This window comes from Xenophilus arseniciresistens (genome assembly GCF_028023875.1).
GTDB classification, from domain to species: Bacteria; Pseudomonadota; Gammaproteobacteria; order Burkholderiales; family Burkholderiaceae_C; genus Xenophilus; species Xenophilus arseniciresistens.
This window is the reverse complement of record NZ_JAQIPB010000001.1, coordinates 281,977-339,647: the sequence shown is the minus strand read 5'-3', so window position 1 is coordinate 339,647 and position 57,671 is coordinate 281,977. Positions and strand designations below refer to the sequence as shown.

General features: G+C 69.9%; 37 protein-coding genes (1 of these 37 running past the window's edge). 18 read left to right on the top strand and 19 right to left on the bottom strand.

What is annotated here, in order from left to right:
• From PGB34_RS01425 to PGB34_RS01415, 3 genes are all read left to right on the top strand, one after another.
• A protein-coding gene (locus PGB34_RS01425; RefSeq protein WP_271426283.1) for a beta strand repeat-containing protein crosses the window boundary here: on the top strand, positions 1-6,080 show its 3' portion. The gene continues 3,166 nt to the left of window position 1, outside the view; the window shows 6,080 of its 9,246 coding nt (coding positions 3,167-9,246); the start codon falls outside the window, past its left edge; its stop codon occupies positions 6,078-6,080.
• A gap of 112 nt (positions 6,081-6,192) precedes the next feature.
• Entirely contained in the window at positions 6,193-8,445 is a 2,253-nt protein-coding gene (locus PGB34_RS01420) for a type I secretion system permease/ATPase (RefSeq protein WP_271426282.1), read from the top strand.
• Positions 8,442-9,896, top strand: a complete 1,455-nt coding sequence (locus PGB34_RS01415) for an HlyD family type I secretion periplasmic adaptor subunit (RefSeq protein ID WP_271426281.1) — start codon at positions 8,442-8,444, stop codon at positions 9,894-9,896. Before PGB34_RS01420 ends, PGB34_RS01415 begins: the two co-directional genes overlap by 4 nt.
• 37 nt (positions 9,897-9,933) lie before the next feature.
• On the opposite strand, the gene paoC is transcribed toward PGB34_RS01415, so the two are convergent.
• From paoC to PGB34_RS01385, 6 genes are all read right to left on the bottom strand, one after another.
• Complete coding sequence (gene paoC, locus PGB34_RS01410; RefSeq protein WP_271426280.1) at positions 9,934-12,120, bottom strand: aldehyde oxidoreductase molybdenum-binding subunit PaoC; 2,187 nt, start codon at positions 12,118-12,120, stop codon at positions 9,934-9,936.
• A complete protein-coding gene (locus tag PGB34_RS01405; RefSeq protein WP_271426279.1) occupies positions 12,117-13,076 on the bottom strand; it encodes an FAD binding domain-containing protein in 960 nt (319 codons plus the stop codon). The genes paoC and PGB34_RS01405 overlap by 4 nt, the downstream gene beginning before the upstream one ends.
• Positions 13,073-13,660 carry an aldehyde dehydrogenase iron-sulfur subunit PaoA gene (gene paoA, locus PGB34_RS01400; protein ID WP_271426278.1) on the bottom strand — a complete coding sequence of 196 codons (588 nt, stop codon included), beginning with the start codon at positions 13,658-13,660 and terminating at the stop codon, positions 13,073-13,075. Before paoA ends, PGB34_RS01405 begins: the two co-directional genes overlap by 4 nt.
• A gap of 173 nt (positions 13,661-13,833) precedes the next feature.
• Positions 13,834-14,160, bottom strand: coding sequence for a hypothetical protein (locus PGB34_RS01395; RefSeq protein ID WP_271426277.1), 327 nt, complete (start codon positions 14,158-14,160; stop codon positions 13,834-13,836).
• Positions 14,161-14,223: 63 nt separating this feature from the next.
• A complete protein-coding gene (locus PGB34_RS01390; protein ID WP_271426276.1) occupies positions 14,224-14,784 on the bottom strand; it encodes a DUF4142 domain-containing protein in 561 nt (186 codons plus the stop codon).
• Between the two features lie 123 nt (positions 14,785-14,907).
• A complete protein-coding gene (locus PGB34_RS01385) occupies positions 14,908-15,507 on the bottom strand; it encodes a hypothetical protein (RefSeq protein WP_271426275.1) in 600 nt (199 codons plus the stop codon).
• A 293-nt stretch (positions 15,508-15,800) separates the two neighbouring features.
• On the opposite strand from PGB34_RS01385, the gene PGB34_RS01380 reads away from it, so the two are divergent.
• The 4 genes from PGB34_RS01380 (at position 15,801) to PGB34_RS01365 (ending at position 31,941) form a co-directional block, all read left to right on the top strand.
• Positions 15,801-16,499, top strand: a complete 699-nt coding sequence (locus tag PGB34_RS01380; protein ID WP_271426274.1) for a TonB family protein — start codon at positions 15,801-15,803, stop codon at positions 16,497-16,499.
• Positions 16,475-17,011 carry an RNA polymerase sigma factor gene (locus tag PGB34_RS01375; protein WP_271426273.1) on the top strand — a complete coding sequence of 179 codons (537 nt, stop codon included), beginning with the start codon at positions 16,475-16,477 and terminating at the stop codon, positions 17,009-17,011. The genes PGB34_RS01380 and PGB34_RS01375 overlap by 25 nt, the downstream gene beginning before the upstream one ends.
• Positions 17,012-17,093: 82 nt before the next feature.
• The gene (locus PGB34_RS01370) at positions 17,094-18,113 is read left to right on the top strand and encodes a FecR family protein (RefSeq protein WP_271426272.1); all 1,020 of its coding nucleotides are present in this window, start codon (positions 17,094-17,096) and stop codon (positions 18,111-18,113) included.
• Positions 18,114-18,297: 184 nt separating this feature from the next.
• Positions 18,298-31,941: a filamentous haemagglutinin family protein gene (locus tag PGB34_RS01365; RefSeq protein ID WP_271426271.1), complete on the top strand. Its 13,644-nt coding sequence runs from the start codon at positions 18,298-18,300 to the stop codon at positions 31,939-31,941.
• Positions 31,942-32,027: 86 nt separating this feature from the next.
• Here PGB34_RS01365 and PGB34_RS01360 read toward each other — a convergent pair whose 3' ends face one another.
• Complete coding sequence (locus PGB34_RS01360; protein WP_271426270.1) at positions 32,028-32,435, bottom strand: hypothetical protein; 408 nt, start codon at positions 32,433-32,435, stop codon at positions 32,028-32,030.
• Between the two features lie 208 nt (positions 32,436-32,643).
• Here PGB34_RS01360 and PGB34_RS01355 point away from each other — a divergent pair, with 208 nt between their 5' ends.
• The 10 genes from PGB34_RS01355 to PGB34_RS01310 all read left to right on the top strand — a co-directional run bounded on the left by PGB34_RS01355 (position 32,644) and on the right by PGB34_RS01310 (position 42,347).
• A complete protein-coding gene (locus PGB34_RS01355) occupies positions 32,644-34,299 on the top strand; it encodes a ShlB/FhaC/HecB family hemolysin secretion/activation protein (protein WP_271426269.1) in 1,656 nt (551 codons plus the stop codon).
• A gap of 114 nt (positions 34,300-34,413) precedes the next feature.
• A complete protein-coding gene (locus tag PGB34_RS01350; protein WP_333909003.1) occupies positions 34,414-36,162 on the top strand; it encodes a DUF2341 domain-containing protein in 1,749 nt (582 codons plus the stop codon).
• 1 nt (position 36,163) lies between these two features.
• Positions 36,164-36,580 carry an ExbD/TolR family protein gene (locus PGB34_RS01345; RefSeq protein ID WP_271426267.1) on the top strand — a complete coding sequence of 139 codons (417 nt, stop codon included), beginning with the start codon at positions 36,164-36,166 and terminating at the stop codon, positions 36,578-36,580.
• A 13-nt stretch (positions 36,581-36,593) separates the two neighbouring features.
• Positions 36,594-37,313: an energy transducer TonB family protein gene (locus PGB34_RS01340; protein ID WP_271426266.1), complete on the top strand. Its 720-nt coding sequence runs from the start codon at positions 36,594-36,596 to the stop codon at positions 37,311-37,313.
• Positions 37,314-37,355: 42 nt separating this feature from the next.
• Entirely contained in the window at positions 37,356-39,164 is a 1,809-nt protein-coding gene (locus tag PGB34_RS01335) for a putative porin (RefSeq protein WP_271426265.1), read from the top strand.
• 15 nt (positions 39,165-39,179) lie between these two features.
• Positions 39,180-39,947, top strand: coding sequence for a hypothetical protein (locus PGB34_RS01330; RefSeq protein WP_271426264.1), 768 nt, complete (start codon positions 39,180-39,182; stop codon positions 39,945-39,947).
• A 23-nt stretch (positions 39,948-39,970) separates the two neighbouring features.
• Positions 39,971-40,903, top strand: coding sequence for a peptidylprolyl isomerase (locus PGB34_RS01325; RefSeq protein ID WP_271426263.1), 933 nt, complete (start codon positions 39,971-39,973; stop codon positions 40,901-40,903).
• An 86-nt stretch (positions 40,904-40,989) separates the two neighbouring features.
• Positions 40,990-41,514, top strand: coding sequence for a YbjN domain-containing protein (locus tag PGB34_RS01320; protein WP_271426262.1), 525 nt, complete (start codon positions 40,990-40,992; stop codon positions 41,512-41,514).
• Positions 41,515-41,546: 32 nt separating this feature from the next.
• The gene (locus PGB34_RS01315) at positions 41,547-41,837 is read left to right on the top strand and encodes a hypothetical protein (protein ID WP_271426261.1); all 291 of its coding nucleotides are present in this window, start codon (positions 41,547-41,549) and stop codon (positions 41,835-41,837) included.
• A 54-nt stretch (positions 41,838-41,891) separates the two neighbouring features.
• Positions 41,892-42,347 (top strand): YbaB/EbfC family DNA-binding protein, encoded by a 456-nt coding sequence (locus tag PGB34_RS01310; protein ID WP_271426260.1) that lies wholly within the window; start codon positions 41,892-41,894, stop codon positions 42,345-42,347.
• 65 nt (positions 42,348-42,412) lie between these two features.
• Here the strand turns inward: PGB34_RS01310 and PGB34_RS01305 are convergent, their stop codons facing one another.
• From PGB34_RS01305 to PGB34_RS01250, 12 genes are all read right to left on the bottom strand, one after another.
• The gene (locus PGB34_RS01305; protein ID WP_271426259.1) at positions 42,413-42,994 is read right to left on the bottom strand and encodes a DUF3455 domain-containing protein; all 582 of its coding nucleotides are present in this window, start codon (positions 42,992-42,994) and stop codon (positions 42,413-42,415) included.
• Between the two features lie 92 nt (positions 42,995-43,086).
• Positions 43,087-47,400, bottom strand: a complete 4,314-nt coding sequence (locus PGB34_RS01300) for a PilC/PilY family type IV pilus protein (protein ID WP_271426258.1) — start codon at positions 47,398-47,400, stop codon at positions 43,087-43,089.
• A 13-nt stretch (positions 47,401-47,413) separates the two neighbouring features.
• Positions 47,414-48,031 carry a pilus assembly PilX family protein gene (locus tag PGB34_RS01295; protein ID WP_271426257.1) on the bottom strand — a complete coding sequence of 206 codons (618 nt, stop codon included), beginning with the start codon at positions 48,029-48,031 and terminating at the stop codon, positions 47,414-47,416.
• Positions 48,032-48,039: 8 nt separating this feature from the next.
• Positions 48,040-49,251 carry a PilW family protein gene (locus PGB34_RS01290; RefSeq protein WP_271426256.1) on the bottom strand — a complete coding sequence of 404 codons (1,212 nt, stop codon included), beginning with the start codon at positions 49,249-49,251 and terminating at the stop codon, positions 48,040-48,042.
• A complete protein-coding gene (pilV, locus tag PGB34_RS01285) occupies positions 49,248-49,664 on the bottom strand; it encodes a type IV pilus modification protein PilV (protein ID WP_271426255.1) in 417 nt (138 codons plus the stop codon). The genes PGB34_RS01290 and pilV overlap by 4 nt, the downstream gene beginning before the upstream one ends.
• 58 nt (positions 49,665-49,722) lie before the next feature.
• Positions 49,723-50,337, bottom strand: coding sequence for a pilus assembly FimT family protein (locus tag PGB34_RS01280; RefSeq protein ID WP_271426254.1), 615 nt, complete (start codon positions 50,335-50,337; stop codon positions 49,723-49,725).
• A complete protein-coding gene (locus tag PGB34_RS01275) occupies positions 50,331-50,744 on the bottom strand; it encodes a type IV pilin protein (RefSeq protein WP_271426253.1) in 414 nt (137 codons plus the stop codon). Before PGB34_RS01275 ends, PGB34_RS01280 begins: the two co-directional genes overlap by 7 nt.
• Positions 50,745-50,956: 212 nt before the next feature.
• Positions 50,957-52,261 carry a c-type cytochrome gene (locus tag PGB34_RS01270; protein ID WP_271426252.1) on the bottom strand — a complete coding sequence of 435 codons (1,305 nt, stop codon included), beginning with the start codon at positions 52,259-52,261 and terminating at the stop codon, positions 50,957-50,959.
• On the bottom strand, positions 52,258-52,989 hold the full coding sequence (locus PGB34_RS01265; RefSeq protein WP_271426251.1) for a c-type cytochrome: 732 nt from the start codon (positions 52,987-52,989) through the stop codon (positions 52,258-52,260). The genes PGB34_RS01270 and PGB34_RS01265 overlap by 4 nt, the downstream gene beginning before the upstream one ends.
• A 16-nt stretch (positions 52,990-53,005) precedes the next feature.
• Positions 53,006-53,947 carry a DMT family transporter gene (locus PGB34_RS01260; protein ID WP_271426250.1) on the bottom strand — a complete coding sequence of 314 codons (942 nt, stop codon included), beginning with the start codon at positions 53,945-53,947 and terminating at the stop codon, positions 53,006-53,008.
• A complete protein-coding gene (locus PGB34_RS01255; RefSeq protein WP_271426249.1) occupies positions 53,944-54,474 on the bottom strand; it encodes a methylated-DNA--[protein]-cysteine S-methyltransferase in 531 nt (176 codons plus the stop codon). The genes PGB34_RS01260 and PGB34_RS01255 overlap by 4 nt, the downstream gene beginning before the upstream one ends.
• Before the next feature lie 60 nt (positions 54,475-54,534).
• Entirely contained in the window at positions 54,535-56,085 is a 1,551-nt protein-coding gene (locus PGB34_RS01250) for an Ada metal-binding domain-containing protein (protein WP_271426248.1), read from the bottom strand.
• Positions 56,086-56,210: 125 nt separating this feature from the next.
• Between PGB34_RS01250 and PGB34_RS01245 the strand changes: the two genes are divergently transcribed.
• The gene (locus PGB34_RS01245) at positions 56,211-57,593 is read left to right on the top strand and encodes a phosphomannomutase/phosphoglucomutase (RefSeq protein WP_271426247.1); all 1,383 of its coding nucleotides are present in this window, start codon (positions 56,211-56,213) and stop codon (positions 57,591-57,593) included.
• The last annotated feature ends 78 nt before the right edge of the window (positions 57,594-57,671 follow it).

Below are 57,671 nucleotides of genomic sequence, written 5' to 3'. Positions count from 1 at the left end.
GCTCAGGTGGCGCAGAGACCGGGAAGCTGCTGGGCTCGATCAGCACCACCGTGTCGAAGGACGGCCTGAGCAAAACGGTCAGGACCGATGTGGACGGCGACGGCAGCGCCGACCGCATCGGCACGGACATCACCGTGCTGGACAGCAACGGCGCGCAAACGCAGACCGTCACCACCACCAGCGCATCGGGCGTGAGGCTGGACCAGCAGGTCATCACCGTGAGTGCGGACCGCAAGACCACCACCACCGTTGAAGACGCCGATGGTGACGGCGCGGCAGATCGCCAGGGCGTCGTTGTCGAGCACGCCGACGGCAGCAGCACGAAGACGCTGACGCACCTGGCGGCCAATGGCAAGGTCTGGCAACGCGAAACGACCCGCGTGAGTGCTGACGGCCTGACGCAAAGCACCGAGCTCGACCTCAATGGCGACGGCTTGGTCGATGAAGCCACGCATGAGCAGACCGTCATCCATGCCGATGGCAGCCGCACCACCACCACCTCGACCCGGCGCGGCGCCACGACCACCTCCACCACCGTGAGCACGGTCAGCGCCAACGGGCTGGTCAGCACGCTGAGCGAAGATGCCGATGGCGACGGCCTGGCCGAAAGCCGGCAGACCCAGGTTCGGGTTCTTCATGCCGACGGTTCCTCCAGCGTGACGACGACCGACAGCAGCGCCACCGGCGTCACGCGGCACAGCCGCGTGGAGACGACAAGTGCCAATGGCTTGAGCCTGACGGTGCAAAGCGATCTCGACGGCGATGGCAGCGTGGACCGCGTCCTCACCGACGTCAAGCGCCTGAATGCTGACGGGGGGAGCTTGCGGACGATCGAAGAGCGCACGAGCACAGGGCTGCTGCTGTCCAAAACCTACATCTCCACCAGCGCCAATGGCAAGGAAGTGCACACAAGCATCAACAGCGATGGCGATCCAGTGTTCGAGAACGGGCAGTTGGTGGAGCTGGACGACACTGGCGGCATGACGAAGACCGAGGCGTCCTTCGCGGCCGATGTCACCTTGCTCTTCATACGCGAAACGGCCGTTTCGGCCGATGGCCTACAAAGCAGGGTGCGTGAAGACCACAACGGCGACCTTCAGTACGAGCAGACCGTGACCACCGTCACGCAGCTGCATGCCGATGGCAGCCGCACTGAAACGCGCACTCCCACCAACGCCGACGGCAGCCTGGAGGTGGGAACGACCGTCAAGACCATCTCGGGCAACGGCCTGAAACTCACCGAGCAGATCGACCTGACGGGCGACGGTGTGGCCGACCGCACCACGACCACCGAAACCACCCTGGGCGCCGATGGCAGCAGCACGCTCACGGTGCAGACCCAGGCCGCCAACGGCAGCTTGCTGGCCAAGTCCGTGCAGACCGAGGGCGCGAACGGAAGCACGCACACCACCGTGGACGAGAACGGCGATGGCGCGGCCGACCGCGTTGAGCACACCGCTGTGCTGGCCGACGGCAGCAACTCGACCTCCGTCGCCTGGATGGCGCAAGACGGCACCGTGGTCGAGCGCACGACCACCGAAGTCAGCGCCGATGGGCTGACCACCATCACGCGTCTGGATCTGGACGGCGATGGCGTCATCGACGAGGTGACCACCGACAAGACCACCCTGGGTCTGGACGGTTCACGGACTTCGCAACTGAGCCGCCAGGCCGGCTCCGGCAAGGCTCAGTTGCTGGCGCAAACCACCACCAGCGCCAACGGCCTGCACCACACCACCGACCTGTACGACCGCGGCTGGCTCGCAAGTCGAACGGTCGAGGAGAGCACCTACCAGGCCGATGGCTCGGTGACCACCACCACCGCCAGCTTCGCAGGAACCCATGCCGTGCTGGTCAACAAGACCAGCACCACCGTCAGCGCCAATGGCCTTGTCAGCACAAGCCAGACGGACCTCGATGGAGATGGCGACGTTGATCGCACGGCCACCCATCAGGCCGTGCATGCCGATGGCGCGGTCGAGGACACCCTGACCGTGGTGAACGGCGCTGGTGCCAAGGTTTCCGGGTCCGTCACCACCACCAGCGCCGACAAGCGTTTGACCACGGTGAGCGAGGATGCCAACGGCGACGGCCGCGAGGACGCGCGCGTTGTCACGACCGTGGGCGCCGACGACTCGGTCAGCACGGCGACGAGCACCTTCGCCAACGGCCAGGATGCAAGCCGCGCGGCATCGAGCTCGGTCAGCAAGCTCAGCGCCGACGGCCTCACCCTCACCGTTGCCACCGACAGCGATGGCAACGGCAGCACCGATCGCACGAGCGAACAACGCACCGTCGAAGCGGCGGACGGCTCCGTCACGCAGAGCTGGAGCGAGTTCAACGCGCAGGGCGTGCTGACCGAGAAGACCGTCGTAGTCACCAGCGCCGACCAGCTCAGGAAGACCACCACCTGGACGGTCGGCGAAGGCAAGGTGGCTGGCACGAAGCAGGAAGTCACGACCTTGGCTGCCGATGGAGGGGCGAGCACCACGGTGAGCTACACCCAGGGGTCGGGCGCGCTGCGCAGCAAGACGACCACCACCGTGAGCGCCGATGCCAAGACCATGAGCGTGAGCGCAGACATCGACGGCGATGGCGTGCTGGACCAGCAGTTGACGCGCGTGCGCAATGCCGACGGCAGCCTCACGACGACCGCGACCGAGCTGGCTGCCGACGGCGTGAAGGCGGCCGCCCGCAAGGTGGTTGTTGAAAGCGCGAACGAGTTGGACGCGCGCATCGACTACGACACCAATGGCGACGGAGCGGTGGACCACCGCGTCACCGCAACGACGCTGCTGGGCGCCGACGGGTCGATGACCACCACCACTACGCGCTACAGCGGCACGGACCAGGCCCTGGAGCGCACGGTCGAGCACCACTCGGCTGACGCCAAGACCGTCACCGTCAGCTACGACCTCGACGCCGACGGCACGACCGACCAGACCCAGACGCGCTCTACCGCCTTCGGCGCGCAGGCCGGGTATGCAGATGCCAAGACGGAGATCATCGAGAACGCCGTCGGCTCGACCGTGACTTCGCGCTACCTGAGTTCCACCGATGCCGATGGTCAGTCGACGACGCGGCAATGGGACACCGATGGCAACGGCAGCATCGACCAGACCCTGACCGACTCGCTGGCCGTCACCGACCAGGGCACGGTGCAGACCGTGGTGGCTTCGGTCGGCGCCAGCACGATCTTCGAGCAGACCACCCACACCAGCAACGATGGGAAAACGGTCACAACCCAGCACAAGGAAGCCGGCTTCGACAGCAAGACGCACACCCACGCCACGGCCGGGCTGGCCGATGGCTCGACGGTCGTGACCGAGGTCTTCACGAACACCAGCAACGGCGTGGTTCAGAAGCAGGTCACGACCACCCATGCCGATGGTAGCGAGCAGACCATCAGCCGCGACATCGACGGCAATGGCACGGCCGATCAGACCGAGCAGCACACGGTCTTTGTCGATGGCTCGACCCAGACGGTCCTCACCGCGAACAACACCAAGGACAAGGTCATCACCACCACGAGCGCCGACGGCCTCTCGTCCCTGGTTGAATGGGACCGGGGCCTGGATGGCAGCATCGACAAGAAGCGCGTGATTGCCACCAGCATCAACGCCGACGGCAGCCAGGCCAGCTTGGCCACCGACTACAAGCTGGTTGCAGGTGCCGCCGACGTGCGCGTGAGGGTGGCGTCGAACTCAACCAGTGCCGACGGCCGGACGCAGACGCATTCCATCGACACGAACGGCGACGGCGTGTTCGACGAACTGTCCACCACCGTGAGCGACGCCACCGGCGCGGCCCTGACGACCACGACGCGCAATGCAGAGGCCCAGAAGGCCGGGAACCTCGTCGCCGGCCAGGTCTACTGGAAGCAGGCCCTCGCGGCCAAGGTCATCACTTCCGTCAGCAGCAATGGCCTGAGCATGGTCGAACGCTCGGACTACGACGGCGACGGCCGCATGGAAACCACGGCCACCTCGCAAGTGCGCATCGATGGCTCCATGCTCACGTCCTACCTCGAAACCAATGCCAGCGGCGGCGTGACCGCCCAGGGCACGCTCACGACCAGCCAGGACGGGCTCACCCGGGTCCTGAGCAAGGACAGCGACAACAACGGCCGCACCGACCATTGGGAAGAGACCAAGACCTTCATCGACGGCACGGTGGTTCGCAGCACCAAGGACTACAACGCCGACGGCACACTCAAGAGTTCGAGTGCCGAGAACGTGAGCTCGGGCGAGGTCACGCATCGCATCGTGTGGGACGGCGCAGGCGTCAAGACTGAGGAGTACCTTCTCAACAGCAACAAGACGGCAACGCTGACCACCTTCGTAGGCACCGCGGTCAGCGGCGTGCTGAATCTCAGCAAGGACGGACTGGCCACCAGCGCCGTGCTGTACGACCCGGCAAACAAGCAGGCCTGGACCCGTGTCGAGCAGAGCTTCAACACGGCTGGCCAGAAGACGGCCGAGAAGCAATACATGGACGATGGCACGCGGATTGACGTGAGCTTCGATGCCGCGACGGGAAATGCGACCAAGTCAGTGGGTTACGACTCCGTCAATCGCAAGACCTCGGAGGCGAGCTACACCAACGGCGTGCTTGCCACCAACGTGCTGTACGACGCGGCCAGCAAAGAAAGCTGGACCCGCGTGGAGCAGACCTACAACTCGGCTGGCAAGTTGACCGCCGAGAAGCAGTACATGGACGACGCGACGAGGGTCGAGATCGGCTTCGACGCGGCCACCGGCAAGCAGACCAAGTCGGTGGTCTACGACTCGGCCAACCGCAAGACCTCGGAGGCGAGCTACACCAACGGCGTGATTGCCACCAACGTGCTGTACGACGCTGCCAGCACACAAACATGGACTCGGGTGGAGCAGACCTACAACACGGCTGGCCAGAAGACGGCAGAGAAGCAGTTCAAGGACGACGGAAGCCGGATCGACTTGCGCTTTGATCCTCAGAACAGCTACAGCTGGTCGAGCATCGAGACCTACTACGACGCAGCGGGCACCAAGTACTTCGAGTACGAGAAAGCAGACAACGGGAGCTGGAAGAACACCACCTATCAGACCAGCACCTGGAGGACCGAACAGTACTTCTATGCCTCCGGGTCGATGTACCAGGAGGACCAGTATTGGGCGGACGGCACCGTCGGCAGCACCTCGTACGACGTGAACGACGCATTCGACTGGAGCATCATCTCCGGCCTGTACGGCGCGAATGGCGCGCTCTTGTACCAGGCCACGAGAATGGACAACGGCATGTTCTATGAGTACGTGCCTCCCGCGCCGCCGGTCATCCTGGATCTGAACGGCGACCAGCAGATCGACCTGCGGTTGCTGAACCCCGAAACGGGCGACGGCGAAGGCCCGCGTTTTGACTGGAGCGGCGATGGCGTCGGCGATGCCACGGCCTGGGCAGGGCCGCAGGACGGCTTTCTGGCGATCGACCTGGCCGCCGATGGCAGTGCGGGCCCGGACGGCTTCATCGACCAGGCCAGGGAGCTGGCTTTTGCCAGTTGGGTCGACCCCAGCACGCTGTCTGAGGACAGCGATCCCGTGAGCGATCTGGACGGCCTGCGCGAGGTCTTCGATACCAATGGCGACGACGTGCTGGACGCGCACGACGCGCGCTGGACCGAGTTCCGCGTCTGGCGCGACCTGGACCAGGACGGCCAGACCGATGCCGGCGAACTGCAGACGCTGGAGCAGGCCGGCGTTGCGCGCATCGGGCTGGTCTCCAACGCCGAAGGTGCGGTGCGCCATGCCGACGGCTCCGAGACGGTTGGAACGAGCTGGTTCGAAGCTGCGGACGGCGAGCGCCAGCTGGTGGGCGACACCTCTCTGGCCTGGTCGCTTTCGAAAACAGCCGGCGAGAGCGCGCCTGCGGTGTCGGCCGATACCAGCGTCAATGCGCTGATCGCGGCGATGGCCGCATTCGGCGCCAGCAGCCCGGGCGCCGTGAGCCAACCGCCGTCGCAGGCCGGGGTGGGCATGGCCGGACTTGCGGCAGCCAACCCGGCCTATTCGGGTGAACTTGCCGCGACGGCCAATCCCATGCATTGATGGGTCAAGAAGCGCCGGGGCCATCGACCAGGGCGGTGAAAAGGCGAACAGGGAACGGCGCCGCATCGGCGCCGTTCCTTCGCCAGGAAGCAGAAAGACGGGAGAAGGTCTCATGCAGGCAGAAGAGATGACGGCGCTTTCAGGCGCCCAGGAACCGGCCGCGCAGGCCAGCCCGCCCGCTGCGGGCGAGGGGGCGCCCCCTTCGCTGGTGGCGCTTTGCGCGCTCGCACGCTTTCATCAGATCGCGGTCGACGCCTCGCTGCTGGCGCACCAGCTGGGCCTTGCACCTTCCGAGCCCATCGACGCCGCTACGCTGCTGCGTGCGGCCAGGCACCTGGACCTCAAGGCCAAGTCGGTGCGCACCACGGCCGATCGGCTGCCCCACACGCCGCTGCCCGCGCTGGCCGTGCTGCGCAGTGAATCCGGCGAGCAGCGTTTTGTCATCCTGGCCAAGTGCGAAGGCCAGGGCGCCCAGCGCGTGCTGATTCAAGACCCTGCGGCGTCCAGCGGCCGGCCTGTCATCCAGGCCATGGAGGCCTTCGCGAGCCACTGGAGCGGCGAACTCATCCTCATCACCAGCCGCGCGAGCCTCGCGGGCGAGCTCGCCAAATTCGACTTCTCGTGGTTCATTCCCAGCCTGGTCAAGTACAGAAAGCTGCTCGGCGAGGTGCTGCTGATCTCCTTCATCCTGCAGCTGTTCGCGCTGGTCAGCTCGCTGTTCTTCCAGGTCGTCATGGACAAGGTGCTCGTGCACCGCGGCCTGACCACCCTCGACGTGCTGGTCATCGGGCTGCTGGTGGTGGTGGTCTTCGAATCGCTTCTGAGCGGGCTGCGCAGCTACGTTTTCAGCCACACCACCAACCGCATCGACGTCGAGCTGGGCGCAAGGCTGTTCCGCCACCTGGTGCAACTGCCGCTGGCCTACTTCCAGGCCCGGCGTGTCGGCGATTCGGTTGCGCGCGTGCGCGAACTCGAGAGCATCCGCAGCTTCCTCACGGGCAACGCACTCACGGTGCTGCTGGACGTGGTCTTTTCCATCGTCTTCGTGGCCGTCATGCTGCTCTACAGCGTGCCGCTGACCTTGATCGTGCTCGCGAGCATGCCGCTGTACTTCGGCCTGAGCCTGGCGGTGGTGCCCGTGCTGCGCCGGCGGCTGGACGAGAAGTTTGCGCGCGGCGCAGAGAACCAGGCCATGCTGGTCGAGACCGTCAGCGCGATCCAGACCGTCAAGGCCACCGCGCTGGAACCGGCCTTCGGCCGCCGCTGGGACAACCAGCTCGCGGCCTACATCTCGGCCAGCTTCCGCACGCAGAACCTCGCCAGCTGGGCGCACGAAGGCGTCACCCTCATCGGCAAGCTCGTGAACGCCGCCACGCTCTGGTATGGCGCGCACCTGGTGATGGACAACACCCTGACAGTGGGGCAGTTCGTGGCCTTCAACATGTTTGCCCAGCGCGTGTCGCAGCCCATCATGCGCATGGCGCAGCTGTGGACCGATTTCCAGCAGACGGGCATCTCGATGGCCCGGCTGGGCGACATCCTCAACACGCGCACCGAAGCGCCGCCCAGCACCGCTGCGCAACTGCCCGCGCTCAAGGGCCGCGTGACGCTGGACAAGGTCAGCTTCCGCTATCGGCCCGAGGCAGCGCCGGTGCTCAAGGGCGTGAGCCTCGATGTGCGCCCCGGCGAGGTCATTGGCATCGTCGGGCGCTCGGGCTCGGGCAAGAGCACGCTGACCAAGCTCATCCAGCGCCTGTATGTGCCCGAGCAGGGGCGTCTGCTGGTCGATGGCATCGACATCAGCCTGATCGATGCCGCGCAGCTGCGACGGCAGGTGGGCGTGGTGCTGCAGGAGAACACGCTCTTCAACCGCAGCGTGCGCGAGAACATCGCCATCGTCGATCCGGCCGCGCCGCTGGATGCGGTGATGCAGGCCGCGCGGCTTGCAGGCGCCCATGAGTTCATCAGCGAGCTGCCGGAGGGCTACGACACCATGGTGGGCGAGCAGGGGGCCAGCCTGTCGGGTGGGCAGCGCCAGCGCATCGCCATTGCGCGGGCCTTGTTCACGCACCCGCGCATTCTGATCTTCGACGAGGCCACCAGCGCGCTCGACTACGAAAGCGAGGCCATCATCCAGCGCAACATGGCCCATATCTGCAAGGGGCGAACCGTGTTCATCATCGCGCACCGCCTGTCTGCCGTGCGCAAGGCCCACCGGATCGTCGTGATGGACAAGGGGGTGATCGTCGAAGGCGGCACCCACGAGAGCCTGCTGGCGCGCCCCAAGGGCATCTATGCGCACCTGTGGAGCATGCAGGGTGGCGGGCACCCCAGCGAAGGCGCCGACGCAGGAGCCGTCGCATGAAGCGCGAGCTGGCGAGCCAGCAGACGCCTCATCCGACCTGGGCGCTGCTCGGGCGCTACGGCGCCATCCTCAAGGCCGCCTGGACGCACAGGCATGCGCTGGCCGGCCCGCAGCGCCTGGCCGACGAGGCCGCCTTCCTGCCAGCCGCCCTCAGCCTGCAGGACACGCCTGTGCACCCGGCGCCCCGGCGCCTGGCCTATGCGCTGATCGCGCTGTTCATGCTCGCATTGACCTGGGCCATCTTCGGCCAGGTCGACATCGTGGCCGTGGCGCCGGGCAAGATCATCGTGAGCGAGCGCACCAAGATCATCCAGCCACTGGAGCTGAGCGTGGTCCAGCGGGTGCTGGTCCAGGACGGGGACCATGTGGAGGCGGGCCAGGCCCTGGTCGAGCTCGACCCCACGGCAGCCAGTGCCGACAAGGCCAGCATCGACGAGCAGTTGAAGTCCATGCAATCCGAAGTGCTGCGCACGCGCGCGCTGCTGCAGTCGCTCGACGGGATGGCCGGCGCGCGTGCGCCCGGGCTGGACAAGGCGCTGCCTGCTGGCTGGACCACGGCGGACGCCCAGGCCGCCCAGGCGCAGCTGCGCGACGAGTGGAACGACATCATGGCCAAGCTGGCCAGGGCCGCCGCAGAGATCGCGCGCCGGCAGGCCGAGATCGCCACGGTGCGCGAGATGATCGCCAAACTCGAAAGCACCGTGCCCATCGCCAGGCAACGCGAAGCAGACTTTCAGGCGCTGGCCAGGCAGGGCTTCATGTCGAGCCATGCGAACCAGGACCGCACACGCGAGCGCATCGAGCTTGAGCGCGACCTTGCGACGCAGCGCGCGAGGCTGGCCGAAGCCAACGCGACGCTGCGCGAGAGCGAGAACACCCGGGCCGCCTACATCGCCGAAACCAGGCACAGCCTTCGAACGCGCGAAGCGCAGGCTGAGCTCAAGCGTCAGCAAGCCACACAGGATCTGGCCAAGGCCGGGCAGCGCGAGCGCCTGACCACACTCAAGGCGCCGGTGTCCGGCACGGTGCAGCAGCTGGCCACGCACACCGTGGGCGGCGTGGTCACGCAGGCGCAGCCGCTGATGGTGATCGTGCCCGACGGCGCACAGGTCACGGCCGAGGTGACGCTGGAGAACAAGGACATCGGCTTCGTGCACCCGGCGCAGCAGGCGACCATCAAGCTGGAGACCTTTCCCTACACGCGCTATGGCACCGTGGACGCGACCGTCCGGACCGTGACGGCCGATGCGGTCCAGGACGAGAAGCAAGGCGCCATCTTCCCCGTGACGCTCAACCTCCATGCCACCACGCTCGACGTCGACGGCCGGCCGATCAAGCTGAGCCCGGGCATGAACCTCACGGCCGAGATCAAGACCGGCAAGCGACGCGTGATCGAGTTCCTGCTGAGCCCGTTGCAGCGCGCGGGCAGCGAGAGCCTCCGGGAACGATAAGGCGTCTTGACCCGGAGCCGCTTGCGCCCACAAGGCCTCAGTGCGCGAGCAGCTTGTCCAGCGTGACCGGAAAGCTGCGCACCCGCACACCCGTGGCGTTGTAGACCGCATTGGCCACCGCGGCGGCGGCGCCGCACAGGCCCAGCTCGGCAATGCCCTTGGCCTGCAGCGGCGAAGCCATCGGGTCGGGCTCGGGGAGGAACACCACCTCCTGCGAGGGGATGTCGGCATGCACCGGCACCTCGTAGCCGGCCAGGTCGTGGTTGATGAACAGGCCGTGGCGGGTGTCCACCGCCAGCGTCTCCATCAGCGCTGCGCCCACGCCCATGGTCATGGCGCCGATCACCTGGCTGCGCGCCGTGAGCGGGTTCAGGATGCGGCCCGCCGCGCACACCGCCAGCATGCGGCGCACGCGGATCTCGCGCGTGTGCACATGCACCGCCACCTCCACGAAATGCGCGCCGAAGGTGGAGTGCTGCCACTGCTGCGACAGCGACTTGTCGTAGTCGATGCCGTCTTCGGCAACGATGGCGCCGTCGGGCCCGACCGCGTCTTCGATCGGCAGCCTTCGCCCTTGCGAGCAGGCGCAGCCGTCCTTGAAATCGGTGTGCAGCGGGTCGAGCCCGAGCTTGCGCGCGAGGGTTTCGCGCAGCTTCATGCAGGCGGCATAGACGCCGCCCGTGGCATTGGCCGCGCCGAACTGGCCGCCCGAGCCGGCCGACACCGGCCAGTCCGAATCGCCCAGCTTGACCTCGACGCGCGCCAGCGGCAGCCCGAGCAGGTCCGCCGCCGTCTGGGCCAGGATGGTGTAGCTGCCGGTGCCGATGTCGGTCATGTCGGTCTGCACCGTCAGGCGGCCCTCGGCATCCAGCCGCACGCGCGCGGCGGATTTCATCATCAGGTGGTTGCGGAAGGCCGCCGCCATGCCCAGCCCGATGGCCCACTCGCCCTCGCGCACGGCGCCGGGGCGGGCCACGCGCTGGTGCCAGCCGAAACGCCCCGCGCCCTCGCGCAGGCAGTCGGCCAGCCGGCGCTGCGTGAAGCGGCGCTGCGGATGCTCGGGGTCGACGTCGGTGTCATTGCGCAGCCGCAGTTCCACCGGGTCCATGTCCAGCCTTTGGGCCAGCTCGTCCATGGCGACTTCCAGCGCCATCATGCCCGGCGCCTCGCCGGGCGCGCGCATGGAATTGCCTTCGGGCAGATCGAGCTGCGCGAGGTACATGGCCGTGCGGCGGTTGGCACCCGCATACAGCAGCCGCGTCTGGTTGACGGCGGTCTCGGGCTGGCCGCCAGGCTGGTCGCCCGACCAGCTCTCATGCGCGATGGCCGTGAGCCGGCCATCGCGCTGCGCGCCCAGGCGCACGCGCTGGATCGTGGCCGGCCGGTGCGTGGTGTTGTTGATCACCAGGGGCCGTTGCAGCGCCAGCTTGACTGGCCGCCCCGCGGCGCGCGCACCCAGCGCCGCCAGCAGCGCGTCGGCGCGCAGGAAGAGCTTGCCGCCGAAGCCGCCGCCGATGAAGGGCGAGCGCACGTGCACCTTGTGCTTGGGCAGGCCCAGCGTCTGCGCGAGGTCGGTGCGGCACCAGTCCACCATCTGGGTGGAGGTCCAGACGGTGAGCGCATCGCCGTGCCACGCGGCCAGCGTGGCATGCGGCTCCATCATCGCGTGCGACTCGTCGGACGTGCAGTAGCTGGCATCGATGCGGACCTCGGCCTGCGCGAATGCGCCGTCGAAATCGCCCACCTCGGAAAGCGCGCCCTCACCGGCCAGCGGGGCATCGGCACGCGCCTGGGCCAGGTCGAAGCGGCCGGGCTCGGCCTCGTAGCGCACGTCGATCAGCGCGGCCGCGGCGCGCGCCTGTTCCAGCGTGCCTGCCATCACCACGGCGATGGCCTGGTGGTAGTGCGCGATGGCGGGGCCGCCGAGCAGCCGCGCCGTGTTGCGCGAGGCCTTGTGCAGCGGCCCGGCGCTGTCGGCCGTGACGATGGCCAGCACGCCCGGCGCGGCGCGCGCGGCCTCGAGGTCCATGTGGGCGATGCGCCCCTTGGCGATGCCGGCGCCCAGCACCCAGCCGAAGGCGGCATCGGGCGCTTCCTCCTGCCATTCGCCGGCATAGGGCGCGCTGCCGGTGGCCTTCCTGGCGCCATCCACGCGCTCGGTGGGCTGGCCCAGGTGCTGCAGCGCTGCATCGGGCAGGACGGTGTCGTGGGCATCGAACTTCATGCGTGCAGCTCCCCGGCCTGCGCAAGCGCGGCGGCCAGCACGCGCGGCGCCAGTGCCAGCTTGAAGGCGTTGTCGGGCTGCGGCGTGGCGCCGGCCAGCAACCTGTCCATCACGGCCTGCGGGCCATGGGGCAGCTCGGCGTCGGCTTCGCTCCGGCGCCAGGGCTGGTGCGCCACGCCGCCCAGCGCCACGCGGCCGCTGCCGTCGGGCCAGGTGATGGCCGCCACCGAGACCAGCGCGAAGGCATAGGAGGCGCGGTCGCGCACCTTGTAGTAGAGCTGCCGGCCGCCCACGGGCGCCGGCAATGTCACGGCCGTGATCAGCTCGGCGGGCGCGAGCACCGTTTCGCGCCCGGGGGCCTGCGCCGGCTGGCGGTAGAAGTCCGCGATCGGAATCGTGCGGCGCGCGCCGCCGGGCTGCACGGTTTCGATGCGCGCGTCCAGCACCCGAAGTGCCACGGGCATGTCGCCCGGATGCGTGGCGATGCACTGGTCGCTGCCGCCGATCACGGCCAGGTGCCGGCTGTGCCCGCCGATGGCGCCGCACCCGCTGCCGGGCCGGCGCTTGTTGCAGGGCATGGCCGTGTCGTAGAAATACGGGCAGCGCGTGCGCTGCAGCAGGTTGCCCGCCGCAGTGGCCTTGTTGCGGATCTGGCCCGACGCGCCGGCCAGCAGCGCGCGCGCGAGCACGCCGTAGTCGCGGCGCACGCGCGCATCGGCCGCCAGGTCGGTGTTGCGCACCAGCGCGCCGATGCGCAGGCCGCCGTCGTCGGTGGCGGTGATTCGGTTCAGGCCCAGTGCATTGAGGTCGATCAGGCGCGCGGGCGTTTCCACCTGCAGCTTCATCAGGTCCAGCAGATTGGTGCCGCCCGCGATGAAGCGGGCGCCCGGTGCGCGGGCCATGGCGTCCACGGCGGCTTCGACGCTGCGGGCGCGTTCGTAGTGGAAGGGCTTCATCGCGAGGCCTCCGCCGCGTCGGCGATCGCGGCCTGGATGTTGCTGTAGGCGCCGCAGCGGCAGAGGTTGCCGCTCATGCGCTCGCGCATTTCTTCCGGCGAGCGCAGGGGCTGCGCCTGCAGGTCGGGCGTGGCGTGGCTGGGCACGCCTTCGCGCAGCTCGCGCAGCGCGCCCACGGCCGAGCAGATCTGCCCCGGCGTGCAATAGCCGCACTGGAAGCCATCGTGGCGCACGAAGGCGGCCTGCATCGGATGCATCTGTGCGGGTGTGCCCAGGCCTTCGATGGTCGTGACTTCGCTGCCTTCGTGCATCACGGCCAGGCTCAGGCAGGTGTTGATGCGGCGGCCGTCCACCAGGGCCGTGCAGGCGCCGCACTGGCCATGGTCACAGCCTTTCTTGGTGCCCCACAGCTGCAGGTGCTCGCGCAGCGCGTCCAGCAGCGTGGTGCGGGTGTCCAGCTTCAGCGTGCGCGGCCGGCCGTTGACCACCAGGCGGACCTGGAAGGAGGGCGGCGAGTCATCGACCGGCGTGCCTGTGGATGTGGGTCGGGAATCCTGATGGAGGGAGAGATCGTGGGTGGGCATGGGGGCTCCGCGCGGGTCCGGGGATGCAGGCGAAAAGGCACGGCGGCGCACCGCTTCTTGGGCGGCCTGTGCTTGTCGTGGCCTGGCTGCAATGGTGAAGCCGCTGCGGTGCGCGCTTGCGGGCAGAAGGCCGCTGCGGGCGTGGGCCTTGGCTGACAGCGCGGCGCCCGGATTCAGCGCAGCGCCTGCTCGTCGATCAGGATGCGGTGGATCTGGATGCGCTGCGGCAGCTCCATCAGCAGCTCTTCGTCGCGCGCCAGGTGATGAACCTGCGTGGGCGAGCCCCGGGTGAATGCGCTCATGGCCTCGAAGTCGGGCCAGTACGAGATCGTGGTGAACCAGGTTTCATGCTCCCGGTCTTCCCTGAACAGCTGCACGCCGAGGGCCGTCTTGCGCAGCGGCGGAATGCCTTCGCTGCGCACATAGGCTTCATAGGTGTACGCCAGGTCGCGGCGGGTGCGTCCGCGCCAGATGCGCGCGATGCGGGCGGGTGTGGCCATGAGGTGGCTCCTTGCATCAAAAGGCTGCCGCGGGCGCAACGGCAGCTTGGGGTGCGCCGGGCCTCAGCCCGGCAGGCGGCGCGCCTGCGCCAGCATGTCGCCGCGCGCCTTGTGCAGTTCGGCCGCCCACTGGCGAACGCGTTCGTTCTCTCCGCGCTCGTCGCCGTCGTGCAGCGACTTGCGTTCCTCTTCCAGCCATTCGACGGCCAGCGCCTTGTACTGCGCCTGCAGCGCGCTGCCGCGGGCCTGGGCCAGGGCGCGCAGGCGCTGGTCGGCCAGGTCCGACATGTCCATCGGGATCGTGTTGCCAAGCGCTTGCGAGAGCGTTTTCAGGCGACCGAAGGCCTGGTCCGACTGCTCGCTCAGCGCGCTTGCGAAGCGCCGGCCTTCGCCGGCAGGCAATTGCTTGCGCCCAATTTCGCCGAGCTGGCGCATGCGGATGACCAGCGGCGCCACGCCCCGCATGAAGATGCGGTCGCTGTCGCTCAGCCGGGCGTCGCGCACGCCCTGGGCGGCCTCGGTGGGCGAGGGCGGTTGCGCCTGGGCCCAGGCGGCCGGCGCGCAGGCGATGGCTGCGGCCAGGATGAAGGGAGCGAAGGGGCGGGCGGGCGAAAAAAACTTCATGCACAGGTTCCTGGATGGCGCAGGCGCGGGCCGGCGGGCGCGTGCCTGGTTCTGTGCTGCAGTCTGTGGCGCCCTGCGCCCGGCCGGTGTAGCGCGGCGACCTTCGTGCCTGTCAGGCAAGGACTATGTGGTGCTCGCGGGATGATGCGGGCCGTGTGCCGGGGCCGCGGGCCGGGTCGGCACAGGCGCTGCGCGCCGCGTGAACGCAAGGCGTGCATGCACCAAGCCGGCCGGCACCGCCGCCAGCACGGCATAGCCAAGGGCCAGGGCCATGCCCAGGCCCGCGGCACGAAGAGCGTCCGGCCCCTGCGCAGCGCCCGTGCCCACGGTGGCGACCAGGTCGGGCAGGAAGCGCGAGGACCAGCCCGCGAGCAGGAACAGCGCGGCGCCGGCCGGCAGCGCCACGCCTGCATGGTGCACGGCCAGCGCGGCCCGGCTGCAGAAGGGCCGGCGGTGGTGGCGCTGGTTGGTGGCCAGCATGGCCAGGCCGTGCCCCAGGGCCACCAGCACCGGCAGCGCCATCCAGAAGCGCGGATGGTCGCTGCGGGCGTCGATGGCCAGCAGGCTGCACACCAGCACGAAGGCCGGTGCGCAGAGGGTGCCCGCCACGAAGGAGGCCAGCTGCCACAGCCACCACGGGCTGCGCCAATCCAGAGGAACGGCCGCCTCCTGCGCCGTGGGCAGGGGCCGTGGAGTGGGGCGGTGGGGCGCTTTGCCGGTCATGCAGACAGGACGTATGGCGTGCGGCGAATCCGCAGTCCGATGTGTGTCCGGATGCGCGCAGGCCCCGGCTGCGCGGCTGTCAAGCTGCTGTCACGGGGCCTTGTCAGCATCGCGCCGTCATCATGGCGGCCTTCCCTTGTTGTTTCGCGCGCAATCCCCGCTCCTGCTCCCGTGGCCCGAAGGCCAGGTGCGAGCCCGCGCGCGCCTTCGCGCCGTCGGCGCGCCGCGTCGCGGTGCGGCAGCGCGGCATTAGGGCAGGTGCGCGTCGCGCCCTGTGGCTGGCAGGTGCGGCGATGGCCCCCTGGGCGCCGGGCTCGGTGGCGCAGCCGATGGACACCGACGCCGCCACCGTGGCCGCGCCGGCGCATGGCGCCTTCGATGAACAACAGATCCGCTTCGCCTTCGACATCCAGGCACAGCCGCTGGACGAAGCACTGCAGCACTATGCCGGCATCACGCGCCGCAGCGCGGTGTTTCGCAGCGCCCTGGTGGCGGGCCGCAGTGCCGCCGCCGTGCGCGGCACCTACACGGCCGAAGAAGCGCTGCTGCTGATGTTGCAGGGCACCGGCCTGGCGGTGGACCGCGTGAAGTCGGGCGAGGTGCAGGCCTTCGTGCTGCGGCCAGCCGATGCCGCCGCGGCCGGCGCCGCTGCCCAGGCCGCGCCGCAGCTTGCGCCGGAGGGCAGCAGGCGCAGCGACTATGAAGCGCGCATGCAGCAGGCCATCTGGCGCACGCTGTGCGCCCATGCGCTGACGGCGCCGGGCGAGTACCGCGCGCTGCTGCGCTTCAACGTGGACGCCACGGGCAAGCTGGGCCAGGCGCAACTGCTCTCCTCCACCGGCCAGGCCCGGCGCGATGCCGCCCTGCTGGGCCTGATGCAGCGCGTGCAGGTGGGCGCGCCGCCGCCGGACCTGGTGCAGCCCATCACGCTGCTGCTGCTGCCGCGCAGCGCAGTGGCGGGCCGTGCATGCCCGCAGGGTGCAACGCCGTGATGCGCGGTGCGCAGCCTGTGCTGCTGGATCATCTGGTCAAGGGCTATGACCAGCTCAAGCGGCGCCTGAGCCGGCGCCTGGGCAGCGAGGAGCTGGCCGGTGACGCGCTGCAGGACACCTGGCTGCGCCTGCAGCGGCTGGAGGACCAGGCGCCGGTGCTCAATCCGCAGGCCTTCCTGCTGCGCATGGCCGTCAACATCGCGGTGGACCAGCAGCGCAGCCACAGCCGCGCCGTGCCCGTCTCGGAGGCCGAGGCGCTGCTGGAAGTGGTGGACCCCGCGCCCGGCCCCGAGGCCATCGCCCAGTCGCGCTCGGAGGCGCAGGCGCTGGCGCGCGTGGTCGAGCGCCTGCCGCGCCGCCGCCGCGAGATCCTCATGATGGTGCGCTGGGAAGGGCTGCCGCAGAAGGAAGTGGCGCAAAAGCTCGGCGTTTCGCTGCGCACGGTGGAGCACGAACTGCGGCGTGCCCATGACTTCTGCGCTGCGCACATGACAGGCATGCGTGACGAATGAAAAAAAGTTGGGGGATTCGGCGCCCCCGCAACGTCTACGGGATGAGGCAGACCCTGAGGGCCTGCCCGTACCCACGCCTTCCATGACTTCGCTGCCGGTCTCCAACCCTTCTGCGCCCGCGGACGTGCTTGATCAAGAAGCGCGCGTCTGGGTGCGCCGGCTCGCCTCGGGCGAGGCCACGCAATGGGACATCCAGGCCTTCAAGCGCTGGCAGCAGCAAAGCGCCGCGCATGCCGCGGCCTTCGAGCAGGCCAGGCGCCAGTGGCACCAGCTGCGCCAGGGGCTGGGGGCCTTGCTGCGCGGCTCGCCCGAAGTGGCGGCCCAGCATGAGCGGGCCATGGCGCGGCATGCGCGGCCACCGCAGGCCGGGCGCCGTGCCTTCCTGGGCGCGGCCCTGGGCGGCACGGCGGTGGCGGCTGCCACGGCCGCGGCGGTGGTGCATCCGCCACTGGGCCTGTGGCCCGCACCGCAGGAGTGGGGCGCCGATGTGCGCACCGCCACGGGCGAGCGGCGCTCGCTCGCGCTGGACGGCGAGGTCATGCTCACGCTCAACACCCAGACCAGCATCCGCCACCAGAGCGCGGGTGCGGCGGGCGAGGGCATCGACCTGCTGCGCGGCGAGGCGGCCATCGACCAGTCTTCCACCGGCGCGGCCTTCAACGTGCTGGCCGGCGCGGGCCGGGTGCGGGCGCAGGCCGCGCGCTTCGAGGTGCGCCACCTGCAGGACGAAGCGGTGCGCGTCACCTGCCTGGAAGGGCGCCTGCAGATCGAGCATCCGGCCGGCCAGCGCGCGCTGCAGGCGCGCGAGCAACTGGTGTATGACGCGCAGGGCCTGGGCCGCGTGCGCGACATCGACCCGCGCGCCGTGTCGGCCTGGCGCGCAGGCGAGCTGTGGTTCGACCGCACGCCGCTGCACCAGGCCATCGCCGAGATCAACCGCTACCGGCCGGGCCGCGTGCTGCTGATGGCGCGCGGGCAGCAGGACAGCGCCGTCAGCGGCCGCTTCTCCATCGCGGCCCTGGATGCGGCGCTGCTGCAGATCCAGCACTCCTTCGACCTGGGTGCGCGCGCCTTGCCTGGCGGCGTGCTGGTGCTGAGCTGATGCGCGGGACCCTGCGCCGGGTCCAAAAAATAGTTGGGGGATTCCGAAGAGGTCCGTCGTCCTATCAGCAACGGGGTTTCGTCGCGCAGTCGGCTTGCGCACGGGGCCGTTGCAGGGCCGCGGCGCGCTTTCACAGGCTTGAGCGCGCGCGGCGTTCAGATGGACTCAATGGGCGAAAGCGGCAATGAACACAGGTGCGCGCAACAAGGGCAGCAGCAGTCACGACAGTGAGCGCGGCAGGAGAAGAAGAATCGAGCCGGGCGTTCGCCTGCCGCAGCTGGCCCCGGTGGCCCGCGCCGTGGCCCTCACGCTGGCCGCCGGCAGCCTGATCGGCACCGCCCATGCCCAGCGCGCCTTTTCCCCCGGCTGGTTCGCCGCCAAGGGCGCGGTGCAGCAGTCTGCCGCGCAAACGGGCCTGCTGCCCAACGGCCTGCCGGCCAACCCGCAGCTCACCCCTCAGGGCCAAAGCGCCGCCGCCCGTGAAGCACTGACCCGCTCCATCGCCAACCTGAACCTGGCCGCACGCGGCATCGCCGCCCAGCAAAGCGCCCAGGCCGCTGCGCGTGAAGCAGCCCTGGCCGCGGCCGGCTCCGTGCCCGACGGTTTGGGCGAAGGCGGCCTGAAGGTCGACACCCACTCGCTCACCGCCGGCTGGCTCAACGCCAACGCCCCCACCCAGACCGTGGCCGAGGGCAAGACCACCGTCAAGGTGGCCCAGACCGCCGACAAGGCCATCCTGAACTGGGAGAGCTTCAACGTCGGCAAGAACACCACCCTGGCCTTCGAGCAGCAAGCCAGCTGGTCCGTGCTCAACCGCGTCAACGACCCCCAGGCGCGCCCCAGCCAGATCCAGGGCCAGATCAAGGCCGATGGCACCGTGCTGGTGGTCAACCGCAACGGCATCGTCTTTGGCGGCTCCAGCCAGGTCAACACCCGCAACCTCGTGGCCGCCGCCGTGGGCATGAGCGATGCCCAATTCAACAAGGGCCTCTACAGCGAAGCCCAGGGCCAGGCGAACATCCCCAGCTTCGCCAACGACCTGAGCACCACCGCCAGCAGCTTCAGCCACGGCCCGGCCACCGGCAGCGTGCAGGTGCAGGCTGGTGCGCGCATCAACACTCACGCCCCGGCCAGCGTCACCGAAGGCGGCGGCTACGTGCTGCTGCTGGGCAAGCAGGCCCACAACGCCGGCCAGATCCTCACCCCCTCGGGCCAGACCGTGCTGGCCGCAGGCGATGCCTTCGTCATCAAGAAGGGCATGGCCAGCGACGCCAACCAGAACGCCAGCACCCGCGGCAACGTGGTCAGCACGCTGATCCAGGAAGGCAGCGGCGCCGGGCTGGTGGTCAACACCGGGTTGATCCAGGCGCCCACGGGCGACATCAGCCTGGTGGGGCGCGAGGTGCGCCAGCAGGGCGTGGCCGTGGCCACCACCAGCGTGCACACCCGCGGCACCGTGCACCTGAGCAACGCTGCCGGCGATGAAGCGGGCCAGATCACGCTGGACAAGGACAGCGTCACGGCCATCGTGCTGGACGAGAGCGCGGCCACGGCGCTGGACACCCAGCGCGACACCCTGATCAAGGACTCGGACAAGGCCGGCGACGGCGTGCAGCACCGGCGTGACCAGTCGCTGGTGCTCATCGACAGCGCAGGCAGCGTGGACTTCGCCACCGACAGCCTGACGCTGGCCACGGGCGGGCAGATCTTCGTGAATGCGGCCAAGGCCGACGTGCGCCAGGGGGCGCAGTTGGACGTCTCGGGCGCGGTGGGCGTGCGCGTGGCCATGGAGAGCAACAACGTCCTGATCAACGTGCAGGGCAACGAGCAGCGCGATGCGCCCATCAACCGCGACAGCCGCAACCTGAACAACAAGAACATCTGGGTGGACCGCAGAAGCCTGGTGTTCGTCAAGGCGGGCACCAACGGCTACGAGACCGACCGGTGGTACACGGCCGGGGGCCTGCTGGAAGTGGGCGGCTACCTGGGCATCACGGGCCACGGGGTGGGCGAGTGGATGGCCCAGGGGGGCACGGTGCAGTTTGCGGGTGCGCAGCTGAACACGCACGAGGGCAGCCTCATCAACCTGGCCGGGGGCACGCTGGACGTGCAGACCGGTTATGTGAACCAGAGCTGGCTCAAGGGCTCGGACGGGCGCATCTACAGCGCCAGCAAGGCGCCGGGGGACCTGCTGTACACGGGGCTGTACGAGGGCTATGAGCTCAAGCACAAGCGCTGGGGCGTGACCGAGACTTTTGTGAACCCGCTGATCGCGCCGGGGCGGCGGCTGGAGAACGGCTACACGGTGGGGCGTGATGCGGGGCGGCTGGTGGTGGCCACGAGCAACGCAAGCCTGCACGGTGCGCTGGACACGGGCGTGTACCAGGGGCCGCAGCAGACCAGGGCACGCGATGCGGGGCTGGATGGCTACCGGCAGGCGCAGACGGCGGTGGCGCAGCGTGGGCAACTGGTGGTGGGCAGCTGGTCGCCGCTCTACGACAAGGACTCGGGCCAGCTGCGCTATGGCCCGGATGCCGTGGCCAGCGAGATCGCCATCGGCGGCGCGGTCGCGCCCGACGCGGAGCCGGTCGCCAACCACATCGCGCTCGACGCCTCGTGGATCAATGCCCAGCAGCTCGGCGGGTTCGAGGCCTACGCGCAGGGCCGCGTGACGGTGGATGAGGCCATCGCCGTGGCGACCGGCGGAACCGTCGCGCTGCATGCGAGCGACCTCAGGGTCGATGCCGACATCAGCGCACGCAGCGGCAGCATCCGCCTGGGCAACATGGTGGTGATGCGTTCCACCAGCAGCGATCCGTGGCTGGAGCAGCCGGTCGGCCAGCACACCTCTGCGGGTTACGAGCGGCAGGTGACGCTGGGCCAGGGCGTGACCCTGGACGCGCGCGGCGTCTGGACCAACATGCTGCTGGATGGCGGCATCGGCGCTCAGCCCTTCATCGACGGCGGCAGCGTGTCGATACGCAGCTCGGGCAGCGTGCTGCTGGCACCCGGCAGCCTCATCGACGTGTCTTCGGGCGGCATGCTCGACGTCAAGGGAAAGCTCACGGGCGGCAGGGGCGGCAGCGTCACCCTGGCCTCGGGGCTGTTTGCCGGCACGGGCGTGCTCACGCTGGACGGCACCCTCCGCGGCCACGGCATCAAGGGGGGCGGGGCGCTCAACATCGAGCACGGCACGATGGTGAGCATCGGCGGCGACCTGCCGCAGGCCATCGAGCGCCTGGCTGCCGGCGAGGTGAGCGAGCTGCCGCTGCGCCTGGCGGAGGATGTCGAGCTGCCGGCCGGCTCGGTCATCCCCGCGAGCTTCTCCGTGACGGTGACCCGCGTCAACGACGGCCAGGCCATGCCCGTCACCGTGCGGCCCCTCGTCAGCCTGGCCAGTCCGGTGACGATCCAGGCGCCCTGGACGCTGCCGGTCACGGTGCAGCTGGCCAACAACGGACCCGTGGTCTACGCCGGCACCACGCTGCCGGCCGGCACCAGCCTGGGCACGATCACCGATCTGCCCAAGGGCTACGTGCTGCCGCCGGGCGTGTTCCCCGCGGGCCTGCCGATTCCGCCGCAGACCTTCAACTACGTGGCCGGCAACGTGACCGCCGAGGCGCTGCGCGTGCCGGCGGGCACCCGGATTCCGGCCGGCACGGCATGGCAGCAGGACATCGCGGTGCAGTCCTTCCTCGCGCTGTCGGCCGACACCTTCCAGTCGGGCTTCAGGAGCTACAGCGTCACCGGCCGTGACGGCGTGGTCGTGGTGCCCGGTGCGCAACTCGACGTGTCCATGCCGCTGCTGCGCGTCGCCCCCACGGCCATGCGCTCGATCGCCAGCGGCGAGGAGCTGTCGCCCGCACTGTCGCTGTGGCTGCCACCGCTGCAGCAGGACGATCCGGTGCGGGGCCAGGTTTCGCTGCGCGCGGGCGCCAGTCTGGCACTGCAGGCCGGCGACGCGCAGGGCTCCGGCGACTTCCTGCTGGGCGCGGGCAGCCGCATCGCGGTCGATCCGGGTCAGGCGCTGTCGATCACGGGCAACGGCCAGGTCACGGTCGAGGGCTCGCTGGTGGCACACGGCGGGCGCATTTCGGTGCTGTCCGGCGACCTGGCCATCGTGGGCAGCAACAACCTGCCGGGCGGCACGCCGAATGCTCGCTCGTTCTGGATCGGCGAGAACGCGCTGCTGGACGCTTCCGGCCAGGCCTACACGGCCGTGGCGCCGGACGGCCGCCGCTACGGACAGGTGCTCAAGGGCGGCACGATCGAGATCGGCGGCAGGCACGGCGCGCAGGCGGGCATGGAGGGTTCCGTGAACGCCTTCGTCGTGGTGCGCGAAGGCGCGCGCCTCGATGCCTCGGGCGCGCAGGCCGTGCTCGACCTGCCGGCGCTGGGCACCACCACGCTCGCGAGCGACGGCGGCGCAATCGGCCTGAGCTCGGGCAACGGGCTCTTCATCGACGGCGATCTGCGTGCCGCTGCGGGCGGCGCGGGTGCCGTGGGTGGCACGCTCTCGCTGCTGCTGGAGACACCGACCTACGGCTCCGTGGACCGCTTCACGCTCAAGGGCGAGGGCGTGAGCGATGCCGTGCGCGTGCCGCGCGAGCTGGTGATCGAGCAGGTGTACGGCGGCAGCGGCCTGGCCAGCGGCGTGCAGGTGGGCCAACTCGATGCGAGCCTGGCCTACGGCAGCGCGCGCTACGGCGTCGACGCGATCCATGCGGGCGGCTTCGACACCGCGTCGCTGGCGGTCAACGGCCTGCTGAGCTTCGACGGCAACGTCGAGCTGCGGCTGCCGCAGGCCATCCACCTGACGGCGAGCAGCCTGAACCTGTCGACCGCGGCCGCGCGCGACAGCCAGGTCAGCCTGGCGGCGCCCTACCTGCGCCTGGCCGGCTCGACCGGCCGCCAGCTCGACAACACGATCATGCCGAACCCCGTGTTCGGCTCGAAGAACATCAGCGCCATCGGCGGCACGCTGGGCACGCCGCTGCTGGCGGCCGATGCGCGCCTCACGCTCTCAGGCAGCCTCGTGGACATCGTGGGCGAAGTGGGCATGGGCACGCGCGGCACCATCGTGCTGAACGCCGCCGAGCCGCTGTCGGTGCCGCGTGACGCATTCGGTCAGGTGCGCATCGAAAGCAAGGGCGACCTGCGCCTGCGCAACGCCATCTTTGCTTCGCCGGGCGACACCACGCTGGCGGCGGCGCAGATCTACGGCAGCGGCAATGTCATCGTTGGCACCGTCAGCGAACTGTCCCAATGGGGCACGGTGAGCCGCTCCTTCGATCCGACGCGCGTGCTGAACATCGAGCGCATGGGCGACTCACTGCCGCCCATGCCCTACGACGTGTTCGGCACCCTGGGCTTCGGCGCCGCCACCATCAACCAGGGCGGTGTGCTGCGCGCGCCGCTGGGCAGCATCACCCTGGGCACGGCCGACGGCAATGGCTACACCGGCGTGGTCAACCTGCTTCCGGGCAGCATCACCTCGGTCAGCGCCGACGGCCTGGTCATGCCCTATGGCGGCACGGTCGATGGCTTGATCTACAACTACAACGGCGTGGACGTCGTCTACCAGGGCATCGGCTTCGAGCCCAAGGTCGAGTTCAGGAGCCATGCGGTCCAGGTGCAGGAAGGCGCGGTCGTCGATCTGTCTGGCGGCGGCACCCTCACGGGCGCGGCCTTCCTGCAGGGTCGCGGCGGCTCCACCGACGCGCGCCTGAACCCGCTGGTGCAGGTCAAGGCCGACGGCAGCGGCTTCACGCTGCCGAGCCTGTCGACCAACCCGGTCTATGCCATCGTGCCAGGCGTGCAGCCCGGCGCTGCGCCGCTGGGCGCCGAAAAGGGCGCTGGCGATCCGGCGCTGGGCCGCCAGGTCACCATCGGGCAGGGCGTGCCGGGCCTGCCCGCAGGCACCTACACGCTGCTGCCGTCCACCTACGCACTGCTGCCCGGCGCGTTCCGGGTGGAACTCAACGGCTCGGCCAGCCAGGCAGCGGTCTTCGGCACCACCACGGCGATGCGCAACGGCTCCTATGCCACGGCTGCGCGTCTGGGCATTGCCAACACTGGCGCGCTGGACACGCTGTCCACCGCCGTCATCCTCACGCCCGCCGACACGCTGCGCAGCTACTCGCAGTACAACGAAACCAGCTACGCCGACTTCGCGCTGCAGCAGGCCATGCGCGAAGGCGTGCCGCGTCCATTGCTCGAACGCGACGGCAAGGCGCTGAGCCTGGCGCTCAGCTCGCCCGGTTCCGAGGGCTCCTTCAACTTGCCGCAGCTGGGCATCGCCCAAGGCACGATCCGCGTCGCGCCGGGCGAAGGCGGCCACGGCAGCGTCACGCGGCTGTGGAACGCGGCCAACTACGAACTGCTGGCCGATGGCAGCGCACCGACCGAGGGCTTCAACGGCGTGTCGGTGCTGGCCAGCCAGCTCAACGCCACGAACGCTTCGCGCCTTGAAGTCGGCGGCGCGCTGCGCAGCACCTATTCCGACGCCACCACGGGCCAGCTCAAGTACGCCAACATCATCTCCATCGGTGGCACCGGCGGCAGCAACAGCATCGTGCTGCGCGAAGGCGCGGTGCTGCAGGCCGCCGACGTGTTCCTGATGACCGGCCGCACGGCCGGCAGCATCACCGTCGAGCAGGGTGCGACCATCAGCACGCTGGGCCGGGGCGCGTCCTCCTACGGCGGCGCGCAGGGCTACATCTACCGCCCCGGCCAGAGTTCGGTGCTGGCGCTGTCCAATGGCCAGCTCGATCTGCTGGCGCCCCAGGCACCCGGCGCCAACAGCCCTGAATCAGGTGCCGGTGCGATCGAAATCGGTGTCTGTGCCACAGGCGGCGCCTGCACGGCCGACACGCGCCTGTACTCCGAAGGCACGATCGCCACCGCCACCGACAACCGCTTCGTGCTGGGCGACACCGTGCGCTATGGCACGCGCAACCTGTCGCTGGCGCTCGGCGCAGTCAATGTCGGCAGCAATGAAGCGCTCGCCGCAGCGGCGGCGCGCGGCGTGCTGACGCCGGGCATGACGCTGAACCAGGAACTCGTTGATCGACTGCTGCTGGGCGACACCAGCGTGGGCGCGCCCGCGCTGGAAGCACTTTCCTTCACTGTGCGCGAATCGGTCAACTTCTTCGGCGACGTGACGCTCTCGACCTATGACGCGAATGGCAGGTCCGCGCTGCAGCGACTGGTGCTGGGCACGCCCGCCATCTACGGCCATGGCAGCGCCGATGCGGTGGCACGCATCCACACCGACACGCTGATCTGGACCGGCGCGCTGACCCCGGCCGGCGGCGTGGTCGCCGACGGAGCGGGCACTGGCTCGGGCCAGCTCGTGGTGGACGCGCGGGAGATCGTCTTCGGCTGGGGACCGCGCACGCAGCCCGACACCGTGCGCGAGCAGCACCGCATCGCGCTGGGTTTCGGCAACGTGCATCTCAACGCATCGGAGCGCGTGACGGCCACCCACAAGGGCACGCTGTCGGTCTACCAGTCGCAGGGCGCGTGGAATGCCGACACCAAGGCCTTCGACCACACTGGCGGCACGCTGCACATCGGCACGCCGCTGATGACCGGAAGCGCCGGCTCGGTGAACCGCATCACGGCCGGCGGCGACATCCGCGTGGCGGGCGGCGGCGGTGCGGCCGCGGCCAGCAATGCGGCGCTTGCCGATGCGCTGGGCGCCGAGATCGCGCTCGACAGCCGCGGCGGAAACCTGCTGCTGGACACCGCCGTGCTGCTGCCCAGCGGCAAGCTCGGCCTCTCGGCGCAGGGCGACGTGACGCTGGCCGATGGCGCGCAGCTGGACCTGGCGGGCCGAAAGATCGACTTCTTCGACGTCAGCAAGTACAGCTGGGGCGGCGACCTCGTGCTCACCAGCCGCGCGGGTGGCGTGCGCCAGGCGGCCGGCTCGGTCATCGACCTGTCGGCCGAGCACAACCGCGCGGGCAAGCTCACGGCCCTGGCCACGCAGGCCGAGATCGCACTGGCCGGCCGCATCGACGGCAGCAGCAGCGGCCACTACGACGCGGGCGGCACGCAGGTGCCCTACATGCAGGGCCGCATCGATCTGCACGGCCGCAGCATCGCCGACTTCGCGGGCCTGAACACGCGGCTGACCGAGGGCGGCATGGTGGGTGGCCGCAGCTTCCGCATCGGCCAGGGCGACCTGGCCATCGGCGACGAGCTGAAGGCGCACGAGATCAACGTCTCGCTGGACAACGGCCAGCTCAGCGTGAACGGCCGCATCGATGCCAGCGGGGAGCAGGCCGGCAGCATCCGCCTGGCTGCGAACAACGGCGTCTCGCTGGCCGGCACGGCCGTGCTCGACGCCAGCGCCAGCGTGCTGCGCGCGGACAGCTACGGCAAGGCCATCGAGGCGTCCAACCGCGCGGTGATCGAGATCGACTCGGGCGATGGCACGCTGCGCATCGTCAGCGGCGCGCGCATGGACCTCTCGGTGGCCGGCGCGCCTGCGAACTACGGCACGGTGGCCCTGAACGCGCCGCGCCTGGGCAGCAACGACGTGGCCATCGATGCCGCCGGCACCGTCAGCATCGACGGCGCCAAGGCCATCCACGTCAACGCCTTCATCAGCGACGACACGGCGGCGGTGGGCACGGACGCCACGGCCGACGGCAAGAGCTACCAGGTCATCGACCAGGCCTACCTCGACCGCCTGCATGGCGAAAGCAACAGCTTCATCGATGCCGCGCTGGCCAACGGCAATTTGATGAACGCCAAGCTGGCCGGCCTGCGTCGCTACGCCGACCAGTTCCACCTGCGCCCCGGGGTGCAGGTGGTGGCAGACCTGGCACGCAACGCCGACGGCAACCTGCATGTGGACGGCGACATCGACCTTTCGGGCCACCGCTATGCCAGCGTGAACCCGCGGGCGCAGAAGAACACGCTGGTCCATGGCTCGGGCGAAGCCGGCGCGCTGGTCATGCGCGCGCAGGGCGACCTGGAGGTGTTCGGCAGCATCAGCGACGGCTTCGACGGCAGCCGGCTGCCATCGTCCTTCGACAGCAACGGCTGGGTGCTGACCAAGGGCCGCCAGCTCTGGGGCTCCGATGTGGTGGTGCCGCATGGCGGGATGGTCGCGCTGCAGCCAGGCACGATCTTCAACTCGGGCAAGGTGCTGAACTACGCGCTGCCGATCCAGCCCATGCTCATGGCGCCGGCCACGCTCTTGCCGGTGCAGGGCGAGCTGGCGCAAGCACTGCTGCTCGCACCCGGCACGGTGCTGAGCGCCAACGTGCGCGGTGCCGACGGCACGCTGCTCTTCGCTGCCGGCACGGTGCTGGCCGATGCGGTGACGCTGCCTTCCGGCACCAGGCTCGATGCGGGCTTTCGCCTGCCCGTGGCCGCGCACCTGGCCGCGATGACCTGGCCTGCAGGCGTGGCGCTGCCCGCGCCGCCGGTGGGCAACGCGGTGGTGCTGTCCACACCCCTGACGCTGGCCAAGGGCGCGCTGATCCCTAGCGACACCCACGTGGTGCTGCCGGGTGGCGTGGACGAGGTGGACCTGCGCCCGCGCGACGGCGATGGCAACCAGGGCCGCATCTGGGCCGTGGCGCCCATGCTGCCCGCGGGCTTGCAGTCGTGGGATCTCTCGCTCGTGGCGGGGGCCGATGCCTCGGCCGCCGACCGGCTTGCCACGCGGCATGGCACGCCGGCCAGCCTGCGCTTCTCGGACGCCCACTACGGCCGGGTCGGCGAGGTGCAGCCCGTGCCGGGAACGGGCTCGCCAGCCACCTACAAGTGGGGCGATCTGACGCTGTTCGAGCAACTGGTGATCGACTTCTGGGGCGAGTACGTGATGAGCTTCGTGCCGGTGCAGGGCGAGCCGATCACGCCCGCGCAGGCCGAGGAGGTGATGAACATGCTCTTCGCCCCTGTGGGCGACCTCAACACCTATGGCTATGGCGAGCTGACCGCCATCGATCAGCCGGCCGTGCCGCCCGACATGGCCTTCAGCCCGCGGGCCGGCGTGCGCGAGCAACTTTCCAGCGTCGTGCGTACCGGCACCGGCGACCTGCGGCTGGTCTCGGCAGGCGACATCGCCACCAGCTCGCTCTATGGCATTTACACCGCGGGCACGCCGTCTGCGGCATTGCCCGCGGTCAACGGTTCGGACCGCTACAACCTGCCGCGCAGCACGGTCGGCGGCCTGGTGCTTGGCGCGTTGGGCGAACCCTTCGAGGCCATGGTCGATGGCGGCGCGCAGAGTCTCTATGCGGCCTGGTACCCCGAATCGGGCGGCAACCTGCTGATGCGCGCGGGCCGCAACATCAGCGGCGACAGCCTGATCGGCACCACCAACTTGCTGCGCTTCGAAGGCGAGATCGTGGCCACCAGCCTGCTCACGCCGACCTCGTCGGTGGGCAACTGGCTGTGGCGCCAGGGCACGGGCAGCGTGCAGACCGGCGCAGAAGCTGTGCCCGCCGCCTGGTGGATCAACTTCGGCACCTACGTACGACCGCCGGAGGGGGCCAACTACTACGGCACCTTCGACGACATGCCGCGCCTGGTCGGCTTCACGGGCTACGGCACGCTGGGCGGCGGCAACCTCGTGCTGGAAGCCGGTGGCAATGCCGGCATGCTGCAACCCAAGGGTGACCACGGCGGCGCCTACCTGCTGCGAAGCACGGGCCTGAACCTGGCCGTGGCCAGCACGGGCCGCGTGACGGCCGATGGCGGCCTGGTGCTCACCGGCGGCGGCGACCTGGACATCCGGATCGGTGGCGGCCTGAACGCCGACCCGGCGCTCAACGCCTTCACCGGCAGCAATTTCGATCCGGTCGCCAACAGCCTGCCACTGGGCGGCGTGCACCGGCTCGAAGTCAACGGCAGCATCGCCAATTTGCGCGGCGCGCTGCGCATGGAGACCGGCGCCGTCGGCACCGTCGCATTGCGCTTCGGCACCCAGAACCCGAAGGATTCGCGCCCCGGCGACGTCTTCAGCGCCACCTCGGCCTCGTCCGCGGGCGGGCCGGTGCTGCTGCTGGGCGATTCCACCGCGCGCATCGACGCGCGCGGCGACCTCGTGCTCGGGTCGGCGGCCGATCCGGGCCGCGGGCCCCAGCTCAGCGGCGGCACGCCTTTCAGCGCCAACGGCTGGAGCTACACCAACGGCGGCTACAGCTGGTTCTCGCTGTGGACACCCTCCACCGCCATCGACCTGCTGGCGGCCGGTGGCAGCCTCACGCCCACGCTCAACCCGGTGGATGGGGGCCAGGCTTCCGACGCTGCGCCGACCGACATGCATGCGCTCTACCCCTCGGTGTTCCGCGCCGCGGCGGCCAACGGCAGCGTGTTCTACGGCAGCCCGAATGGCGCCATGCGCGGTGTCACCTTGGCACCGTCGCCGGTGAGCAGCCAGTTCGCCGTGGGCGGCACCGGCCAGCTCGAGCTGCTGGCGGCCGATTCGCTCCATGCCGCAGGCGCCAACTTCTCGGCCTCGGGCGCTGACCCGACGCGACTGGTCAGCCCCTTCAACCCCGGCTTCGTCGGCTATGGCGACCCGGTCTGGTACGGCCGCCACCTGCTGCACAACGTGAGCGCCGATGCCGTGGCGCCGGGCCTCTTCTTCTCACTCACCTCAGGCAACACCAGCTACACGGGCGCGGGCTACACGCTGTTCCCCTTCGTGGCGCCCAGCGCCTCCGGCCATGTGCATGTGGGCCAGCAGCCCGCGCGCTACTACGCCGTGCAGGGTGACATCGTGGGCGCACGCACCGGCTCCATCATCTACCTCAACAGCATCACCGGCGTGGCCAACCAGTCCGGCATGTGGTACGACGGCGGCGGCGCGGTGGCGATCCGCGCGGGCCGCGATATCACCGATTCGGGCACACCGCTGGGCAGCTACGACAACGGCGGCCTGCGCAACGGCGCGGGTGGCTGGACCACCATCGCCAACGCCGCGGACCCTTCAGCCCCACACCGCCCCGCGGCGACCAACGGCCCCACGATGCGCGGCAACCTGATCGTCCACACCAGCGCCGACGACGTGTCGGTGGTGCAGGCCGGACGCGACGTGCGCTACAGCAGCTTCTACATCGCGGGCCCGGGCCTGCTGGATGTGAGCGCCGGTCGCGACCTCTACATGGCCGACAAGGGTGAGCTGCGCAGCCTGGGCCCCGTCGCCAACGTGGTGCCGGGCGACCGCAGCAGCGGCGCGGGCATTGCGGCAGCCGCAGGCATGGGCCGCGATGGCGCGGACTGGCGTGCGTTCGCGGCGCGCTATCTGGACGCGGCCAACGTGGCCGACGCGGGCCGGCCACTGGCCGACCAGCAGGGCAAGGTGGTGCGCGCCTACGTCGGCAGCATCACGCTGTCGCAGTGGCTCGCAGCCGAGTTCGGCTACACCGGCGACGAGGCCGGTGCGCAGGCCTTCATGGCCGCGCAGCAGGCCACGCTGGACCAGGCCCGCCGCCAGGCACTGGCCAGCGGCGGCACCGCAAGCAACCGCGACCTGGCGCGCGAGTACAAGCTCGAGAGCCAGCTGCACCTGGTGAACTGGTTGACGCAGCGCTTTGGCGGCGCCAACGGCCGCGGCCTGCATTTCGATGCCGCCACCATGGATGCGCGCGCCTTCTTCGACGCATTGCCCATCGAGCAGCAGCGCGTGTTCCTGCGCAACGTCTACTACGCCGAACTCAAGGCGGCCGGGCGCGAGTACAACCAGGTGGACGGCCCGCGCCAGGGCAGCTACCTGCGCGGGCGTGAAGCCATCGCCACCTTGCTGCCCACGCAGGACGCGCAGGGCCAGGCCATCGACTACGAAGGCGATCTGACCATGTTCAGCAGCGCGCTGTACTACCCACAGTACGTGACCGAGGAGCTGCCGCGCCGCAGGCCGGTGCCCGGCGTCGAATATGTGCGCGAGGATGAGTGGATCGCCATGGGAAGCCCGGGCTACAGCGTGCCCTTCTACAAGGTCAACGATGCCGGTATCCACACCGATTTCGGCGGCAACATCAGCCTGATGGTGCCGGGCGGCCGCACCCTGGTCGGCGTGGACGGCGGCTTCAACCCCGGCGCAGGCTCGGGCGTGCTGACCCAGGGGGAGGGTGACATCAACATCTTCTCGCAGGGCGACATCCTGATGGGCCAGAGCCGCATCTTCACCACCTTCGGCGGCAACATCCTGGCCTGGTCGGCAGAGGGCGACATCAACGCCGGCCGCGGCGCCAAGACCACGGTGGTGGCCACGCCGCAGCGGCGCGTGTACGACAGCGTGGGCAATGTGTCGCTGTCGCCATCGACACCCAACACCGGCGCCGGCATTGCCACGCTGAACCCGATTCCCGAAGTGCCGCCAGGCGACGTGGACCTGATCGCGCCGCTGGGCACCATCGATGCGGGCGAGGCGGGCATTCGCGTCTCGGGCAACGTGAACCTCGCAGCTTTGCAGGTGCTCAATGCCGAGAACATCCAGGTGCAGGGCGAGGCCGTGGGCATCCCGGTGGTGGCGGCCGTGAACATCGGCGCGTTGACCAACGCGAGCGCGGCCGCGCAGCAGGCCACAACGGCCGCGCAGGAGGTGGTGCAGCGCGAGCGCGCGGCCGCACGCCAGGCGCTGCCCTCGGTGTTCACGGTGCGCGTGGTGGGCTTTGGCAACGACGCGGCGGCGCCGGCCGGCGGATCCGGCGCGCAGGCGCCCGCCGTCCCGGCCGGGCCGACGGCGCGCTACGACCCGGCCAGCTTCGTGCAACTGGTGGGGCAGGGCAGTGCGCTGCGCCCTGAATTGCTCTCGCAACTGACCGACGCCGAACGCCGCGAACTGCAGCGCACGCGCTGAGCGGCTTGAGCCGCAGACGGGAAGGCCGTACCGCGCGGGGCGCGCGGTACGGCCTTCTTGCGTGGATGACGAAAAAAAGAACCCGCTCAGCGGCGCGGCAGCACCATGGGCGGCGGCATGCCCTCGTCGGGCCGCTGCGGGTAGACCGAGCGCCCGAACTGGTTGCCCATGCGGTGGCCCGTGGCTGCGCGGTTGAACAGGCCCAGCTGGTTCGACGGCCGGCTGGCAATGGATTCGGAGGCCAATGCGGAGCCTGCGGCTGCCGCGGCGCCCTCAGCCCCGGGCTGGGCCTGCGGCCTGAGCTTTTGCGACAGGCATTCAAAGGAAGCCGGCGCGCGCTGGCCGTTGACTTCGACATCGAAGCAGGCGTTGTCGTTGGCGGCTGCGCGTGGCCCGGGTTGCGCGTGCAGCTGGCCGGCACCTGCCAGCACCAGGGCCAGGCAAAGCAGGGGAAGGGGGGCGCGAAGCCGTCGGGCCAAAGCGTGGGCGTGCATGGGTTCTGTGCAGTGCGCAGGCATTGTGGCCGCGACCCGCCGAAATTTCTTCATGAAGTTTTAGTGACAAATGACGGTTTGGATGAAGCGCCAGCGTCTATGTATCAGGACGTGAGCACCGTCATCTGCGCACCGCAGGATGAGGGCCAGCAAACGCCATCGTTCGACCGCACAACAAGCGTATTTCGGGTTCATCCAGATGATCGACATGAAGAAGAGCGCACCGCTCGCACAGGCCCGCGCGGTGACGCTGGCGGTGCTGGCCCTGGGCGCGGGCCTTGCCGCTGCGCAGACCCCGCCCGCCGCCGCAGCCGCGCCCGAAGCTTCCGCTTCGCCGGCTGCACCGACCCCGGGCGCGCAGGCGCAGGCCGTGCAGCAGGTCGACGTGTTCGAGTACATCGTGCGCGGCAACACGGTGCTGGACGCGCGCACCATCGAGCTGGCCGTCACGCCCTTCCTGGGGCCGCAGCGTTCGCTCAAGGACATCGAGGCCGCGCGCGATGCGCTGCTGGCCGCCTACCAGGCCAAGGGCTACCAGTCGGTGTATGTGGACCTGCCCGAGCAGCAGGTCACGGACGGGCTGGTCTTCCTGCAGGTGACCGAAACGCGCGTGGGCCGCGTGCGCGTGGTGGGCGCTGAATACAACTCGCCGGTGGAGGTGCGCGACCAGGTGCCCGCGCTGGCCGAGGGCAAGGTGCCGGACTTCACGCAGGCGCAGGCCGAGCTGACGGCCCTCAACCGCGGCGGGCGCCGCCAGGTGATGCCGCTGGTGCGCCAGGGCGCCATGCCCGGCACCATGGACGTGGACCTCAAGGTCGAGGACAAGAACCCCTGGCGCGCCAGCATCGGCCTGAACAACGACTACAGCGCCGACACCGAGAAGCTGCGCGTCATGGGCTCGCTGGGCCATGACAACCTCTGGCAGGCCGGCCACTCGGCTTCCATCAGCTTCTTCGGCACGCCGCAGGACCTGAACCAGACCCAGGTCTGGTCGGGCAGCTACAGCATGCCGCTGCGCGGCTCCAACTGGGCGCTGGAGTTCTCGGGCTACCACTCCGACAGCAACGTCTCGACCGTGGGCGGCACCAGCGTGCTGGGCAAGGGCTATTCGATCGGCGTGAAGACCAGCTACACCGTGCCCGACAGCGGCGCCTGGTGGCACAACTTCAGCGTCGGCGTGGACTTCAAGAACAACAAGGAAGCGCTGCAGCTGGGCGACACCAGCGACGAGGTGCCGCTGAAGTACGCCCCCATCACGCTGGCCTATTCCGGCTACTACCAGGGCGAGAAGCTGCAGGCCGGCGTGGGTGTATCGCTGGTCACCGGCACGCGCACCTTCGCGGGCTGGGGCAGCGACTGGGAGGCCTTCAACTACAAGCGCTACAAGGCCTCGCCCAGCTTCCAGATCGCCAAGCTGGACTTCAACGGCAGCTACACCTTCGACAACGACCTGCAGGTGGGCTGGCGCGCCTCGGGCCAGATCACCGACAGCCCGCTGGTTTCGGGCGAGCAGATCGCCGCCGGCGGCATGAACTCGGTGCGCGGCTATCTCTCGGCCGAAGCCACGGGCGACGTGGGCGTGGTGGGCTCGCTGGAGCTGCGCTCGCCGCGCATCACCTGGCTGGGCGAGCACATCGACAACTGGCGCGCCCATGTCTTCTTCGATGCCGGCTGGCTGCGCCTGCGCTCGCCGCTGCCCGAGCAGGAGGACCGCTTCCGCCTGGCCTCGGTCGGCGTGGGCACCAGCCTGCGGGTGGGCCAGCACGTCAATGCGCGCCTGGAGTACGGCTACCCGCTGCGCCACGGCCCGCGCACCGAACGCCACGACCCGCGCCTGACCTTCAGCGTCAACGTCACCTTCTGAGCACGGCCTCTGCTGCGCTGCGAGCAAGCCACCCATTCATCACGACTTCCACCACACACGAATTCCCGGAGAACTCCTGTCATGCGACGCTTCCTACTTCTGTTGCTCACGTCGTTGAGCGCGCTCCTGCCGAGCCTGGCCCATGCCTGGTGGCAGCCGGACTGGGCCTATCGCAAGCCCGTGACCATCGACGCCGGCCCGCAGGGCGGGGCGCTGGGTGGCGATGCGGGCCGCACGCCCGTGCTGGTTCGCCTGCACACCGGCAACTTCAGCTTTGAAGGCGTGAGTGAGACCGGCGCCGACCTGCGCTTCGTCGCCGCCGACGACAAGACGGTGCTCAACCACCAGATCGAACAGTTCGATCCGCTGCTGGGCATGGCCCTGGTGTGGGTGGACGTGCCGAACCTGCAGGCCGCTGCGCCGCAGCCGATCTGGATGTACTACGGCAACCCCAAGGCCCCGGCCTCGGGCAACGGCCAGCTGAGCTTCGACCCCAACTTCACGCTGGTCTACCACTTCGCCGAGACCGGCGCCCCCGCGCGTGACACCACGGCCTATGGCAACCATGCGCAAAGCACGGCCCAGCCCGTGGAAGGCACGGTCATCGGCCGCGGCGCGCAGCTGGGCAATGCGCCGCTGATGCTGCCTGCATCGCCCTCGCTGGCCGTGCCGGCCGGCAGCGCCTTCACCTTCAGCGCCTGGGTGCGCCCCGACACGCTGGGCCCGCGCCAGGTGGTGTACCTGCGCCGCGACGGCACGGGCGAGCTGGTGGTCGGCATCGACCAGGGCGTGCCTTTCGTGCAGGTCAACGGCCAGCGCAGCAACCCGGGCCAGCCGGTGCAGGCCGGCCAGTGGTCGCACCTGGCGGTGAAGGCCGAAGGCAGCACCATCGCGCTGATGGTCGGCGGCCGCCAGGCCGCCACCCTGGCCACGCCGCTGCCTGCACTCAACACGGCGGCTGCACTGGGTGCCGACACGGCCCCGCCCGCCGACCCGGCGCAAGCCTGGATGCCCTTTGCCGGCGCCATCGACGAGCTGCGCCTGTCGAAGGTGGCCCGCCCCGACGCCCAACTGCTGGCCGATGCCGTCTCGCAGGGCGCCGACTCGCGCCTGACCACCTTCGGCCCCGACGAGCAGCAGGCCGGCAAGAGCCACTTCGGCTTCATCCTGGCCGCCATGCCGCTGGACGCCTGGATCGTCGTCGCCATCCTCGGCGTGATGATGGCCATGTCGTGGGCCATCATGATCGGCAAGGGCCGCAGCTACGGCGCGATGGACCGTGCCAACGCCGCCTTCATGGGCTTCTTCCGCGAAACCGCCGGCGCGCCGCTGGATTCGCTGGCCCGCTCCGACAAGGTGCCCGCGGGCGTGAAGGCCGATTCGCCGCTGTGGCGCCTGTACGAAGTGGCGGTGGAGGAAATGCGCCGCCGCCATGCACGCGGCTACGACATGAACTCGGTGTCCACCGCCACCATCGGTGCCATCCGCGCCGCCATGGACGGCGTGATGGTGCGCGAGAACGAGCGCATGTCCAAGCGCATGAACTGGCTGTCCACCACCATCGAAGGCGCGCCTTACGTGGGCCTGTTCGGCACCGTGATCGGGATCATGCTGGTGTTCGTGGTGGCCGCCATGGCCGGTGCGGTGGACATCAACTCCGTCGCCCCCGGCATGGCCGCCGCACTGCTGTGTACCGCCGCCGGCCTGGGCGTCGCGATCCCCGCGCTGTTCGGCTACAACTGGCTGGCTTCGCGCTCGGACGCCATCGGCGCCGACATGGCCGTGTTCGTGGACGAGTTCGCCACCCGCCTGGCCGAAGAGCAGGGCGAGGGCCGCGAGATCGCGCGGCTGCGGAGCGCCTGAGATGGCCAACCACGCAGCCAAGTTCGGCACCAAGAAGCGTGCCGGCGGCATCAACATCACGCCCTTCGTGGACGTGCTGCTGGTGGTGCTGGTGATCTTCATCCTGACCAGCAACGCCAGCATCCCCGGCCTCAAGGTCGACCTGCCCAAGGCCAGCGCCTCGGTGGCGCTGGAAAAGCCCAAGACCAAGGCCGTCACCATCGACAACGGCGGCAACGTCTTCCTCGACGCCTACCCGGTCACGCTGGCCGAGTTGGAGCAGCGTCTGCGCACCGAGAAAGCCCTCGCGCCCGACTTCCCGGTGATCGTGCGCGGCGACTCGGCCGTGCAGTACGCCAAGGTGGTGGAGGTGCTGGACCTGCTGCGCCGCATCGAGCTGAACCAGGTCGGCCTGGTCACCGGCAAGCCACCGGTCTGAAGAAGGAGCGCAAGTGCCCACTAGTTCTTCCAACGCCTCGCAGCCCCGGTCCACCCTCTCGTTCTGGGGCCGCTGGGGCGGCTGGGTCATCGGCGGCCTGGTGGCGCTGCTGGCCCTCGCGGTGCTGTGGTACCTGCTGGCCGGCACGGCCAGCACGCGGCGCGCGGCGCCCGAGACGGCCATGCTGATGCTGCCGCCGCCTCCACCGCCCCCGCCCGAGCCCGAGAAGCTGCCCGAGCCCGAACCCGAGAAGGTCGAGCCGAAGATCACCGAAGTCGAGCCCACGCCCGTGGAGCCGCAGAAGGACGACAAGCCGCTGGAGGATGCCCCGCCCAGCCCCTCGCCCGATGCCGGCGACCCCGTCACCATGAACGCCGAGGCGCAGGCCGGCGTGGGCGGCGTGCTGGTTGGCGGCGGTGGCGGCTCCACCGGCGGGGGCGGCGGCGGTCTGGGTGGCCGCTTCTACGAACGCTATGTCTCCACCTTGCTGCAGCAGGCGCTGGCGCGCGATCCGCGCACGCGCAACCTGGTCTTCGCCGACCTGCGCGTGGACATCTGGCTGGCCGCCGATGGCCGCACCACCCGCGTGCAGCTGGCACAGGGCACGGGCGATGAGCGCATCGACGAAGCCGTGATCGCGCTGGTGCGCGGCATCGAGCAGTTCGACGAGCGGCCGCCGCAGACCATGCGCTTCCCCATGCGTGTCTCGATGCGCGGCAGCCGCCCTTCCTGAGGCCGGCCCCAACGAACAAACCAACACATCCGAAGACTTCCCATGCACAACACATCAAGACTCGAACTGCGCGCGCGGCCCACGCGCTTCGTGCGCACGGCGCAGGCCATGGCGGTGGCCACCACGCTGGCCCTCACGGCCCTGACGGCCGCCGCCCAGGCCCCCGCCGCGGCAGGCACTGCGGCTGCCGCGCCCGGCGAGAGCGCCATGGTCCGCCTGATCCGCGGCCTGATCCAGAGCGGCGCGCTGGCCCGCGACGTGGGCGAGGCCCTGCTGGCCCAGGCCCAGACCGAAGCGCTGGCCGCCCAGCAGGCCCAGCGCCAGCTGGCCGTGGCTGCCGCAGCGGCACCCGCTGCCGGCGGCCTGCGCCCCGCGGCCGGCGATGTGCGCGTGCCCTACATCCCGCAGACCGTGCGCGACCAGATCCGTGACGAGATCAAGGGCGAAGTCATGGCGCAGGCCAAGACCGAAGGCTGGGCTTCGCCCAACGAGGTGGCCGAGTGGACCAAGCGCATCCGCTTCGAAGGCGACCTGCGCGTGCGCCACGAGTCGCGGCTGTTCGGTGGCGGCAACAGCAACACCATCAACGACTTCCAGGCCATCAACGAAGGCAGCGGCCTGGACGTGAACCCCAACACCAGCAGCAGCTTCGGCCCGCTGCTCAATACGCGCCAGGACCGCAAGAACCTGTGGCGCGCCCGCGCCCGCATCGGCCTGGTGGCGGACCTGTCCGAATCGACCCAGGCCGGCGTGCGCCTGGCCAGCGGCAGCGACGACAGCCCCGTCTCCACCACGCAGACGCTGGGTGGCGGCCTGCGCAAGAAGGACATCTGGCTCGACCAGGCCTGGCTGTCGTACAAGCCCACCGACTGGCTCAAGCTCACGGGGGGGCGCTTCGCCAACCCCTTCGTCTCCACCGACATGCTGTTCTCCAACGACCTGAGCTTCGACGGCGTCGCGGCGCAGTTCGACAAGACGCTGTCGTCCAACAAGGACCTGCAGCTCTTCGGCACGCTGGGCGTGATCCCGCTGGAATACTCGTCCGACAGCTTCCCGCGCACCAGCCAGGACAAGGCCGCCAGCGAGAACAAGTGGCTGTTCGGCGTGCAGGCCGGCGCCAACTGGAAGCTCAACGACAACAACCGCCTGCGCGGCGCGCTGGCCTACTACAACTTCAACAACATCCGCGGCGAGCGTTCCAGCCCCTGCGCGTTGTATGCCGGCGCAGACCACTGCGACACCGACTGGTCGCGCCCCTCGTTCATGCAGAAGGGCAACACGCTCATGATGCTGCGCGACATCCAGCTCAACCCGGCCGACCCGGCCAACACGCCGCAGCCGCAGTACCTGGGCCTGGCCTCCAAGTTCCAGCTGCTGGACCTGAACGCGCGCTGGGATACCAAGATCGCCGGCCGCTACGACCTGCGCCTGGACGCCAACGTGGTGCGCAACCTCGGCTACGACGAGGGCGAGATGTTCCGCCGTGCCGGCGGCGGCATCGTGAACAACTGGCGCGTCAACGCACCGCTGCTGCCCACGCAGGCCGACTTCCGCAGCGGCGGCAGCGCCTACATGCTGCAGGCCACGCTGGGCAAGCCCAGCCCCTCGGCACGCGGCGACTGGAACGTGCTGGCCGGCTACAAGTACATCCAGCCCGATGCACTGCCCGACGGCTACAACGACTCGTCCTTCCACCTGGGCGGCACCAACGCGCGCGGCTACTACATCGGCGGCTCGTACGCGATCGACAAGAACCTCTGGTTCACGGGCCGCTGGTCGGCCACGCGCGAGGTGTATGGCGCGCCGCTGCAGATCGACACGCTGCAGCTTGAACTCAACGCGCGCTTCTGAAGGCGGATGATCCCGATGCCATACGCATTCCGCCCCCCGCACGTTGCCGGTGCCCTGGCGCTGGCCGCCGCGCTGCTGGCCGCCGGCCTGCCCGCGCAGGCGCAGCAGGCTTCGATGGAAGAGCGGCTGCGCACGCAGCTGCGGCTGGTTTCCAGCCAGCTGCAGCAGACCCAAAACGAGCTGGCGCAGCTCAAGGCCAGCGGCGCTGCCAGCCCCGCCGCGGCACCGGCAGCCAAGCCTGCCGAAGACAGCGAGGAGCTGCGCAAGAACCTGGCTTCGAGCCGCGGCCAGCTCGCGCAGGAGCGTGCGGCCCGCGAGCACGCGCAGGCCGAGCTGGCCACGCTGCGCGAGCAGGCGCGGCAGGCCATCGCGCAGTCGCAGGCCCGCGAAGCGCAGGTGCGCGCCGCCCACCAGCAGCTGCTGGGCCTGGCCAACGCCTCCGAAGCCGAGCGCCAGCGCCTGGCGCAGAGCACGACCACGCAAGGCGCCGCCGTGCAGCAGTGCGAGGCCAAGAACGCGCAGCTCTATGCCGTGGGGCAGGAGCTGCTGCGCGCCTACGAGACCCTGGACGTGGGCGCCGTGATGGGCGCCCGCCAGCCTTTCGCCGCGCAAACGCGCGTGAAGTACGAGCAGATCGCGCAGCAGTACGGCGACCGCCTGTACGAAGGAAAGTTCGATGCGCGCGCCGTCACCGTGCCTGCGCCAGCCAGCGGCACTGCGCCAGCCGCGCCGGCTGCAGGCAGCCCGGATGCGTCCAGTACCCAGGCCGGGCCGCAGCGCTGAATCTCAACCGTCAGAACTCGACCATGAGCCTGTTTGATTCCCACACCCTGCGCGGCGGCCTCGGCCTGCTGCTGGCCTGGATGGTGGGCTCGGCCGCCGCGCAGGCGCCGGCCCCTGCCGCCGGCGGCCCGGTCATCGCGCGCATGGGTGCCATCGGCATCCAGCAATCCGAAGTCGACCTGCTGCTGCAGAACCTGGCACCGGCCGAGCGCGAGCAGCTCAAGGGCAACCGCGCCGGCCTCGAAAACTGGCTGCGCCAGCGCGTGGCCAGCGAAGCCCTGCTGCGCGAGGCCCAGCAAAAGCGCTGGGCCGAACGCCCCGAGGTGAAGGCCCGCGTGGACGCGGCCGTGCGTGAAGTCACGGCGCGCCTGGTCGGCGGCAGCTACCTCGATTCGGTTTCGCAAGTGCCCGCAGGCTACCCCTCTGCAGCCGAGCTGCAGGCCGCCTACGAGCGCGCGCGCCCCGGGCTCGAGTTGCCGGTGCGCTACCGCGTGGCGCAGATCTACCTGGCCACGCAGCCCGGCGCCGATGCCGCAGCCGTGGCCGCCGTGCGCGCCCAGGCCCAGCAACTGGCGGCCCAGGCCCGCAGCGCTGACTTTGCCGCGCTGGCCCGCGAGAAATCGCAGGAGCCGCGCAGCGCCGCCCAGGGCGGCGAGGTGGGCGCGCTGCCGCTGGCGCAGATGCTGCCCGAGATCCGCGAGAGCGTGACGCGCCTGCAGCCCGGCCAGGTCAGCGAAGCCCTGCAGTCGCCCACGGGCTTTCACGTGGTCAAGCTGCTTGAAACCCTGCCGGCGCGCACGGCCACCTTGCAGGAAGTGCAGCCGCGCCTGCAGGCCGCGCTGCGCGAGCAGCGCCGCCAGCAGCTGGTGGCCGAGCACATGAACAAGCTGGCGCCCGCGGCCAGCGTGAACATCGACAGCGCTGCGCTCGACGCGGCGCTCACCCGGATCGAATGACACGAAGCGGGGCGCGCCGCGAGGCCGTTCCCCCTTGCTTCCCCCCTTCGTTTTTTTGCCTTTCTCGTACCGCTACAGGAATTCCCATGGCCCAGACCCAAGATACCCAGACTCCCGCCCAGCCGGCCACCGGTGAACTGCTCTTTTCCGTGAGCCCCGACCAGGTCGGCGAAGCCATCAAGGCCGCCGGCTGCGCCGTCACCGCCATCGAGCAGGACGGCGTGGTGCGCCTGCACAGCGCCAGCCACGGCGTGGGCTTCCAGGTGCTGTGGGGCAATGCCCTGACCCAGGGCCACTACGTCGACTTCACGCTGAGCTGCCCGCTGCGCGTGCAGGGCGGCACGCTGCCCGAAGGCGTGCTGGCCGACTGGCACCGCGCCAAGCGTTTTGCGCGCGTGGCCCAGCACGGCGATTTCGTCGTGCTGGAAATGGACGTGCTCACGGCCGGCGGCATCAGCCCCAACCACCTGGCCGTCCAGGCCCAGCTGTGGACCCAGATGATGGGCCAGTTCTTCCTGCATCTGCGCAACTTCAAGGCACCCGAAGCCGCCGAGCCTGCCGCCGCCGACGCGGCCCAGGCGGCGCTGCAGGGCGAAGCGGCCGAAGCCTGAGCGACGGGCCGCCGCGTCCTCGCCGTCCAGCGTTGAAGAAAAAGGAAGACATCGCCTTGGCCCGCGTGCTCGATGCCGCGCGTGCGCGCAGTGCGACCGAAGCGCACAGCCTGCAGCAGCAGCCAGGTTTGACCCAACGCCAGCGCGAGCGCACGCGCCGCGCCGGCCGCATCTGGGAGCGGCAGCGCCAGGCCTTCCTGCGCCTGCTGGTCGAATCGATGGAAGAGTTCGGCATCACGCAGGCCGAGCTGGCCGACGAGCGGCGCAGGCTGCAGTTCGAGCGGGCGCTGCCCGCGGCCCCGGCCAAGGCCGCGGGGTCATGAGCTGGCTTCGGGCGTGACCCACCCTTTTCTCCGTTCCCTGAGCAGCAGCATTCCATGGTCAAGAAACCGTCCCGATTCGCTCTGGCAGGTGCGCGCCTGCGTCGGCTGCTGGCCTGGCTCGGCCTGGCCGGGATGGCTGCGGCCTTGCCGGTGCCCGTGTTGGCCCAATCGGTGCCGCAGCACTGGATCAGCTACGCCCAGCTTGTGGGCGGCCAGTTGCAGCAGGGCCTGAGCGACCCCGCGAACGAGGCCGTGGTGCGGCTGCACAGCTGGATGCAGGCGCGCATCCTGTCGGGGGCCGAGCCGCAGCAGGCCGCGCAGCCGCTGCGGGTGCGCGTCTGGATCGCTGCCTCGGGCCGGGTGTCGCAGGCCGAGTTCGCGTCGCTGGGTCAGGCCCAGGCCGATGCTGACCTGCGCGCGGTGCTGACGGCTCAGAGCATCACCGAGGCACCGCCGCCCGACATGCGCCAGCCGCTGGTGCTTGAGCTGGCCCTGGGCTTCGGGTCCTAGGAACGTGAACACGTTCTAAGCCCGGGGGCCGCTGCGGCGCATGTCGCCGCTGGTGAGCCTGGGCCTCAGGCCGCCTTCCAGAAGATGTAGTCGGCCTGGTAGTTCACGGTGCTGCGGGCGCCCTTGTTGGCGGCCGTGCAGGCGGTGGCCGGGGCGATGCCGCCCTGGAGTGCCACGCGCTGGATGTAGGTCACGCCGCTCATGGCGCCATTGCCCGTCGCGGGATTGGCCTTGACCAGCTGGTAGGGCAGGCTGGTGGGGCCGGAGGGTGCGACGGCCAGCTGCGTGGCGGTGAGCTTCGAGCCATCGTTGGCCTCCCAGGTGGCCGGCGGACCGTAGTACTTGCCCACCTGCTTGCCGGCGCGGTCCATCAGGCGCGCGTCGGGGCCCACGAAGGTCCATTCCATCTGGCCCGGGGCATTGGCCTTGTCGCGGCACTCGTACTGAACGGTGCCCACGCCCACGGTCTCCATCGACACCTTGTGGCCCGCCGGCACCTGGATGCTGGCCGGCAGGCTGGCCTGCGAGAAGCTGCCCATCGACGAGCCGGAATTGCTCATCGAACCGCAGGCGGTCAGCAGCAACAGCGCGCCCATGAGGGCGGCGCCGGCGAGAGGGGGACGGAACGCGGGCTGGATTCGGGTCATGGGAGCTCCTGTGAGTTGCGTGCGCAGCGAAGGCTGCACGGGCTATACGCAGGAGTGGGCGGTTTGGATCGGTCCCTTCTTCCGCCCGGTGCTCAGTTGCCTACCGGGATCTCGCGCCAGCTCAGGCGGCGCGGGCTGGTGCTGCCGAAATTGCCGGGCAGCGAACGGATTGCGCCGATGTTGTCGCCCGCGACCAGGCGCGTCTGGCCCCGGATGTTCACGAAGTTCAGGTCGGTGATCACGCTGCTGAACCCGATGTAGGCCGCGTTGTTGTCCAGCACGGTCTTGCCGCTGGCGTAGTTCAGTGCGTAGGCGCGGCTCAGGCCCGAGGGGCTGCAGGCATCGCCCGTGGGCAGCACCGACGGGAAGCTGGCGATGCCGATGTTGCCGTTGTAGGCATCGCTCTGGTCATTGATGACGCGCCAGCCCACGTTGTTGGTCTTGCCCAGCTCCAGCAGCCAGCCGGCCCTGCCGTCCACGTTGATGCCCTGCGTCACGTCGGTCACGGCCGTCAGGTCGCTGCGCAACACAGGCCAGCTGTCACCGTCATTGGCCGTGGCAGCGAAGTTCGCGATGCCGCCGTCCACGATGGCGTAGAAGGTCTGCCCTTGCGCGTCCTGGATGTCGTTGCTGTGCAGCAGCCGGCCGGTGCCGACCATCACGAAGCGCTTGCGCTTGGCCGGATGGATTTCCACCAGTGGCCTGGAGGTCACGGGTTGGGCGTTGCCGCTGGTGTCGGTGAAGCGCGCGATGCGGATGGGCGCCGGGTAGCCGCCGGCGGCGCTGCGCGCCTGGCTCAGGTCGAAGCGCCAGAGCTGGCCGTTGAGGTCACCCACGTAGACCGAGTCGGCCGTCATGTCGGTGTAGTCGCGCACGTAGGCCGTGGGGCGCGCCATGCCGCTGGAGGTGGTGAGGCCGGTGCTGATGTCTTCCAGCAGGGCGCCGCTGGTGGGGTTGACGATGAACAGGTGCCCCTTGCCGTCGATGTTGTTGTAGCCCGAGGTGAAGATCACCACCCAGCCGTACTTGGCCGTTTTCACCACCACCGGGTCGCCGAAGCTGAAGCCCATGTCGATGCAGTTGCTCGTGCAGGTGCCGCCGGCCGCGGTCGGCAACTGGCTTCGGGCCGGGAATTCCCACAGCACCTTGCCTGCGACGGCGGTCTCGCTGGTCATGGCCGAAGGGTCGGTCACATCGATGGCGTAATAGCTGCGTCCGCCGCTCCCCAGCCCACCGATGAGCACGCTGCGCCAGGAAGCGTTGGTGCTGCCATCGCTTTGGACCGCGGTTCGGAAGGCGCCGCCGGCATTGTTGAAGTCGATGTCGAAGACCCGCGCCGTGGCGTCGACGTAGTTGCGGTGCTGGTAGGTGGGGCGCCCCAGTTGGGCCAGAAGGCCGTCCTGGCTGGGTGCCGACAGGTCCGTCGGGTTGCGATGGAACAGCACGCTGGGAATATAGGCAAAAAGCTCCGTGCCGCCATCGCTGCCCAGCCCGCCCTTGAAGGCGTGGAGCATGCCGTCGTTGGCGCCCACGTACAGCATGGTCTGGCGGCTCTGGTAGGTCTGCCTGAAACTGCGGTAACCCGGGTTGGCCGTTTCCGAGTATTCCGACGAAGGCGCGGCCACCACCGTGATCTTGGAGTTCACGATGTCACCCAGCCGCTTGCGCCGCAGGCCCGTGGACAGCGTGGTCGAGCGCGCCCGGTAGCCGCTGGACTCCAGCGAGGGATCGCCGCGCAGCCAGTTGAGGTAGTTGGCGCTGTCGTCGCCGCTGACGTAGGTGGTGTTCAGCAGCTCTCTTTGCGCGGTGGAGATGCCGCTGATGCGAAAGGGCACGCCCGCTGCGCCGTTGGTGGTCGAGGGGTTCCAGGTCACGATGCGCCGCCCCGTGTCCCAGCCGCTGCCCGCAAGCTGGTTCTCGAAGCGGGTCGCCGTGCTCCAGGTGGGGGTTGCGGCCAGCGTGGGCACGCCGGTGGTTGCGTCCACGTTGAGCTGGCTGCCCGTCAGCTCGCCGCTCCAGTCGGCCGAGTCGTACTGCGTGGCATACGAGGCGTTGCTCAACTGCGTGATCTGCTTGGACGCCAGCGAGAAGGAGGTGGTGTAGGCCTTGATGTCGCCCACGATGTTTTCGAAGGCGCGGGTCAGGCCGCTGACCATGGTGTCGGGCCGGCCGGCGGTGAAGTAGTTGTCGGGCCGGTTCTGCGAGCCCACCGTCTCGCCGGTGGTGGACCACCAGTCCAGCGGAATGGTGCCCGCGAAGGTGTAGGGGTCGAAGTCGGCTGGCACCTTCATGCCGCCGAACTTGGCGGCCAGGTAGAACTTGTTGTTCGCGACAAAGGGCGCTTCGAGAACGTCCACCCAGTAGGTCTGCACGGTCTGCTTGCCCAGCGTCTTGGCCTCGCTGGCCACATCGGGCCGGATGTCCTTGGTGTTGGCGTCGTAGGCCAGGCCCGCCATGTAGGAGCGCGAGTAGCTCGAGCCGGTGGCCTGCGTGGCGAAGGAGTTGCCCAGCCCTTGCAGCACGCCGACCTTGTTGGTCGCGGTCATGGCGTTGACGGAGGTGTCGGCCGTCACGGCTGCAGGCATGGACGGCTCGCCGTCGCTGGAGTTGTTGCCCGGCACGTTCTTGTCGCGGTGGGTGTAGATGTCACCGATGCCCAGCACGAAATTGCGCTGGCACGAGTACTGGATCGGATCGTCCCAGTTGGTGATGACCGGGAAGCCGTCCAGGTAGGTCGCGTTGGAGATGTTTTGCGTCCACTGCGGCACGTTGCCGAGGTTGCGGAAGTAGCGCATCACGGCGTAGTACAGCTCGTTGACCGGGTCCAGGCCCTTGTAGCTGCCCGGCAGCAACTGGCCGAAGTTGTTCAGGTAGTTGATCACGCCGCTGTTGGTGATCGACACGCCGGTTGCGGTGCTGGTGGTGGTGGCGTCGGCGGCATCCGGATTGCGCACGAAGGTGCCGTCCGTGGAGCTCCATTCGGCGCCGGTGTTGGTGATGCTGGGCTGGCCCGGCACCGGCGTCGTCGGCCCGACGAACTTCTGGCGCGCGCGCAGCACGCCGCCATCGCGGCTGTCGCTGCTGTCGTTCAGGTAGCCGAAGGCGCTGTAGCGCATGTCCTGCGAATACTTCTGCACCAGGCCTTCGGGCTTGTAGTTGCTGCCATAGGCCTTGCAGTTGCTTTCCACGCCGCCGGCGGCGCTGCTGGAGTCGCAGACCTTCACGCGCATGGTGACGTCGTAGGGGCGCCCCGCGCTGACGGTGGTGGTGGGAAGGAAGTCCTGCGCAGAGCTTCCGAAGGCGTCGCTCGAAAACAGCTCCCAGTTGGTCGTCGCGTTGCGGTTGTCGTCGGGCAGTGCCCAGTCGAGCCGAACCCCGGCACCGCCGCCTGTGTCGACCTGGACGATGCGGATGGAGAAGCGGTCACCCGCCTGCATGCTGAAGGACGAGTTGTCGTTGTAGCCGTTGGTGTTCTGATAGGTGTAGGTGCTGGTCCAGCTGTTGTTGACGATGATCCGGTTGGTGTTGGTGAAGGTTTCGGTGCCGCTCGTGTCCAGCCACATCACGACGCCGTCGTCGTGCTGCAGGCGGAACCGGTAGCGGCCGCGCTTGGGGGCTGTGAAGGTCCCGGTGAAGCGGGTGGAGAAGTTGTCGGCATTCACGCCGGCGGCGGGGGAGCCTGACCAACTGAGATTGGCTGCCGCGTCCTGCACGGTGAGGACCGGGGTGCGGTTGTTGTTCGTGTAGTCGGTGTTGTTGTAGTAGTCCAGCGTGAACGTGCGCTCGCCACCCAGCGAGAAGCGCATGCGAAAGCCCATGCCGTTGATGCGGATGTAGAACGCGCTGGCGTTGGTGAAGGGCGTGGCCCCTGCGATCTCGCCAGCAGGCAGCGAGCGGTCATCGAACAAGCCCTGGCCCGAATGCCAGCCTTTCTCAAGGATGGTCTCGGTGGCGGTGTCCACCACGCGCCGGCCACCGGTCATGGCCCAGCGGAAGGGGTCGATGGCCGCAGTGGCGGCCCAGTTCAGGAAGTTGCCGCTCCACTTGGCCGTGCAGCGACGGTTGGTGGCCAGGCCTGCGGGCTGGAAATAGCTGGTGTTGCCGGTCCCGCTTGCGTTGGAGGCGGAGTTGTAGATGTAGTTGTAGCACTTGGCCGGATCGAAGTACCCGAGGAAGGTGCTGTTGCTCGAATAGGCATCGGTGTGGGCCGTGCGCGAAGCGGTGGGCCATTCCACCGACAGCGCGAGGGCCAGGTTGCCGGGCACGGCCGAGGTGGCAAACACGGGCTGGTTCGCCAGGTCCACGGCGACGGCCGTGCCGGGCACCAGCAGCCCGGGCAGGGGCACCAGCGCGGCCAGCGTCAGCGCGAGCGCGCGCTGGAATCGGGTGGTGGGCTTGAGGCTCATGGGGCGGCTCGACTCAAAGGGACTCGGGGCGCGTGAGCGCACTCTGGATGAACACCTGGGTATTGCGCGGGCCCGTCACGCGCGCGCTGACGCGATACACCGGATCGACCGGCGCCTTGGCGCCGTCGGCCAGATGGCCGCTGCCCCCGCCCGAGGCACGCGAGAAGGCGACGCAGTTCTGCAGCCCCTGCACCGAAGCCGATTCCGTCGCGATCGTGCACAGGCGCTCGATGACGTAGCGCACCTTGACCCCGTCGCGGCCCGTGATGTCGTTCGATGCAACGCCATACTTGACGAACTCGGTGTCGCTCAGCAGCGCCAGCGGAATGCCCTGGTCGTTCGTGTCCAGCGGTACGGGGCTGTAGTTCTTGCTGGTCAGCGCAGTGCCCGCGGCGGCTGCGCCCGCGGGGAAGCTCTCGTTGAGCGCCTTGACCACCGCCTCCTCGCCCTGGTTGATCAGGTCGCGGCGGAAGGCGAGGTTGCCCGCGTTGTCGAGGTTGCTGTTCATGGAGCGGACCACCGCCACGCCGCCGGCCAGCAGGATGACCAGCGCCACGAGCGTGAACAGGAGTGCGGCCCCGCGCTGGCGGCGATGCGAATGGGAGGAGGGGAGGAATGCGCGCGTGCTCATGGTCGTCATCAGAAGGAAGGCTGGACCATCAGCGCATTGCGCAGCGGCACCGTGAGCTCGATCAGCCGGTGGGCGAAGCGTCGGTCGGCATCGCTGAGGTTCACGGTTCGCTCGCCTGCCAGCCCCTGCAGCATCACATAGCTGGCAGGCGCGGCCACCACGCTCTGGCGCACGCTGCTTCGCAGCAGCAGGCTCACGCGCACGCCCACGATCTGGCGCAGGGCCCGGGCGCGGTCGGTCCGGCTTTTGGCGAGCAGCGTGCCGATGGCCCAGTCGCCGGTGGGCGCGGTCCAGGTGGGGGCCGGCGTGGCGCCGGCCGTGTCGATGTTGGCGTCCACCACATAGATCGCGCGCATCGCCACCACGCCTTCGGCCAGGGCCTCGGCAGCGTCGTTGCCACTCTGGCGCAACATGTCGTAGCGGTAGAGCACGCGGTCGGTGCCGGCGCCAAAAAGCTGCATCGACAGATTGCCGCTGCTGCCGTTGCCCAGGCCCGTGACGAAGGCTTCACCGCCGCCGGTGAGCGTCTGCAGCGTGTTGCTGTTGTCCAGGGTGCTGCGGTAATAGTCGCCGGCCAGCGTCACGACATCCTGGCCTGCGCTGTGCACGAAGTTGGACTTGACCTGGCTGATTGCGCAGGCTTCCGACTCGGGGCGGCTCAGCAGCAGCACGTCGTCGGCGTGCAGGGCCAGCGTGGTGTCCAGCCGCACCCGGGCCTCGGTCGAGCTGCCATCGACGAAGTCGCGGATGCGCCGCGGCACGTCGCCGATGGCGGCACTGCCGCTCATCACGGCGAGGATGTCGGAGCCGCCGGCGGCCTGGCCCTGCCCGATCAGCACGGGCGCGATGCGCAGGTTGGCCGTGGCCGTGCCGCCGCCCAGCAAACCGGCAAAGGGTGCGGGCAAGCTCGTGCTGCGCGGCAGCACGGCGGCGGTCTTGTACGAGAGATAGGGCTGGCAGCCCAGCGCGCCCAGGTCCCAGCCCTGCGCAAAGCCGGCGCCGGCGCTTCGCAGCGCCTGGTCCACCACCGTGGCCGCGTAGGCGCTGCTCTGGTTCATGTCGTTGGAGCCGCCGGTGGTGCGCTCGCGCGTCTGGCTCACGACGATCAGGCTGGTCACTGCCAGCACCACCACCAGGCCGATGGCCATCGCCACCATCAGCTCGACCAGCGAGAAGCCACGTTCTGCTGCGCCTGCGCCGCTGCGGATGCCGTGGCTCATGTCGGGTCCTGGGAGAGCACGACGCGCGTGCGCAGCGTGCTGTTGTCGCCCTGGGCGCGGCTGGGCGCGCGCCAGGTGATGGTCACGTCCACGGCATTGGCGTTGCCTGAAACGGCATCCACCGACAAGGTGGCATTGGGCAACTGGTTCTGTCCCGCCGCTTCCCATGCGTCCAGCTCGCTGTCAGACAGCGTCAGAGATCGCTTCATCCAGATCAGGCTGGCCAGGTCGTCGGCCAGCACGGCCGCGCGGTTGCGGTCTTCCGCCTCGCCCGACATGCTCATGGCGCGTGCCTGCAGGCCGATCAGGCCCAGCACGCCCAGTGACAGCAGCAGCACCGAAATCAGCACCTCGATGAGCGCGAAGCCGCGGCTGCGGCGCGGTCGGCTCGGGTGGACGCAACGATTCTTCATGAGGACGAGGGCCGGGGCGGCATGGCGTTCGATGGAATAAAAAAGGGGGCGGCCGGTCTCAGGGGCAGCCGTCGGGGTGGCTGGAGATGGACTTGTCGCGATCGCACATGCGCACCTGTCCGCCGATGCTCACCAGCACCCGCAGGCGGCGCGTGGCATTGCTCATGCCCACGTCGAGGCTGTGTGTGGCCGAGCCGGAGGGCAGCGCACATTGCGCGCTGGTGATGCCCGGCGAGCTGTTGGCAACGAGCCGGCCCAGGCTGCTGAAGCACAGGGCGGAAGGGCCCGTGATGCTCACGCCGTCGCCCACGTCCCGGACCGTGCCGCTGTCCAGCAGTGCCTTGCTTTCGCTGGTGCCGTCCAGCGGCACGGTGTAGGTGGCCCAGTACCTGCCATCGGCCTTGGCCGTCACGCTGGTGCTGCTGTCCACGGCCTTGTCGTCGGTCAGCACCAGCACCACCTGCCGGCTGCGTCGCAGCGACTCGGCCTGTGCCGTGCGGATGCCGTTCTGCAGGGTGCTCGCCACGGCGCGTACCTGGTTGTTGCGCACCCACTGGCTCATCGATGGCACCGCGATCATCATCAGGATGGCCAGCACCGACAGCGTGACCAGCAGCTCGATCAGCGTGAAGCCGTGCGGCCGGGTGCCTGGCGCCCGACCCGCATTCAGCATGCCTGCCCTCGCTTGAGGGTCCAGGCCGTGGCGCAAGTGCCCCAGGGGCCCGCGGTGGTCGCGCGCACATTGAGCTGGTTGAGCTTGAAGGTGAAACCGTCACCCACGGCCTGGATCGAGAAAGCCGTGGCCGTGGGCGTGCCATCGCACGACAGCGTGAAGTTGCCGACCGTGCGGCTGGTGCCGCAGGGCGTGCTGGCGCCGCCGGTCACGCTCGCATAGGTGCGGTTGTTCTGGTAGTGGCGCTCCATGTCGGCGCGCAGGGCCTGCAGCTCGGCCGTGGCGGCCGCCACGTTGCCGCGCAGCACGTAGTCGCGGTAGCTGGGGTAGGCCACGGCGGCGAGGATGGCCACGACAGCCACCACCACCATCAGCTCGATCAGGGTGAAGCCGCGCTGGCGGTGCATGCGGCGTGGCACAGAAGGGTGGCTGAAGGCATTGGGCATGGGCTACACGTGCGTGGACAGCAGGGACATGCGGTCAGACGCATGACCGCTCACATTGATGTCATGATTGATGTAAATGTGAAAATGTGCAAATCCACTGGGCGGCGCTGGCACGCCGTCCGTCGCGGCCAGGCCGCGATGCCCGGCACCGTTGCGGTGCCGGTTGCAAGCCCTCAGCGCCGCGCCACGTCCCCCAGCGTCAGCGCGGCCCCCCGGTTGCCCCAGCTGCCCCGCACATAGGTCAGCACGTCGGCGATGTCCGCGTCTTCCAGCGCATGGCCGAAGGGCGGCATGCCGTGTGGGCGCGGGTTGCCGGCGGTGGCTGGCAGGTAGCCGCCCTGGCGCAGCATCTGCACCAGGTTGCGGGTGCCTGCCATGTTCAGCGCACGGTTGCCGGCCAGCGGCGGGAAGGCGCCGCTCTGGCCCTGGCCCTGCGCGCCGTGGCACCAGGCGCATTGCTGGGCGTAGATGCGTTCGCCGCGCAGCATCTGGCCCTCAGGCGCCGGGGATGCCGGTGCGGGCGGCGGCGCGGGCGCCGCGGCCGCGCGGTCAGGCAGGGTGCGCAGGTAGCCGGCCATGGCGCGCAGGTCCGCATCGCTCAGGTGCTGCGTGCTGCGATAGACCACTTCGGCCATCGGGCCGCTCACGCCGGCATGGGCGTTGCGGCCGTCGCGCAGCAGGGCCACGACGTCGTCTTCGCGCCAGCGCATCACGCCGGCCTCGCGTGAATCGTCCAGCGCGGGCGCGTACCAGCCCTGGTCCGCCAGCAGGCCGCCACCGCCCACCTCGCCCGGGCGCGCGGCCTCGGGCGCGCCCAGGGCGTTGCGCGGGCCGTGGCAGGCCATGCAGTGGCCCAGGCCGCCGACCAGGTAGGCGCCGCGGTTCCACTGTGCGCTCTGGCTGGGCACGGGCTCGAAGCTGGCGGCACGGAAGTAAAGCGCGCGCCACACGGCCAGCGCGGCCTGCGTGTTGTAGGGAAAGCGCAGGCCCTGCTGGCGATTGGGCTGCGAGACCGCGGGCAGCGTGCGCAGCCAGGCATAGAGCGCGTCGCTGTCTTCGCGCTGGAGCTGCGTGTAGCTGGTATACGGGAAGGCCGGCGTCAGCAGCCGGCCGTCGCGCGAGCGGCCATGGTGCAGCGCGCGCCAGAAATGGTCGGCGCTCCAGCGGCCCAGGCCCGTGGCCTCGTCAGGCGTGAGGTTGCCGGCATAGACGGTGCCGAAGGGTGTGGCGATGCCCACGCCGCCCGCATAGGCGGCCCCGCCGGGCGCCGTGTGGCAGCCCGCGCAGTTGCCGGCCAGCGCCAGGTAGCGGCCGCGTTCCACCTGCGCGGCGCTGGCGGCGAAGGCGGGCGCCGGGTCGGCGATGGGCGCTTCGCCGCGCACGTTGAGCCACCACACGCCGGCCGCGGCCGCCCCCATCAGCAGCACCAGGCCGACGGCCGCACGGCCGAGCCTGCGCCAGGCGCGGGTGCGGCTCATGGCAAGGCCCCCGCGGTGCTGGCGCTGCAGGGCCGGGGCAGCGGATGCGCCGCCACGGCCCGCGCGTCGGCCGGCATGGGCTGCAGGGCCAGCCAGCCGGCCACGGCCTGGATGTCGGTGGCGTTGAGCTGGCGCCCTACCTCGGCCATGCAGTCGGGCGCCAGCGCGCGGCGCTCGCCCGTGAGCCAGGCACCCAGCTGCGAGGCGATGTACAGCCGCGGCAGGCCCAGCAGGCCCGGCACGCCGGGCTCCACGCCCGTCAGCGCCGCGCCGTGGCAGCTCGCGCAGGCCGGCAGGCCGCGCGCGGCGTCGCCCTCCAGCACCAGCGCGCGCCCGCGCGCCAGCAGCTCGGCGCTCAGGTCCGAGGGCGGCGGCGCCGGGTAGGGGTGCTGCTGCGCCGCGAAGTACGCGGCCATCTCGCGCAGGTAGGCATCGCTGAGGTTGCTCAGCAGATGCTGCATCGCGGGCTGTGTACGCCGCCCGTCCCTGAAGCTGCGCAGCTGCTCGTACAGGTAGCCCGCGGGCTTGCCTGCGATGCGCGGAAAGTAGCCCGTGCGCGTGGCCTGGCCCTCGCGGCCATGGCAGGCGGTGCAGGCGGCCACGCGCGGCGCCATGTCGGGGCCGAAGCCCTGGTGGGCTGTTGCGGGCTCCTGAGCCGCCACCGGCCCGGCGCCGCCCAGGCACGCCAGCAGCACCACCAGTGCCCTGACGAAAAGCGAAGAAGGCATGCGCGCCAGCCCCCTCTCAGCCGCCGCGCGGGCGCAGCGGCAGCCGCACCATGCCGGTCGACAGCGCCACGCCGCACACGACGATGGCTGCGCAGCCCAGCATCCAGAGCGTCACGGCCTCGTGCAGGAACAGCGCGCCATAGGCCACCGCGAACACGGGCACCAGGAAGGTCACGGTGAGCGCGCGCTGCGGCCCGGCGTTGGCGATGATGCGGAAGAACAGGATGTAGGCCAGCCCCGTGCAGGCCACGCCCAGCGCGATCAGCGACAGCCAGGCGCGCAGGCTGGGCGTCTGGGCCGGCCACAGCCAGAGGGCCGGCAGCGCCAGGAACAGCGTGGCCCCGATCTGGCTGCCCGTGGCCGTGGCCAGGGCCGGCGCGCCCTGCAGGTGGCGGCGCGTGGCATTGGCCGCGATGCCGTAGCTCAGGCAGGCGCCCAGGCAGGCCAGCACGGCCCACAGCGCCTGCGTGCCGTTGCCGCCGCCCTGCTGCAGCCCGGCCGAACGGCCCGCCAGCAGGGCCACGCCCGCGAAGCCCAGCGCCAGGCCCGTCAGGCGCGAGCGATCGGGCCGGTCGCCGAACCAGGCCCAGGCCACCAGCGCGCCGAACATGGGCACCGTGGCATTGAGCACTGCGCCCAGGCCGGCGTTGATGGTGATCAGCGCATAGGCAAACAGCGCAAAGGGCAGGCCCGAGTTGAGCACGCCGATGGACAGCGCCGCCTTCCAGTGCTGGCGCAGCGCGGGCATCTGGCCGTGCAGGGCCAGCAGCGGCAGGAGTGTGAGCGTGGCGATGCCCACGCGCAGGGCGGCCATGGGCAGGGCGCCGAACTCCGGCGCGCTGATGCGCATGAACAGAAAGGACGCGCCCCACAGCGCGCCCAGCAGCATGAGGTCGAGCAGCCAGGGCTTGGGCGTTTCGGCCGCAGCGGCGGCAGAGGCCGACTGGGCGGCGCTCATGCGAAGCTGCCTTCGGCCAGCGCAGCGCAGGCCGCGCCCTCCAGGCTCAGCAACTGCTGCTTGCGCGGCAGGCCGCCCGCGTAGCCCGTGAGGCTGCCATCGGCGCCGATCACACGGTGGCAGGGCACGATCACGCTCAGCGGGTTGCGCCCCACGGCCGCGCCCACGGCGCGCGAGGCGCTGGGCAGGCCGATCTGCGCGGCCAGCGCGCCGTAGCGCGTGGTCTGGCCGCGCGCGATGCCCAGCAGCGCCTGCCATACGGCCTGCTGGAAGGGCGTGCCGTGCGACAGGTCCAGCGGCAGCTCGAAGTGTGCGCGCCGGCCGGCCAGGTAGTCCTGCAACTGCTGGTCGGCCTCGCGCAGCAGGGTGTCGCCGTCGTCGGTGATCCACAGCGCCGCGTCGGGGCTGTGCTGCTGGCCGTCGAACCACAGGCCGGCCAGGCCCCGGGGCGTGCGGGCCAGCCGCACGGCGCCCAGCGGGGTGTGGATGCGCCGCTGCCTGAGCAGCGCGGGTTGTCTGAATTTCATGATGGCAAGGTCTCGCTGCTGTTGTTGTGGTTGTCCCTTGAATTCCTTATCGCAGGCCACTCAGGCCGCGGCCCAGGCGCGCAGCACCGCATAGCTGCGCCAGGGGCGCCAGGCCTGCGAAGCCTCCGCAGCGGCCTTGGCGTTCTTCACGCCCAGCGCCTTTTGCAGCGCAATGTCTCCAGCCGGAAAGGCATCAGGCCAGCGCAGGGCCCGCATCGCAATGTACTGCGCCGTCCAGTCGCCGATGCCGGGCAGGGTTTGCAAGGCGGCGCAGGTGGGGCCGGGGTCGGCGCCGGACTGAAGCTGCAGGCGGCCTGCCAGGCTTTCGCGGGCCAGGGCCTGGATGGCGGCCTGGCGCTGGCGCACGATGCCCAGGCTGCCCAGCAGGTCCGGGTCGGCGCCGGCCAGGGCCGCCGGCGTGGGAAAGAGCCGCGTGAGGCCCGAGAAGGGCGTGGCGATGGGCTCGCCCAGCGCCTGCACCAGCCGCCCGCCCAGGGTGCGTGCGGCCGCCACGGTGATCTGCTGGCCCAGCACGGCGCGCACGGCCAGCTCGAAACCGTCGAGCGTGCCCGGCACGCGCAGGCCTTCGCCGGCTGGAAAGGCCGCGCCCAGCACGGCGTGGATGGGTTGCGGATCGGCGTCCAGGTCCAGCCAGCCGCGCACGCGCGCAATCAGCGTGGGCAGCGCGGGCGCCAGCGATTCCGAAAGCTGCAGCCGCACGCGCGCGGCCGGCCCGTCGGCCTCGTCCACGCGCACCTGCAGCCAGCCCGTGTGCCGCTGGCCGGCATGCATGAGCGCCAGCGTGCGCTGCAGGCTGCGCCCGTCGGCCGAAGGCTGCTCGGCACCCGGCAGCGCGCGGCGGCCCAGGAAGGCCCACATCGCGGCCACGTCGTAGGGCGGGCGCCAGGCCAGGCGGACTTCGACACAGCCCTGATGGGCGGCGTCTTGCGAGTCGCTCTTGCGGGCGGGCGCCGCGCGGCGCAGCGCGCCGGGGCTCAGCCCGTAGCGCTGCTGGAAGGCGTCGTGGAAGCGGCGCGCGCTGCCAAAGCCGCTGGCCAGCGCCACCTCGGCCATCGGCAGCGAGGTGTCGGCCAGCAGCTGCTTGGCCGCCAGCAGCCGGCGCGTGAGCAGGTACTGCAGCGGCGAGACCCCGAACTGCGCCTCGAAGATGCGGCGCAGGTGCCGGTCGCTGACGCCCAGGCGCTGAGCCACCCGCTGCATCGCGCCCGTGCCGCCCGCGCCTTCGTCGGCGGGGGCGCCGGCATCGGGCGCCATCCACGACTGCGGCTCGTCCATGAGCCGGGCCGCCTGCAGCGCCAGCGTGCGCGCGGCATCCTCGGTGCTCCAGGCCCCCATGGGCGTGCGCGGCGCCAGCTCGGGCCGGCAGCGCAGGCAGGGGCGGAAGCCCGCAGCCTCGGCCTGTGCGGCATGGCGGAAGAAGCGGCAGTTCTCGCGCCGCGGCAGCTTCACGCGGCACACGGGGCGGCAATAGATGCCGGTGGAGGTCACGGCCGTGAAGAAGGCCCCGTCGAAGCGCGCGTCATGGGTTTTCATCGCCAGGTAACAGGCGTCGCCATCGGTGACTTCGGGCGGGGTGCTGGATGCTGCCATGGCGCCGATCTTAGGTGTGCGAGCGGCCTCGCCTGTGCCATTTCCGGACCTGTGACTGCCAGCTGGCGCCAGGGGCGGTGCCTACAATGCCGCCCAGTTCTGCCAGCATCCACCGAAGAGGTTTCATGCAACTGAGTCCCAGCATCTTCAAGGCCTATGACATCCGCGGCGTGGTTCCCACCACGCTCGACACCGAGGTGGCCGAGGCCCTGGGCCGGGCATTCGGCAGCGCCGCCCGCGCGGCGGGCGAGCGTTCGGTGGCCGTGGGCCGCGACGGCCGTCTGTCGGGGCCCGCGCTGGTCGATGCGCTGGTGCGCGGTCTGGTGGCCACGGGCGTCGAGGTGATCGACGTCGGTGCCGTCACCACGCCCATGCTGTACTTTGCCGCCAGCACGCTGTGCAGCTCGGGCATCCAGGTCACGGGCAGCCACAACCCCAAGGACTACAACGGCTTCAAGATGGTGCTGGCCGGCCGCGCCATCTACGGCGACGAGATCCAGGGCCTGCGCCGCGTGATGGAAGAGGGCAGCGCCACGCTGGCCGAAGGCGGCAGCGTGCGCCAGGTCGACGTGCTGCCGGCCTACGTGGAGCGCATCGTGGGCGACATCAAGCTGCAGCGCCCGCTGAAGGTCGTGGTCGATTCGGGCAATGGCATCGCGGGCGCCTCGGCGCCGGCCATCTTCCGCGCGCTGGGCTGCGAGGTGACCGAGCTGTTCAGCGAGGTGGACGGCAATTTCCCCAACCACCATCCCGACCCGAGCAAGCCCGACAACCTCAAGGACCTGATCTCCGCGCTGCAAAGTGGCGACGCCGAACTGGGCCTGGCCTTCGACGGCGACGGCGACCGCCTGGGCATCGTGACCAAGGACGGGCAGAACATCTTCCCGGACCGCCAGATGATGCTGTTTGCGCAGGACGTGCTCAGCCGCGTGCCCGGCGGCACCATCGTGTACGACGTCAAGTGCTCGCAGCGCCTGGCGCCGGCCATCGAGGCCGCGGGCGGCAAGCCCATGATCTACAAGACCGGCCACTCGCTGATCAAGGCCCGCATGAAGGAAGTGGACTCGCCGCTGGGTGGCGAGATGAGCGGCCACATCTTCTTCAAGGAGCGCTGGTTCGGCTTCGACGACGGCACCTACGCGGGCTGCCGCCTGCTGGAGATCCTCTCGGGCCATGCCAATGCGAGCGCGGTGCTCAATGCGCTGCCCACCAGCTTCTCGACGCCCGAGATCAACGTCAAGTGCGAAGAGGGCGAGCCGCATCGCCTGGTGGCGCAACTGCAGGGCTCGGCGCACTTTGCGGCGCCGGCCCAGGTCTCGACCATCGACGGCATCCGCGTCGACTGGCCCGATGGCTTCGGCCTGATCCGCGCATCCAACACCACGCCGGTGCTGGTGCTGCGCTTCGAAGGCCAGACGCAGGACGCCCTGGCGCGCATCGAAGCCGAAATGACGGCCCTGCTCAAATCGGTCAAGCCCGATGCCGTGCTGGGCGAGGCCGCCCATTGAGCCTGGCGCGCCCCTGGCCGCGTCTGCGTGGCCTTCCAATGTCGATGATGTGCAGTTGCAGCGTTTGGGATCGTTGAA

What these genes read in the sequence shown, in the direction of transcription:
- PGB34_RS01420 (WP_271426282.1), top strand. Translation starts at nt 6,193, where the DNA reads ATGCAGGCAGAAGAGATGACGGCGCTTTCAGGCGCCCAGGAACCGGCC.
- PGB34_RS01415 (WP_271426281.1), top strand. Translation starts at nt 8,442, where the DNA reads ATGAAGCGCGAGCTGGCGAGCCAGCAGACGCCTCATCCGACCTGGGCG.
- paoC (WP_271426280.1), bottom strand. Translation starts at nt 12,120, where the DNA reads ATGAAGTTCGATGCCCACGACACCGTCCTGCCCGATGCAGCGCTGCAG.
- PGB34_RS01405 (WP_271426279.1), bottom strand. Translation starts at nt 13,076, where the DNA reads ATGAAGCCCTTCCACTACGAACGCGCCCGCAGCGTCGAAGCCGCCGTG.
- paoA (WP_271426278.1), bottom strand. Translation starts at nt 13,660, where the DNA reads ATGCCCACCCACGATCTCTCCCTCCATCAGGATTCCCGACCCACATCC.
- PGB34_RS01395 (WP_271426277.1), bottom strand. Translation starts at nt 14,160, where the DNA reads ATGGCCACACCCGCCCGCATCGCGCGCATCTGGCGCGGACGCACCCGC.
- PGB34_RS01390 (WP_271426276.1), bottom strand. Translation starts at nt 14,784, where the DNA reads ATGAAGTTTTTTTCGCCCGCCCGCCCCTTCGCTCCCTTCATCCTGGCC.
- PGB34_RS01385 (WP_271426275.1), bottom strand. Translation starts at nt 15,507, where the DNA reads ATGACCGGCAAAGCGCCCCACCGCCCCACTCCACGGCCCCTGCCCACG.
- PGB34_RS01380 (WP_271426274.1), top strand. Translation starts at nt 15,801, where the DNA reads ATGGCCCCCTGGGCGCCGGGCTCGGTGGCGCAGCCGATGGACACCGAC.
- PGB34_RS01375 (WP_271426273.1), top strand. Translation starts at nt 16,475, where the DNA reads ATGCCCGCAGGGTGCAACGCCGTGATGCGCGGTGCGCAGCCTGTGCTG.
- PGB34_RS01370 (WP_271426272.1), top strand. Translation starts at nt 17,094, where the DNA reads ATGACTTCGCTGCCGGTCTCCAACCCTTCTGCGCCCGCGGACGTGCTT.
- PGB34_RS01365 (WP_271426271.1), top strand. Translation starts at nt 18,298, where the DNA reads ATGAACACAGGTGCGCGCAACAAGGGCAGCAGCAGTCACGACAGTGAG.
- PGB34_RS01360 (WP_271426270.1), bottom strand. Translation starts at nt 32,435, where the DNA reads ATGCACGCCCACGCTTTGGCCCGACGGCTTCGCGCCCCCCTTCCCCTG.
- PGB34_RS01355 (WP_271426269.1), top strand. Translation starts at nt 32,644, where the DNA reads ATGAAGAAGAGCGCACCGCTCGCACAGGCCCGCGCGGTGACGCTGGCG.
- PGB34_RS01345 (WP_271426267.1), top strand. Translation starts at nt 36,164, where the DNA reads ATGGCCAACCACGCAGCCAAGTTCGGCACCAAGAAGCGTGCCGGCGGC.
- PGB34_RS01335 (WP_271426265.1), top strand. Translation starts at nt 37,356, where the DNA reads ATGCACAACACATCAAGACTCGAACTGCGCGCGCGGCCCACGCGCTTC.
- PGB34_RS01330 (WP_271426264.1), top strand. Translation starts at nt 39,180, where the DNA reads ATGCCATACGCATTCCGCCCCCCGCACGTTGCCGGTGCCCTGGCGCTG.
- PGB34_RS01325 (WP_271426263.1), top strand. Translation starts at nt 39,971, where the DNA reads ATGAGCCTGTTTGATTCCCACACCCTGCGCGGCGGCCTCGGCCTGCTG.
- PGB34_RS01320 (WP_271426262.1), top strand. Translation starts at nt 40,990, where the DNA reads ATGGCCCAGACCCAAGATACCCAGACTCCCGCCCAGCCGGCCACCGGT.
- PGB34_RS01310 (WP_271426260.1), top strand. Translation starts at nt 41,892, where the DNA reads ATGGTCAAGAAACCGTCCCGATTCGCTCTGGCAGGTGCGCGCCTGCGT.
- PGB34_RS01305 (WP_271426259.1), bottom strand. Translation starts at nt 42,994, where the DNA reads ATGACCCGAATCCAGCCCGCGTTCCGTCCCCCTCTCGCCGGCGCCGCC.
- PGB34_RS01300 (WP_271426258.1), bottom strand. Translation starts at nt 47,400, where the DNA reads ATGAGCCTCAAGCCCACCACCCGATTCCAGCGCGCGCTCGCGCTGACG.
- PGB34_RS01295 (WP_271426257.1), bottom strand. Translation starts at nt 48,031, where the DNA reads ATGAGCACGCGCGCATTCCTCCCCTCCTCCCATTCGCATCGCCGCCAG.
- PGB34_RS01290 (WP_271426256.1), bottom strand. Translation starts at nt 49,251, where the DNA reads ATGAGCCACGGCATCCGCAGCGGCGCAGGCGCAGCAGAACGTGGCTTC.
- pilV (WP_271426255.1), bottom strand. Translation starts at nt 49,664, where the DNA reads ATGAAGAATCGTTGCGTCCACCCGAGCCGACCGCGCCGCAGCCGCGGC.
- PGB34_RS01280 (WP_271426254.1), bottom strand. Translation starts at nt 50,337, where the DNA reads ATGCTGAATGCGGGTCGGGCGCCAGGCACCCGGCCGCACGGCTTCACG.
- PGB34_RS01275 (WP_271426253.1), bottom strand. Translation starts at nt 50,744, where the DNA reads ATGCACCGCCAGCGCGGCTTCACCCTGATCGAGCTGATGGTGGTGGTG.
- PGB34_RS01270 (WP_271426252.1), bottom strand. Translation starts at nt 52,261, where the DNA reads ATGAGCCGCACCCGCGCCTGGCGCAGGCTCGGCCGTGCGGCCGTCGGC.
- PGB34_RS01265 (WP_271426251.1), bottom strand. Translation starts at nt 52,989, where the DNA reads ATGCCTTCTTCGCTTTTCGTCAGGGCACTGGTGGTGCTGCTGGCGTGC.
- PGB34_RS01260 (WP_271426250.1), bottom strand. Translation starts at nt 53,947, where the DNA reads ATGAGCGCCGCCCAGTCGGCCTCTGCCGCCGCTGCGGCCGAAACGCCC.
- PGB34_RS01255 (WP_271426249.1), bottom strand. Translation starts at nt 54,474, where the DNA reads ATGAAATTCAGACAACCCGCGCTGCTCAGGCAGCGGCGCATCCACACC.
- PGB34_RS01250 (WP_271426248.1), bottom strand. Translation starts at nt 56,085, where the DNA reads ATGGCAGCATCCAGCACCCCGCCCGAAGTCACCGATGGCGACGCCTGT.
- PGB34_RS01245 (WP_271426247.1), top strand. Translation starts at nt 56,211, where the DNA reads ATGCAACTGAGTCCCAGCATCTTCAAGGCCTATGACATCCGCGGCGTG.